Consider the following 40,424-nt stretch of genomic DNA (forward strand, 5'->3'; position numbering starts at 1 on the left):
AGCTTCTCGCGGGATTGCTGGCCCAGGAGATACTGGATTGCATGAAAGACGGGAGAGGCATGGGGCTTGACCGCAACCCGGTCCTCCGGACGCAGGATCCGGAAGTAGAGCGCGGTCATCAGCGTCACCATGGAGGCGCAGGAAGCTTGGTGCCCCCCGACCTTGATCTCGTCGACCGTTTCGCGGACGTGATTTGCGTTATGGATGGTCCAGGAGGCGAGCCAGAGCACTTTCCGCTCGAGCGCTTTCAAGACAGTCTTGGACTTGGCGTCGATCATGCGCGACCCGTGATGGTAAGGCCATTAATGATCGAGATCATGGCAGAAAGCCGGCGGCAGATGTTTGCTATCTTTCAGCAACCCTTCTATAGAATTGGCAGAATCTGCCAGGAAATCTCTTATGGACGAAATAGATTGGAAGATTATCACCGCCCTGCAGCAGAATGCGCGCCTGACGAACCAGGAGCTGGCGCAGAAGGTGGGGCTGTCGCCCTCACCCTGCTTGAGACGGCTGAGAAAGCTGGAGGAGGAAGGCGTCCTTTGCGGCTATCGGGCCTTGATCGATCAAGAGCAGTACGGCCTGCCGATCAACGCCTTCGTGTCGATCCGCTTGGAGCGCCAGACCGACGCCGCGATCCGCGCCTTTGAGCGGGCGATCCAGGATCTCGACGAGGTGCAAGAGTGCTATCTCATGACCGGCGCCCGCGACTACCTTCTGCGGGTTGTAAGCCACTCTCTTCAGGCTTACGAACGCTTCGTGCGCGAGCGCCTCACCCGCATTGAAGGCATCGCATCGATCGAATCCAGCTTCGCTTTCAATCAGGTCAAGAAGAACCCGAAACTGCCCCCTCCGGCCGCTCTGAGCTGATCTCATCCGCCAGAAGCTCGCGGGCCTGCGGGACGCCTTGGCCGATCCGGCGCTGCGCTCGGAAGCGTTTCGGAAGCGTTGGAGATTCTGCGCGGGCTGATTGAGCGCGTGATCGTGCGGCCGGCCGGGATCGGTTTCGAGATCGGATTGATCAGGGGATTGCGCGGATGGTGGCCGCGGCCTCTGGCGCAGACAACAAAAAAGCCGCGCTCCTCACGGAAGCGGCTTCATGTTCGGTCAAGGTGGTTGCGGGGGCCTGAAACCACCGACAGTTAACTCGGTCCTGTGAGGCTCAAATCGGAGGTACGCATTCGAACTTGCTGTCGATTGGTCAATGCTGCCTCGGCACGCTCAGTCTACTTCCGCGCCAGTCGAGCACGCGCGAGAGTACGGCTCCATAGCTAGGATGACCAGCCGCTCGATTATACGCCGGTCAACGAGGACGACGCCGTCGCGGACATTCGCCCAGAGATCGATGATCTTCTGGGCCTGTATCACTCCGTCCGCAGTGGGCGTATAGGCATTGTTGATGAGTGGGATCTGACGTGGATGGATCGCCATCTTGGCGGTAAAGCCAGAGCCAAGGTTCTCCGGGCCTCTGCGCCGCAGCCGTCCGAAGCATCGACGTCGATGTAGGGCATGTCGATTGCCGGAATCCCAGCATGCGCTGCGGCGTGAACGATGCGGGAGCGCGGAATCAGTAGCGCTTTCCACCCGGGGAAACCCCAAGCGCCGCCGACAGGTCCAGCCCGCCGAACATCAGGAAAGAGCCCGCTACAGCCCTGTGGTATCGCTGCGCCTTGAGGCTGAAACCTGAGCGCTTGGTCGTCATCGACGGGCGGGTGTCTCAACCAAGACTGCCAGCGATTCATTTCTCGGATCTGCGCAAGGATCTTCACTTGATTCTCGACCTAGCCCTCAGCGCGCGAGCAATGGATCAGGCGTCTTCGGGAAAATGGCAAGCGACCCTGTGACCCGGTGCCGTCTCCGACGTCTCTCCTAAAGCGGGTATCTCGGCCGTGCACTGGCCGACTGCTTTCCGGCAACGTGTCCGAAATCTGCAACCGGACGGTATGCGTATGGGGCTCGGAATCTCGCCCTGCAAGAGGGCCTGTTCACCGCGAACGCGTTCAGATAGCGCAGCCGATAGAAGGTCCCGCGTATAAGGATGCTGTGGTTGCTGAAACAGATCGTCGCTATTCGCCAGTTCGACAATTTTACCTAAATACATGACCGCCACGCGATCGCTGAGATACTCGACAACGTTGAGGTCGTGAGAAATGAATAGATAGGCGAGGCCGAGATCCCGCTGAAGATCTTGGAGAAGGTTGATGATCTGCGCCTGGATCGACAGATCGAGCGCGGAAACCGGTTCGTCCAGCACGATTAGTTTTGGACTCAGGGCAAGTGCTCGGGCGATGCCGATGCGTTGGCGCTGACCGCCAGAGAATTGGTGCGGATAGCGGTTGGCGTGGTTGGGATCCATGCCGACCTGCTCGAGCAGCTCGAGGACACGATCCCTTAGCGTCTTGCCCCGGTACTTTCCGCTGATTTCCAGTGGGTAAGCGATGATCTCGGCGATGGTTCGGCGGGGGTTGAGAGACGAATAGGGATCCTGAAATACCATCTGGACTTCTTGTCGCAGCCAGCGCAGTTCTTGGTACTTCAGTGTCTGAATGTCCTGCCCCTGGTATCGGATGATGCCGGACGTTGGATCGATGAGACGCATGACCATCTTTCCAGTGGTGCTTTTGCCGCAGCCGGACTCGCCGACGAGGCCGAGCGTCTCACCCGCGCGAATGCTAAAGCTGACGCCGTCGACCGCCGTCAGCCGGGCGGCCTCCCGGCTGAACACCCCCCCGGTCCGGATCGGAAAGCTCTTCGCCAAATCGCGGACCTCGAGCAGAGATGTGTCGCCGCTCATGCCGAGTCCTCCCGGATGCAGCGGACCTGCCGGTCAGGCCCGACGGCGCGCAGGCGTGGCACGTCGATCCAACAGCTGTCGTCCACCTCCGCGCAACGGTTTGCGAATGGGCAACCCGGCAGCGGGTTCGCGAGATTGGGGGGAGTGCCGGGGATCGCACGCAGGCGGCCGCGCTCGCCGATCCGCGGACGCGATGACAGCAGGGCCCGGGTATAGGGATGACGGGGAGTCTCTACGATACTGCGAACGCTCGCAGTCTCCATTACCCGGCCGGCATACATCACAGCCACCCGGTCGGCGATTCGCTGGACTACACCGAAATCGTGCGTAATCAGCAAGATCGCCATGTTGAACTCAGCCTGCACTTCCTTCAACAGGCTCAGGATCTGAGCCTGTACCGTGACATCGAGGGCTGTCGTCGGCTCGTCGGCGATCAACAGCGAGGGGCGAAGCGCTAGCTGCATGGCGATCATGACCCGTTGCCGGAGGCCGCCCGAGAGTTCGAACGGATAAGCGCCCAGGCGACGCGCCGGGTCGGGGATATGGACACGGGCCAGCATCTCTATTGCGATGTCGCGGGCCTCGGCGCCGCCGACGTCCCGATGCTGGAGAATCGCCTCGGCCATCTGGCTCTCGATGGTAAAGACCGGGTCGAGAGAGGTCATCGGATCCTGAAAGATCATGGCGATCCGGCTGCCCCGAATGGCCAGCATCTCCCTCTCTGACTTGCCGATCAGGTCTTCGCCGGCGAGCCGAATGGCACCGCTAGCGATTCGGCCCGGCGGGGACTGAACCAGGCCCATGATGGACATCGCGGTTACCGACTTTCCGCTTCCGGATTCGCCGACCACGGCCAGGACCTCGCCCGGATTGATCTCGTAGGAGACGCCATCAACCGCCTTGATAATGCCGCGATCGGTATCGAAATAGGTGCGCAGATCCTCGATCTGCAAAAGAGGCCGAGAAGGCGCCGTCGCCCCGGCGGGTCTCGACAGGCCATCGCCCTCGATTGGAGTGCCCTCTCTCGCATGAATGGCCGCCATCGGTGTGACCTCGCTCATTGACGCAGGCGCGGGTCGAGCGCATCGCGCAGGCCGTCGCCCAGGAGATTAAAGGCCAGTGCCACCAACAGCAACATGACCCCAGGCACGGCGCTGACATGCGGTGCGATGCCGAGAACACTGCGTCCCTCCGCGGTCATGATGCCCCAGTCAGCGATCGGCGGCTGTACACCGAGCCCGAGAAAGCTCAGCCCGGCCGCGAAGACGGTCTGCAGGCCCATGGTCGTCGTCCCGTAGACGATCACAGGCGAAAGCACGTTGGGCAGCACGTCATGCAGAATGATGCGCAAATCGCTGGCGCCGCAGGCTCGCGCCGCCTGAATGAACTCTTCCTCGGCGATTGTCATCGTCGCCGTGTAAACCACTCGCGTAATGAAAGGGATCAGGACGACGATGATGGAGAGCATCACGTTGGGCATCCCCGGACCGAGGATTCCTGCTATCGCAATGGCCAGCATGACGGTGGGAAAGGCATAGAAGACGTCCAGCACACGCATGATGAACTCGCCGATGCCTCTGCGATAGAAGCCGGCGATTAGGCCTAGCAGGAGGCTGATCGCCGTTGCGACGATTACAGGTGCAAGGGCGATCGGCAGCGAAACCCGAGCGCCATATATCAGACGGCTGAGGATGTCTCGGCCCTGGCCATCGAGACCGAGAATGTGGCCCTCGGTTCCAAAGCCTTGAAGCCGCAGAGCCGGATCAGCCTCGTACGGGTCGTAGGGCGCAACAACGGGCGCGAAGATCGTCATGATGACGACGACCGTCAGGAACAAGGCACTCGCCATCGCCAGCTTGTCACGCTGGAGGGCAATCCAGAAAAGCCGCAGCGAACTTTCCGCCTGACGCACCGCCTGAGCCTCTCGAGCTTCCCATTCGCGTCTACGGACAAGGCCATTGCTTGGTTCGCTTTGGCTCGCGGTCACGGTCGTTTCTGCCACGGATCCTCCTCAGGCTCAGTGCGCACGCAGCTTCGGATTGAGATAGGCGACAATGATGTCGGCCAGAAGATTCAGCAGGACGAAGAAGAAGGCGATAAAGAGCATGGCTCCCTGAACGACGGGCACGTCGCGGGCGAGGATTGCGTTGTAGAGCTGCAGCCCGATGCCGGGCCAAGAGAAAATGACTTCTGTGAACAGCGTGCCGCCGAGCAGAAAGCCGGCCTGAAGACCGGTAATGGAAACGATGGGCGGCAGCGCGTTGCGCAATGCATGCTTATAGATCACGTTGGCTTGAGGCATTCCCTTCGCGCGTAGGGCGGTGATGTAGTCGCGGCGGATCACCTCGAGCATGCTGGATCGAACGAGCCGGGTGATCACCGCCAGCGGTATCGCCGCCGTTGCGACGGCAGGCAGCACAAGATGATGCAGCAGATCAAGCGGGCCGCCGTCGCCGCGGATCGATGTCATGCCGCTGGTTGGGAACCAGCGCAGTTCGAGCGCAAAGATGTACATCAGCACCAGTGCCAACCAGAAGGTCGGGGCCGCGGCACCGATCACGGCAAAGACCGTGCTGATCCGGTCGACAAAGGAGTACTGCCGTACTGCTGATAGAATGCCGAGGGGCAGACCGATCGCGATCGCAATCAGCAGGCTCGCACCCGCAAGGATAAGGGTGTTGAGGAACTTCGGCAGGACCAAGTCGGCGACGGGGACTTGAAGTGCGATCGATCGGCCCATGTCGCCCTGCAGCATGCTGGTGAGCCAGGACCAGTACTGCTCGTGGATCGGCCGGTCGAGTCCGAGCTCCGCCCGAATCGCGGCGACCTTCTCAGCGGTTGCGCGCGGGCCGAGCAAGGTGGCGGCGACGTCGCCTGGCACGAGCTGCAGGAACAGGAAAATGACGATCGAGACGCCGAACAGGATCGGCAGCACGGCGATGAGTCGGTTGAGAGCGTATTTCCCCACGACGGTTCTCCGCAGCCTCGAAGATAATCAGGCGCCTGGGCGGCGGCCACGCGCTGCCGCCCAGGCGATTCGTCAGTTGTTCAACCAGACGGTGCGGAAATCCATCCAGTTCTGCGGCGCATGGACATAGCCCTCAACATTCGGCCCCAGAAGCACCGGGGTGTCCGAGTGGACCAGCGGCACCTGCGAGGCGTCCGACATGACGATCTCGTTCACCTTGGCGTAGAGCTCGTGGCGCTTGGCATCGTCCATTTCCAGAAGCGCCTGATCGAGGAGAGCGTCGGCCTGATTGCTGTCGTACCAGCCGACGTTCGAACCGCCGGGAGCCTGCCACTTGGAGTGGGCGAATACCTCCATCCAGAACGGCGTCGTCATGCCCCAGGACATCCAGTAGGCGTGTTGATCTTCCTGGATGCCCTTCCACCAGAAGCTGAGATAGGTCTGCCACTCATAGGTCTCGAGCTTGACGTTGAAGCCGGCCTCGTTGAGGTTCCGCTGCATCCATTCGGCGATCGGCAGGGGAACCATGTTGCCGGACCCGCCGGTCGGCACCAGTAAGTTCATTTCGGGAGGCTCGGGACAGGTGGAACTGGCGATGAGCTGCTTCGCCTTCGCCGGGTCATAGGGATAGGGAACGAACTCCGGATCGAAGGACGGGCTGCCCGGGGCGATCATGCCGTAGGCCGGTCGTGCCGCGCCCTGCAGCAGCGTTTTCGCCATGCCAGCGCGGTCGATGGCATAGTTGATGGCTTGGCGGATGTTCACATCTTCCAGGCACTTCTCGCGCATGTTGAGCGTCATGTAGATGATGTGCGGTGTCGGCCCGGACGCCACCTTGAAACCGGCGGCCTTCATGGGCTTGAGGGAGTCCGGCGGCGGGCTCCAGACGACATCGACTTCTCCTGCCTGGAGAGCGGCGACTCGCGTGGCCGGATCAGTCATCGGACGGAAGATGATGCGATCGACGTAGGGCGCCTTGTAGCGGGGATCTTCGAGCTTGTTGCCCCAGTAATCTTCGAAGCGCTCCAGCACGATTTTCTCACCACGGACGCGCTCGACGAATTTGAACGGACCGGTGCCGACAGGGTGCTCACCGACCTCATCATTACCCCATTTCTCCCAGTTCGCCGGGCTCATCAGACTGGTGTTGCCGCACCCGCCGTCAACGAGCTTGCCGATGAACTCGCCGAAAGGCCGTTCCTGGATCAGCTTGATCGTGTAGGTATCGACGATCTCGATCTCCTTCAGCGCCTGCCAGGAAAAGCCGGTGCAAGATGCGGCCTTGGCCGAGTATTGCGGGGCGCTTTCATCCCACATGCGCCGAATGTTCCACTCGACGGTTTCGGCCGTGAACTCCGTCCCGTCGTGAAACTTCACGCCCTTGCGCAGGAAGAACGTGTATTCCAACCCGTCCTCCGATACCTCCCAGCGCTCCGCCAGACCGGGAATGATCTGCGGGACATCGACATCGCTGACCGTCAGGTCCTCCATGAGCAGCGTGTCGAACATGTTGCGATTGACGCGCCAGGTAATCCAGCCGCCAGCCGCTTGGTTGTCCAGAAAATCGGCCTCGGCGTCCATAGCAACGACGAGTGTCCCGCCGCGTTTTGCCTCCTCCGCCTGAGGGGATGTCGCTGGCCAACCGATCGCAGTTGCCAGCAGCAGCGCATACATACCGATGTTTCGAGCCCTCATCGGTCCTATATCCTCCTCTGTTCAGGTTAGCTGTTCCCATGCCGCTTCTCGAGACTTCGGGGTGAGCCGAAGCATGGGCGCCTTGAAACCGTTGAGCGAGCCTTCTTCGGACCGTCTCTCGGTCAGCGCTGATGTGAAACCATATTTTTAAAATTGTCTAGTGTAAAACTCACTTTTCATTTCTTGAGTGACTCGCGACCAGCCGTGAGCGTCGGCCGCAGCGAGGGTTACGTGCAACGGTTTCAAGGTTGTCGCACCGCGGAGTGCGGGTGATCGTCAGGATCCGGTGTAGGCGATCTCGATCAATGCTTGGCTATTGACAGAGACCAGCCGGCCGTTTTCGACGAGACTGTTCGGCTCCACCAGCGTTCGGCCGAGCAGCCGGCCGTCCTGGCGCACCTCTGCGCCGAGATAGACGATCGCGCAGACATGTCGGCCCGTGGCTAGGGCAGCATCGCTGGTGATGATTCGGAGCGCCGCGAGATTGTCGTCAACCTCGACCATGTCTCGCGGGCCCGCGACCACGGGTGTTCCCGCGGCTACAGTCAGCCTGCCCTCCACCTGCGGCGCCGCGCCCATCGTGTCGAGCGCGATGTCCGCGGCCAAAGCGGCGACGCTCGCTGCAGGCCGGATGGCGTTGAGGAGCACGGCAACCGACGCGTTGCCGGGCCCTTTGCGCCGGGCTGCTGCGACATCTGGCCGGCGCGCCACGCGCTCGGTGTCGGCGGCAAAGATGCCGCCACTCGCCGCCACCGCGATCAGTCCAACATCGCCCGAGGGATGTGCGGCCAGTACATGGCGAACCGCCTGCTCCGGCGTTGCCCCCCTAGCCATCGCATTCAGGGATGCTTCATTGTAAGGCGGGCCGTCAGTGGTGCGTCCGTTGGGCAGTCGGTGCCCGGTGACGATACCCACGCCCGGCTTGGCAGCGATAAATTCGGAAAGCGGACAAACCCGGTCAGGTCCGCTGGAGATCAGGCCGGCGATGGGGGCTGCCGCAACCTCGGTCGGTGGCTCGACCCCCGTCATCTCTCCGGCCGTAAACAGGGTTGTGCTGCCGCCACGCTGTGTTTCAGCACGCAGCAACTTGCCGTCGCGCGTCAGAACGGCAATGGCTGCGAAGCCGCGGATCGAGCCGGCTGCGACCTGCTCCGTGGCCTGAAGCGCCCGGAAGATGGCAAGTCCCGCGTCAGGCCCGGTAGCCGCAATTCCGATGGTCATGAGCTTTGCCCGCTCATGTCATGCCCCGCCCGCACGCGCTCACTCAGGGATCTCGCTTCCGAATCGAGCAGCCGTATCCAACTCGTCCAGCTCATCATGTAATTCTTCGATCCGCCTTAAACGGGCGTACCCGTTCCGCATTCCTTGGCGGAAAAGGCTGATACACAGCATGTTGAGGACACTCAGCACCGCGACATAGGAATCAAAGAGGGATATGCCGCGCACCTCGCAGGCGATGGTCCATGTCGCCAGACGTCTGCTTCGATTGGCGGACGGATCGGCAATAAAGAGGATCTTGGCTCCCGCTCTGGCCGCGAGTTCCAGAATCTTCGAGACAATCACGACGCGCCGACGCAGCCCAATGACCACGAACATGTCATCGGCGGAGAGATCCGCCAGGTCCTCGCCCAGAGTCTGCCCGCCCGTCGGCAGCAACGTCACATTCTCTCGGATCAGCAGCAGCTGGCGAAACAGGTAGAGGGCGAAGATATGGCTGTTGCGGAATCCGACAACAAACACGCGGCGTGCCTTCGCAATCGCCTCTACGGCTTCGTGCAGGACTTCGGGATCAAGCGACTCCAGGGTTGCTGTCAGGATCGCGGTGTCCTGCTGGAGCTGCTCGCCGATGATCTCGCTTCGCGCTTCCGATTTCTGCGCGCGGCTCGCGAGATAAACCGGAGATCCCCACCGGCGCGCGTCTCGGACATGCTGGCGCACTTCGTTGAAGTCCTTGTAGCCGAGCCGCTGGAACAGCCGCGTGGCCGCCGCCTTCGACGTCCCCGCCATCTCGGCGAGCTCTGTCGCTGAATAGGTCGCGATGTCGCCCGGAAATCCCAGCAGCAGGTCCCCCAGCCGTTTCTCTGCGGGAGGAAGATCGTCGTAATGCTCTTGGAGCCTCGCTTCGAGGCCCGGTCCGTCGCCAGTGCCCATACTCTGCGAACTATCCTCCAGGGTTTCCATGGTCGACACCTGCTTTAGCACTTTGCGGGGGCGCTGGGTGGGTTCAAAACGATCATTTCATGAATTGACAAAATGAAAAAGTGGTTTCAGTGTTTACCCGCTTGATCATATCGGTCGTGCTCAAGCCCGCCGGGCGTGACTTCGACCATCTCGCGCGGGGAACTGCGAGCCATGCTTCTTTCATCACAATATGCGCTTGAGCATATCGCCAATCCAAGCGCCCGACCATCAGCGCCATTTGACGAGCGATGCCGCCGCATCGTTAACAATACGCGGTTCGAGGAGGCGTGGCGGGAGATCGTCAGTTGGCCCGGTTACGCGCCAACGCCACTGCGGCCGCTGACCGGTCTTGCCGCGGCGTCAGCGATCGAGGGAATCTGGTACAAGGATGAGGCTGGCCGGTTCGGCCTCGGCAGTTTCAAGGCACTCGGCGGCGCCTACGCCGTCCTCCGACTTCTGGCGCGTGAGACTGGAAGCAGCGCCAATGCTGAGCTGACCGCACAGAATCTTATTCACGGTGACGCGAGGAGCCGCGCCGCGGCCATCACGGTGACCTGCGCCACCGACGGAAATCACGGACGATCGGTCGCCTGGGGGGCCCAGCAATTTGGCTGCCGCTGCGTGATCTACATCCACGCGACGGTCAGTGAGGCGCGCCGGCAGGCAATCGCGCAGTACGGCGCCGAGGTGGTCCGGGTGGCGGGCACCTACGACGATGCCATTCGCCGGGCGGCAGCCGACGCCCGGGCCAACGGCTGGTTTGTCGTTTCGGATACATCCTATTCTGGTTACATGGACGTACCCCGCGACGTTATGCAGGGGTACACGGTCATGGCTGCGGAGGCCCTGTCGCAACTCCCGCCTGGCGAATCCTTTACTCACGTCTTTCTCCAGGGAGGAGTCGGTGGATTGGCGGCGGCGGTCTGCGGCCATCTCTGGGAAAGCCTGGGGCCGAATCGGCCGCGCATTGTGGTGGTGGAGCCGGAGAAGGCCGCTTGTCTGTTTGAGAGTGCGCGCAAGGGAGTTCCCACCTCCGTAGGGGGCGATCTGGATACCATCATGGCCGGACTCGCTTGCGGGGAAGTCTCACTGCTTGCCTGGGAAATCCTCCGGGACGGCGCGGATGATTTCCTGACCATACCCGACGAGGCGGCTGCGGACTGTATGCGGCTGCTGGCCAAGGGTGTAGGTGATGACTCTCCAATCGTCGCGGGCGAGTCCGCGGTGGCAGGCCTCGCTGGCCTCCTGCTCGCTCGCAGCCGACCGGACATGGCCCGGCGCCTTCATCTGGAATCCGACAGCCGTGTACTCCTGATCGGCAGCGAGGGAGCAACGGATGCCGAAGTCTATACGCGGATTGTCGGACGATCTCCCGAAGCGGCTGCAAGAGGCGCACAGTGAAGCACCATCTCACGATCAACCTTCCTCGTCTGCTCGGCCGACTCGAAGCTCTGGCAGAAGTCGGGGCCATTCCTGGCGGCGGAGTCTGTCGTTTGGCTCTCACGGACGAGGACAAGGCTGGGCGCGACATGGTCTCTGGCTGGATGCGCGCATTCGGCCTCAAGATCACGGTGGACGCGATCGGCAATGTGATCGGACTGCGGCCCGGCCGCAAGGAGGGACCGCCCGTCATGACCGGATCGCATATCGACACGGTACGGACGGGCGGCCGCTACGACGGAAACCTCGGTGTTCTGGCGGGCCTGGAGGCGATCGAAACCATTGCGGACGCCGGGCTGACCACCCGTCGACCATTAGCCGTTGCATTCTTCACCAATGAGGAAGGGGCGCGGTTTGCGCCCGATATGATGGGCAGCTTCGTCTTCCAGGGCGGACTGCCGCTGGAGGAGGCGCTGGCAACGACCGGAATCGACGGAACGACTGTCGCGGAGAATTTGCGCCGCATCGGCTACGCCGGCGAGGCGCCCTGCGGTAGAAGCGTTCACAGCTTTGTCGAGCTGCATGTCGAGCAGGGGCCGGTGCTCGAGACGGAGGGAATGACCATCGGCGCAGTGGAAAGCGTGCAGGGTATTTCCTGGGTCGAGCTCACGATCTCGGGCACATCGAATCACGCTGGCACCACGCCCTTGCGTCTCCGTCACGACGCGGGGTTTGCGGCCGGCGCTATCATCCATTTTCTGCGCGATCTCGCGCGGGAGATGGGCGGCAATCAGGTTGCCACCGTCGGGGCTGTCGAGTTCGGCCCCAACCTGATCAATGTAATTCCCGGACACGCAAAGCTGACGGTGGACCTGCGCAATACGGACGAGGCGCAGCTGCAGAGAGCCGAAGAGCGGCTGTTCGCCTTTCTTGATCAACTTGCCAGTAGCGAAGGCGTGACGATCGAGCACCGGCGCCTCGCCCGGTTTGAACCAGTGCTCTTCGCACCGGAGATGGTGGCGCGGGTCGAGCGCATCGCGGGCGACCTGGGCCATGCGGTGCGCCGCATGCCGAGCGGAGCGGGGCATGACGCTCAGATGCTCGCGCGCATTTGCCCGGCGGGCATGATCTTCGTGCCCAGTGTCGGGGGGCTCAGCCACAACGTGAAAGAATACACGGCGCCTGCAGACATCGAGGCAGGTGCAAACGTCCTGCTGCGCATGCTGCTCGAGCTGGCTGAATGATGTTGATGAAGAGAGGAGTTGGCAGAGATATGGCGCGGGTCATCACCGTCGGGGCGGCTCAGCTTGGCCCGGTTGCCCGGCACGAGGCCCGGAGCCAAGTGATCGCGCGGATGACCAATCTGATGCGGCAGGCCAAGATCAGAGGCTGCGATCTCGTCGTTTTTCCGGAGCTCGCGCTCACCACCTTCTTTCCGCGCTGGTACATGACGGATCAAGCGGAGATCGACACGTTCTTCGAGCGCCGCATACCGGGCCCGGACACGGAGCCCTTGTTCGAAGCCGCGGCTGAACTCCGAATCGCCTTCTACATCGGCTATGCCGAGCTTGAGGAGAACGAGGGGCATTCTCGCCGCTTCAACAGCGCGCTCTTGGTGGATAGAACAGGCTGCGTCATCGGCAAGTACCGAAAGATCCATCTGCCGGGGCATCGTGAACACGAGCCGTGGCGAGCCTTTCAGCATCTCGAGAAGCGCTACTTCGAACCCGGCAATCTGGGCTTCGGCGTATGGCGCGCGCTCGGTGGGAATGTTGGGATGGCGCTCTGCAATGATCGTCGCTGGCCAGAGACCTATCGTGTCATGGGCCTACAGGATGTCGAATTGCTTCTCATCGGCTACAACACCCCGGTCCACTATCCACCGGTGCCGAGCCACGATCATCTTCAAGGCTTTCACAATCATCTTGTAATGCAGGCGGGTGCCTATCAGAACGGAACATGGGTGGTTGGAGTGGCGAAGGCAGGCCGTGAGGAGGGCTGCGATCTTCTGGGGCAGAGTTGCATCATTGCGCCGACCGGCGAGATCGTCGCCATGTGCGCCACCCTTGAGGATGAGCTGATCGTGGCCGACTGTGATCTGGACCGATGCCGCGAGATCAAGGAAAACGTCTTCAATTTCTCGATGCACCGGGAACCCGAGCAGTACCGGCTGATTGTCGAAAGAAGGGGGGCTGCTTCACCAACGTCATGACCTTCACGGAACTTCATGGATTCGTGCTTCCTGTATGTTGGTTCAGTCTTTTCTGCACGGCTCGGCTATCCGACGGCAGTGCCCTGGAGGTATCCCGATCTCGCCTCGACGGTGGGCCGCCTGGTCCAGAAGCGCGCGGACTGTTGTCGTTTTTGGAAGTTGCCGCCAATCATATTACGCACCCAGGGCGTACTCGCTTCTTGCGCCGCGGCATCAGACCGCTCAAGTTTATAGCCAATATTTTAAGATTGATTGTATCCAGCAACGGAGTCTTACGCACGGCTCTGATCGTTCCTGCTATTTACGGGTCAGCTCCGCAGTGCGTCACGTTTCGCGCGTGTGGCGACGGCGAGAGGCCGGAAGCGGGAGACAGAATTGACGGCAGCCTGGGCTTTGCGGCCGGTGTCGCCTCCAGAGCGGACGTCAGAAGAGGAGCACCGTCGGCGTAGCCGGCCGGGCAATCGCAAATGGAAACGCCCGCCTCCGATGTCTCGGGGCGGGCGTTTGTGTCTGATGTCAGATGTCGTTGGTTGCGGGGGCCTGCAACCACCGACGGTTAACAGTTACTTGAAGTGACTGCTAGAGGAGCGCTTCGGCCAGAGAATGAGAGAAGATGAACGAGTTAGGCGCGACGGCTCAAAGGGCGACCCGCGCCCGATGCTGGCACGGTCCCTGCCCTCCCCGACAACATCTTTTCTGCGAGGGCTGAAGGCCCGGAGATCTCCGAGTTCAGCCTCTAAGCGGACATCGGATCTTGATCACTACCATGTCGCGGCCGAGACGGCGCAGCAGTGGCAGCAAGCCACCGCGGCAGCCTGAGCGGGATCTCACGCACGGCGACGTGCGGCCCCGCTCAGTTTCCCGTGACAACGCCCCTTGGCCCACCCCTTGACTGGGCACAGCAGGTGCGGGAGGAACCTTCCGAGGCGGCTTATAATGCATCCGCCAAGCGCGGCCGTTCGGTCGCAGCCCCGGATACGCCCTGATCCTCGTAGATCGTCTCGCAACCGGCCGCGCTCAGGGGGTGCCGTTGTTGATGCAGGTTCTGTTCATCGGCCGAAACGCGCATAGCCGATTTTCATGGCCAAAAATTTGCCTGACGTTTTTTCGCGATGCCGAGATCTTTTGGGATCAGGGGCTTAGAAAACTGTGGAGAGCCGCGCGAAAAGATTCGGTTTCGCGTGATCTACATGGAGTGCCGGCTGTCAGAGTCGCTTAATGGGCACTATGCCTGAGGCCCTGATCCCCGCGCCTTCTCGGCCGCCACGGCACAATGTGGGGCAACGTCCGAGAGAATGCCGTTGATCGTCGATATTCCGGTCCAGTAGCCGAAGGCGTGGGAGGCCACCCAGGCCGGGTTGTTGCCGGCGCGGTCCAGGATGCCGGGCGTCGCCTCCGAAAAAGAGGATACAGCCTCGGCTGCGCGACCTGGGTTGACAGGCTCGTCTCGGCGTACTGTTCAGCGACACGGGCCTGCACAGGCTCTATGGGGAAGGAAGAATGAGATCAGGGCTGCGATGATGTTTTACAAAGGATACGGCCCCCTCACCCTATTTGGTTGACCACTTGATCTGGAACTCAATCTCTTCTTCGCCTTCGCCTCTTTCATGTTCGATATTGTAGGTGGCACGAACAGGCACCGATATTCTTTCACCTGCAATCTGAATTTCGAAGCGCTGGCCATTCTCCAACGCATCCGCAAGGCGTCGGAGTTTCTCAATGAATTCCGGGAGGGGATAGTCCTTCTCGATATCTCTGTCGGGCTTCTGTGTCATTCGTCCTCTCTCAGTTAGCTTTCCGCTTCCGGCATATTGATGTCAAAAGTCGGAGATTCCACCTAGGAATGGCTTCGTTTTCTTCTGTCTGGGCTGGTAGCGCTGATCGTGACCGTACTGGTGTTGCGGCTGGTGCGTGGGAACTGCTGGCGCTGTGCGCGGCGTTGAAGTTGGCAGCTGGGCCGTAAGTGCCGTCGAGTTTTCAATGGTTTTGTCCAATTCGCCGCGATCCAGCCATACGCCGCGAAATTCAGGGCAATAATCGATCTCGATACCCCGGCGATCGGTCGTGAACAGATCAGAACGTCGATTGGGCATTTCACAAAGTCGACTCCGTTCGAAAAGACCGTGGCCGGCCGGGGATGGTATGCATGGTTGGAAGTTATTATTCAGTCCGCAGCGTTCAAGCAAACCGCCAGCTTCTAACCGAAGCTCGGCTGTCAGCACGAGATAGCCTGTATAGGCGATAGAGGCGGCGCATGTGACGATGAGCGCGGGAGTGAGTGTCTGCCCCGAAAAGAGTTAAGTGATTTCAGCTGGTTGTGATTCCGTCGTTGTGTCCAGCGACGATGGAGGCACAGCATGTGTACTGAAACCGCTCGGCCGAAATATGCCTGGGAGGAGTTGCGCCGTTCACGCGACATGACCGCGATGCCGAATGGGCGATCATCGAACCGTTGCTGCCGGGCGGGATGCGCCTTGGGCGCCCGCGCACGACCGTATTACGCGAGTCGTGACTGCGCCGCTGTACATGACGCGCGCCGGCCGCGTGCAGCCGGGCGATACGAGAAACTGAGCGCTGGCCGCGACGGCCCCGTCCATCTGCTTCGCCGTGCGAATCGTCCCGGCGCCGGTCACAATCCCTTCAACCTCCCCCGCGATCCGGCGGATCGCTTCGAAGGACGCCGCCGTCCGAAGGGTGATCTCAATGACGTTCAGCCCGCCGGCCGCGAGCGCCCGAGCCAGCGGGACAGCGATCTCAATCTCTTCGACGGTCAGGATCGGGATCACCGGAACGTCGAGAGCGCGGACGAAATCAGAAGAAGCTGCTGTCAGGTCACCATCGCAGCCTCGCTACTGACGCCTTGGCTTGTCTTCGACAGAACCGCTCGCCATCAAACCCGCCCAAGAGCTTTCATGGTTTCCTCCAGGCTCTTCCCCGAAAGGATCATGCGCGCGGCCTCCTGATCGCGCTCTTCCACGATCACGGCTTCGCGGAGGATCTCCAGCTCCTGCCCCTGCGGAATGACCACGACACCGTTCGAATCGCCGAAGACGAAGTCGCCGGGGTGCACCACGATGCCGCCGCACATCAGCGGCACCCCGATCTCGCCGAGCGTGAGGATCCCCGCCTGCCCGGCTGGCACGGAGCCGGTGCAAAAGCACGGCTGCTTGAGCTCCAGGATCTCGAGCGGATCGCGCACTGGCCCATCGGCGACCACGCCACCGAGCCCGTTCCGGCTGCCGCAGGCGGCGAGCAAGCCTCCCCACAGCGCCGCCTCATGATCCAGGTGGCCGTTGAACACCAGTACCGTTCCCGCAGGCGCTCCCTCGACGGCCTCGATCATCGCCGCGTTGGAGCGGCCACCGCTCCGCGGCGCCGTCGCGATCGGCCGTCGCTCAATGGTCAGGGCGGGCCCCGCCATCTTCGACTTCGGGTCGAGCGGCCGGACCCGCTGCTTCATGAAGAGCTTCAGGCCGCGCCTCATCAGAATGTCGCACACCGACGAGGTGGTGCTGCGCGCGACGAGATCGCGCAGCTCTGTCGAGATATCCATGAGAGCCTCCAACCATTCAGTCGACCGGCACGGCGCCGGCTGCGATCCGCTGCTTCATCACCTCGATGATGCCGCCCGCGTCGATGATGTTCTTGACGAGTTCACTGTAGGGTTCGATCGCCATCTCCGTGCCACGATCGAGGTTCCGTAGCCGCCACGCCTCGAGGTTGATCTCGAGCCTCTCGCCCTCATCGACAAAGGCGTCGATGCCGGGCACCTGAAAGGCATGGAACCCGATCGCCACAGAGTTGCGAAAGAACAGCCGCGCGATCGATTCCGCGACCACCGCGGAGAAGCCAAGGCTGACCAGGACCTTGTTCGCCGGCTCCCGGTGCGATCCCAGCCCGAAATTACGCCCCGCCACGAGGATGTCGCCGGGCTTCACGAGCTCGTGGAAGTTCGGACGGACAGCCCGGAACGCATTCTCCAGCACCTGTCGCTGCTCGGCCGCATCGCCCAGGCCGAACGAGATCGTGTCGGCCGGCGCGATAATGTCGGTATCGATGTTGTCGCCGAACTTCCAGACTCGCCCTGTCAGGATGCTTTTCTTGCTCATCACTGCACAACTCCCCGCGGATCCTCGATGACACCGGCGAGCGCCGAGACCGCGACGGTGGTCGGGCTCGCCAGATAGACCTGCGCCTCACTACTTCCCATCCGGCCACGGTGATTGCGGGTGGTCGAGGTGAGGCAGACTTCGCCGTCGGCCAGACGGCCCTGCATGCCGAGGCAGACATGGCAGCCCGGCGAGAGAACCTGCACGCCGGCGTCGAGCAGCACGTCGAACAGGCCGCGACTCGCACATTCGCGCCAGATGGCCCAGGACGCCGGCTGCACGAGGAAGCGGGTCCGCGGATGCACCTTGCGGCCCCGGACGACGCGCGCGACCGTCTCAATATCTTCCACATGGCCGTTGGCGCAGGAGCCGACCACAGCCTGGTCGATCCGCGTTCCGACGACGCTCGACACCGGCACGACGTTCTCGAAGGTGTGCGGCTTGGCCACCTGCGGCTCGAGCGTGCTGAGGTCGATCCGCACTTCCTGGCAATAGGTCGCGTCCGAGTCAGCCGCGACCGCCACCGCGCCGTCCAGCTGGTCTCGCAGCGCTTTCCGCTTGTCCAGGAACGCCGCTGCCTTGTCGTCGTAGTCGAACAGGCCGAACTTGCCGCCGAGCTCGACGGCATGGGCGGACAATGCGAAGCGCTGCTCGATCGACATGGCCGCGGCGCCGGCACCGGTGAACTCGATCGACTTGTAGAGCGCGAAGGCGGTGCCGTATCGGCCGCCCAGCCACAGCGCGACGTCCTTGCTGCCGATGGCCGGATTGGCTTGCCCGTCGAGCACGACCTTGATTGTCTCGGGCACCTTGAACCACAAGGTGCCGAACACCAGCGCGAAGGCGAGCTCATGCTCGCCCATGCCGGTACCAGCGCAGTTGAGCGCTCCCCAGGCGCAACTGTGCGAATCGCTGCCGAGCGCGAGTTCACCCGGCAAGACGTAATCCTCCATAACGATCCGGTGCAGAACGCCCGGTAGCGTGTCGCGGAAGTGACGGAGCTGATAGCGGTCGGCGAGCTCGCGCATCTTCACGGCACGAAGCGCCTGGACTTCGTCAATCGCGGGCTGGAAATGCTCGAGCACCACATGGAAGCGGTCGCGGTCGAAGATCCGCGGCAGTCCGCCCTCGATACCGTTGTTCACGGCAGCGGTGTGAATCCGGTAGAACTCCTCGTGCGCAATGATCCGATCGAGCCGGGCGTCGATGAACTGGCCGGGCGTGACGCGCGGCTGACCCGACGCGCGCGCCATGATCTTCTCGATAACCGTCATTCCCATATCTGCGTTTCCTTTGGGGAGAGTTGAACCTGTTCAGGAGCGTCGCGGCTGGACCGCCGCCGATTTTGATTCAGGTGGAACCCCAGCAGGACCGCGCCGAGGACCAGCCCCAGCACGCTAAGCAGCACCGCTGGATGCATCAGCAGAATGGCAGCGGCAAAATAACCGCCGCGCTCGATCCATCCGACCGGCCCGCGGTAGTATCCGATCATCGAAACTGCCAGCGCCGCGACGCCGATGAGTGCCGTTACAGCTGCCAAAACTGTGTCGAGAAACGGCGCTTGGCCGATGAACAGGGCGCTGTCCTCGGCGAAGAGAAAAGGAATGATGAAGGCCGACAGGCCGAGCTTCGTCGCGACCAGCGCGGTGCGCATTGGCGAGGCTCCGGCAATCCCGGCAGCGGCGTAGGCGGCGATGGCGACCGGCGGGGTGATCGAGGAGAGGCTCGCGAAGAACAGCACGAACATGTGCGCCGCCAGGCGATCGATGCCGATGGTGGTCAGCATTGGCGCGGCGAAGGCCGCGGCCACGGCATAGGCGGCCGGCGTCGGCAACCCCATGCCGAGTATGATGCAGAGCACCATCACGAAGAGCATCAGCATGGGGGCGTTCTGTCCCGCCAGCTCGACGAGTCCGTAGCTCAGCTGCAGGCTTGCTCCCGTCAGCGAGAGAATGCCGACGATGATTCCGGCTGTTGCGCAGGCGAGCACGACAGTGATCGCGGCCCTGCAAAAGTCGAGCACGATGGTCGCGAGCGTGCCCCGGCTGCACAGGGTCCGCCATCGGGGCAGACCGACGAGCACCGCCGCGACGCAGCCCCAGAAGGCAGCCTTCGTCGGCGAGTACATCGCGAACAGCAGCCAGGCGAGGACGACGATCGGCAGAAGAAGATAGGATTTTCGTAGGACCTCCTGGACGCTCGCGCGGGCCGTCTCGCCCCAGGCGGTCAGCAGGTTGAGTCGCCGCGACTCCAGATCCACCTCGATGAAGACGCAGACAAAGTAAAGCGCCGCCGGAATGATGGCCGCGAGCGCGATCGTGGCATAGGGAATACCGGTGACCTCGGCCATAAGGAAGGCGGCGACGCCCATCACCGGAGGCATGATCTGTCCGCCGGTCGAGGACACTGCTTCGACGCCCGCGGCAAAGGTCCGCGAAAATCCCGCCCGGCGCATGAGCGGGATCGTCGTCGTGCCGGTGGTGACGACATTGGCCGTCGAGCTTCCGGAGATCGTTCCCATGAACGCGCTCGACACGACCTCAATCTTGCCCGGCCCTCCGAACGCTCCGAAGCTCAGCTTGGCCGCCAGCTTCATGAACAGATCGGCGACGCCGACATGCTGCAGCAGCGCGCCGAACAGCAGGAAGGTGGCGACGAGGGTGACAGCGACGCCCAGCAGCGAGCTGAACAGCCCCTCATGCGTCAGATACTGGTTCACGACCACCCGCTGGAGGCTGAAGCCCTTATGCATGAAGGGCTCGGGCACGTAGCGGCCGAACAAGGCGTAGAGCAGCGCGATTACCGCGACGAGCGCGAGGGGCCAGCCGACGGCCCGCCGGGTCAGCTCGAGCACCGTCCCGACCGCAATGACACCGAGCACATATTCCTGCAGCGTCGGCTCGAAGTTCGACCGGTAAGCGAGTTCTTCCCAGTTGATGACCAGATAGCCGATCGACACTGTCGCGGCCGCAGCGAGCAACCCGTCGACGACCCGCAGCAGACCCGGCAACGGATTCAGCAGCAGGGCCATATAGATGATGCCGAGCAGGAAGACCCCGCGATGAACGGTCGGCTGAAGCGGAATCGTCGCGCTCGTGTAGATCGTGAAAGCGATGAGAGCGGCGCCCAGAGCAATGACGGCAGCCTGCCCATTGACGGCGATGCGCGAAACCGCGGAATGCGACGCCCCTTCGGCCATCTCGTCCTCCCCGCTACCCATCGATCCGGAAGCGCTTCAGCTGAGCTTCGTCGATCTCGACACCCAGGCCGGGCACGTCCGGAACCCGGACGCTTCCGTCGACGACGCGAATCGGCTCCCGGACGATATCGGCCCCGAGCATGCTGGCGCTGCCCGTCTGGAAATCGCCGACGAGAAGCGGCCCCGGCCAGGCTATACAGGTCTGCGCGACCGCCGCGGTGGCGACGCTGGTGCCGGGATGGTTGCCGGGGAATATCCCGATGCCGGCGGCCTGCGCGATGGCCCAGAGGCGGCGTATGCCGTGAATGCCGCCGTTCTTGCCCGTCTTGGTCTGAACGACGGCTGCGGCGCGGCGCCGCACAATCTCGACCAGCGAGTGGTCGGTATTGAGGCTCTCGTCTGCGGAGAGCGGGACTGAGACGCTTGAGGCGAGCGCGGCCATGCCGTCGAGATCCCACCCGGGAACAGGCTGCTCGATGATGTCGAGATCGAACGGCTCGAGCTTTTTGAGGAGCGGCAAGGCCTGACTGAAGGACAGGCCGCCATTCGCGTCTGCGCGCAGAACGACATCGTCGCCGAAATGCTCGCGCATGCGTCGGACATTCGTGACGTCGAGCGCTGGATCGAGACCGATCTTGATGCGCAGGTGGCGATAGCCGGCGGCAAAGGCGGCCTTGCCCTGCTCCACCATCGCATCCGGCGCGGTGATGCTGAGGGCGAGACCGACCGGCACCGTGTCGCGGCACCGGCCCCCGAGCAGCTGGTAGACCGGCACGCCGAGCGCCTTGCCCATCAGGTCGTAAAGCGCATCGCCAATCGCCGCTTGCGCGTAGAGGCTGTGATCGGCTGCGGCGGCGAGCCGTTGCATGATCGCCCCAACGTCGAAGGGTGAGCGTCCGACGAGAATCGGCTTGAAGATTTGCGTGATCGTGGCGTGCAAGCCCGTCAGGGTCTCGAAGCTCCCCTGGCGCCGCCAAGCCTGAGTCTCTCCGATCCCGACCAAGCCGGCGTCGGTATGGAGGCGCACCAGGAGCACCTCGACGGAGTCGCGCATGCTCTCGTGAGGCGCCGCGAAGGTGAACGGCTGCGCGAACGGAATCCGCAGCGGAACGACGTCCACGTCACGGATCGCGATCTTCGGGTCTGGAAACGTCATCCTGGATCTCCGGCGTGCGGCAAAGTCACCCGGCCGCCATTGGCGGCCGGGTGAGGGAACATCATTGCGTGACGTCGGGAGTCAGCCCACGTTCCGTGTAATACTTCACGGCGCCGGGATGACCAGGCACCGCCCAGGGACCGGTCAGCGCCTTCGGATTGCCGGCGAACGGCAGGAGATAGTCGGCCTGCTTCGCCATTTCCGGCAGAAGCTTCTCGACATAGGTCTTGGTGATGTCGTAGGCGGCCTTCTCGGAGAGGTTATCGCGGTGGGCGATCACGTAGTTGCGGTCACCGAGGGTCAACAGGTCCTGATCGAGCCCCTTGAAGCTGCCGGCCTTGACCGTCGTCGGCCACATCCAACGATAGAGCTTGGCAACGTCGCCGAACTTCTCCTTCTCGACGCCGATATAGCGAAGCGGCACACTGTAGGACAGCTCGGCGAAGGAGGGATCCGGCACCGGCTGGGTTGCGATCGCCGCGTCAATAGCCCCCTCCGCGAGTGCGTTCGCCGCTTCCGAATGCGACAGCTTCACCGTCGTCAGTTCGTTGAAGTCGGACTTGGTGTCCGGCGTCCGCGTGAAACCATGGGCCTCCAGGATGAAGGCGTTCTTGATCTCGTTCGACGAGCCGGCGGGTCCAATGGCAACGCGTTTGCCGCGGAGATCGTCGATGCTCTTGATCGAAGAATCGGCTCGCGTGAAGATGACGGTCGCCTGCTCGTTCATCACCCAGAGAATCGTCGCGGGAATGGGCTGACCTTCATAGCTTGCCTGCCCGTGATAGGCGGCGTGCAGCCGTTCCGGAGAGACGATCGCCATCTGAACCTCACCGCGGCGCAGGAGATCGAGATTCTGTGTCGTGCCGCTGACGGCCTCGTTGGTGATCGACATCTCCGGCAGATGCGGCCGGGCCATGCCGATAAGCATGCCGGCATAAACATATTGCGAGCTGCCACTCGCCGAGGAGCCGAACGAGATGAACTTGTCGTCCTGGGCCTCGGCATTGGGCACAACGGCCGCGGACAACACCAGGCCAGCCAAGCCACAAAGAATCGTCTTGAGTCTCATGAAGTTCCTCCCTTCAGGTTTGAGCGGCGTAACGGAACCGTTCAAGCGCTTCCATGCCTTTGGTCTTGTGGAAGCGCTTCCATGATCGAGTATGGAAGCGCTTCCATTTCACTGTCAACCGATTTAATGTTCGCGTGGAATTGGAGGGCAAGCGGTGGAGAAGACGCGCGATCAGGTTCGGATGATCGATGTGGCACGACGCGCCAAGGTCGGCCTCGTCACCGTTTCGCGCGTCCTGAACGAGCCTGGCAAGGTCGCCGAAGAGACCCGCCAGCGCGTTCTCCAAGCGATCCAGGAGATCGGCTATGTCCCGAACTTGGTCGCCGGCAGTCTCGCGTCCAACCGCACCCATGTCATTGCCGCGATCGTGCCGACGATCGGCAATCCCGTGTTCAGCGAGACGATCGACGCGATGGCGCAGGAACTGCGCGGCGAGGGCTATCACCTGCTGCTCGGCAACGGCGGCCACTCGGGCCGGGAGGAGGAAGGCCTGATCGCCAAGTTCCTTGCCCGCCGGCCGGACGGACTGTTCATCCACGGCGGCCGACACACGCCCGAGACCTGCGCGATGCTGCGCCGATCCGGAATCCCGATCGTCGAATCCGGCGATCTTCGCCGGCCCGAGCCCATCGACATGGTGGTGAGCTACTCGAACTTCGCCGCCGCGGAGGCGATGACGACCTATCTGCTCGAGCGGAATTACCGCCGGATCGGCTTCGTCGGCCGCGCCTCCAAGGAGAACGACCGCTCCCTGGAGCGGCAGCGGGGCTTCAGGGCGGCGTTCGAGCGATTGGGACTCGAGGTTGACCCCCGATGGATTCTGGAGACCTCCCTCGGCTATCGCGAGGGTGCCGAAGCGCTTGTCGCGCTGCGCGAGCGCACACCTGGACTCGAGGCCGTGTTCTTCGCTGGTGACGTCTGGGCCGCCGGCGCCCTTTACGAATGCTTGCGCCGCGGCTGGTCCGTCCCGACCGACATCGCGATTGCCGGCTTCGACGACCACGCCGTCGCCTCGCAGACCGTACCGACATTGACGACGGTGCGCGTGCTGCGCGGCGAGATCGGACGGCGGTCGGCACGGCTGATCCTGGACCGCTTGAATGGCGGGACAGTGGATGAACCGATCATCGACGTCGGCTTCGAGATCATCGCCCGGGAGAGTGCCTGAGTGATTGCGATGCGTTGCCGTCAGCGGGCGAGCCAGCCACCATCGACCGCGACGACGCTGCCGGTCACATAGGAGGACGCGGGCGATGCGAGGAACAGAACCGCCGTTGCGAGATCTTCCGGGCGGCCCCATCGCCCGGCCGGAATGCGGTCGAGGATCTGACGGTTCCGGGCGGGATCGACACGCAGAGCCTCGGTGTTGTCGGTCTCCATGTAACCCGGCGCGATCGCGTTGACCGTGATCCCGTGCGGCGCGAGTTCGTTGGCGAGAAGGCGCGTCACGCCGGCGACGCCGTGCTTGCTCGCCGTATAGGACGGCACTCGAATGCCTCCCTGGAAGGAGAGAATCGACGCGATGTTGATGATCCGGCCCTCCGCGCCCCGCGCGACCATGCGGCGCGCGACGGCTTGGGAGAGGAAGAACATGGCTTTCAGATTGACGGTCATCACCGCATCCCAGTCCTCTTCCTGGAAGTCGAGGACCGGCGCGCGACGAATTACGCCGGCATTGTTGACCAGGATATCGAGCGGTCCGACATCGGCCTGGGTTTCGCCAACGATCTCCTCGAGGTCAGAGACCCGGGCGAGATCGAACACGACTTCGGTGAACCGCCGGCCGGTGGCGAGGATCTGCTTGGCCGTCGCCGGCATCGGCGTGGATCCGAGTCCGACGATATCCGCGCCGGCCTCTGCAAGCGCGCAGGCGAGCGCACGACCAAGGCCCGACCGGGCGCCGGTGACGAGCGCGGTTCGTCCGGACAAATCGAACCAGTTCATCGGGTATCCCTCTCGTCGGTATCGACTTTACGCAGATCAGAACGGGCGGTCCGGCCCGGTTGCGCGAAGTGCCGCCGAGAATGACACCGGTTTTCCGCGAATTTCAATCCGGGCCGTACGGCACGATGGTAAGACCTTGCCACTGCCGACGCGAACGGAGCGCCGATGAGCGGTCCGGCCGAAACCCTCTGCGTGGGTGAATGCATGATCGAGTTCGCGCGCGGATGCGACCAACGATTCGACATCGCTTTCGGCGGCGATACGTTCAACACGGCCGCCTATCTCGCGCAGTCTAGCGTCACCGCGAACTGCGGGAGACCCGCAACGAGTCGTTTGCGCAGATCGTCCTCGGCAGCGAATGCTTCGCCCTCAAGCCGCATGGCCGGAACCCTTACAAATTCGTCCTGGCGAACAAGGCCTTCGAGGTCCGCCTGAGAGAGCGGATGCGGCCCAACTTTCATGTCCAAATCTTCAGCGAGGCGCTCTGGCAGGAGGGCCTCGACGCCGTGCTCCAGCGCCTGACGCAGTGGTTCGCCTCGCTCGGCTTCAGTCCCGAGCGCGACGAGGTCTGCGGCAAGTGGCACGAACACCAGCAGACGCAGACCGTCACGCTGAGCGTGGGTGTGACGTGGTGATCCGCGTCTATGACAAGGTGGCCGAGATCCGGCAGGCCAGCGCCAAGGTGTGGGTGCCGGGAGGAAGCTGATGCCGAATCGCAAACGCCCGCCCTGGTTTCCCAGGGCGGGCGTTTTGTATCGAGTCAGATGTCGGTGGTTGCGGGGCCCGATACCCCCTTTACCGAAAAGCGCTCTGGCTGCGTCGAGGTCGGCTGATACGCGAGTAGATGAACCTGTTAGGCAGGTTCAAATCCCGGGCCTGAAACCACCGACAGTTAACAGTTACTTGAAGTGACGGCCTAGAGAAACGCTTCGGCCAGAAAATAGGGCGAGACGAACGAGTTAAGCGCGATTAGGCACAAAGGGCTACCTGTGCCCCCTACTGGCAAGGTCCCTAGCCTCACTGACAGCATTCTTTCGACGAAGCCTGAAGGCCCGGTTCAGATCTCCGAGTTCAGCCTCTAGTCGGACATCAGATTCTGATCGCTGGTATATTGTGGTCTGACCCAGAGCCGTCATTCGATATGCCGAGGCGGCTCGTACGCAAAGGGTGGAAAGCGGCCGCTGCACATCCTCTGGGCGGCTCACCCGGATGCATCAGAGACCGATCTTCACGCCCTCGAACATGCTGATGTACTTCTCCCGGCGATCAGGAGCAATCGGCTCAAGGCGGCAGGCCTAGTGGATCGAATCCAACACTTGGTGCCCGCGCTTGACGGCGGCGATGATTCTGTCGGGATCGGCGGTCCAGGTGAAGGGTCTGGGGTCGGGGTTGGTCTCGGCGATGAAGCGGTTGATGGTGGCCTGAGCTCGACGATGGAGCGGAACACGCCGCGCGTCAGACGGCGCCTGGCATGCCGGGCACACTCGCATGGCCAAGCCGGCCTGTGAATCCTATGATTGCGTCAGTGCACTAGCATTCGGCTAGAACGCTTGCCGACGATCTGGTGAGAGAAAACAATGTGAAGTTGACGAGCGATGCGCAGGACGACCCTCCGTTCCTGCTTACGACGTCCCCACCTGGCCGGAGCCAAGAGCGGCTGGCGGTTTGCGTGCTGGTGGTGCTAGTTGGCCCACTATTGATCACGGCGCCGTTTGCGCGCGTTCCGCTGACGAACACCGAAGTACTGCTGCCGGCTTATGCCGGCGCCGTGTTTGTCATCGAACTGATTACCTCAGCCTTGCTGTTCGCGCTGTTTTCGATTCAGCGTTCTCGAGCCGTTCTCGCCCTCTCGATCGGCTACCTCTTCTCCGGGCTGATGGTGGTGCCGTGGGCGCTCACCTTCCCCGGCGTTTTCGCATCGCTCGGTCTCCCGGATGCGGGTCTGCAGAGCACCGCTTCGATCGCCACGCTGCGGCGCCTCGGCTTCCCGCTGTTCGTGCTCGCCTACGCGCTGCTGAAGAATGCGGATCCTTCCGTGCGAAGTTCGCAGGGCTCGGCGCGGAGGATAATTCTCGGAAGTGTTGCCGGGGTCGTCACCATCGCATGCGGCCTGAACTGGCTCATCGTCACGAGCGATGGCGCGCTGCCGCGGTTCATGAGCGACGCGAGGAATGTCTCCGAGTTGTGGCAGTACGTTCCAGCTACGGCAGTGTTTCTCTACCTGTCCGGACTCGTCGTCCTCTGGACGCGTCGGCGCTCGGTGCTCGATCTTTGGCTGATGTTCGTCCTGTGCACGCTGCTCATCGAGCTTGTTCTTCTCTCTTATGTTAGTGCGGGTCATCGCCTCAGCCTCGGCTGGTGGGCGGGACGTTTCTACGGATTCATCTCGGTAAGCGTCGTCCTGCTCGTCCTGCTTTCGGAGACGACGACGCTATACGCTCGACTCGCCCGTTCGGTTTCGGCGGAGCGCCGCGCGCGCGAGGCTCGACTCACGGCCATGGAGGCTTTGTCGGCCTCGATCGCGCACGAGGTCAACCAGCCACTGGCAAGCATGGTTACGAATGCCGATGCGGGCTTGCGCTGGCTTGGAAAGAAGAACCCCGAACTCGAAGAGACGCGTGCGGCACTGAAGCGTATCGTCAGTGACGGTCACCGCGCCGGCAAGGTGATCGAAGGCATCAGGACGATGTTCAAGAAAGGCGCTCAGGAACGCGTACCGCTGAATATGAATCAACTCATTCGCAATGTCCTCAAGCGCAATCAGGGCGAGGCGCAGCTTGGCCGCGTATCCGTCGAAGCTGAGCTCGATGAGCAATTGCCGCTCACAACCGGCAACCCGATCCAGCTCCAGCAGGTCGTGTCGAACCTGGTCGCCAATGCAATCGACGCCATGAGTTCCGTGACCGACCGGCCACGAGTCCTGCGTGTCAAATCCGAACGTCACGCTTCTGGCACTGTTCTCGTGTCCGTGGCAGATTCGGGAAGCGGACTGGATCCGGAGAGCAGGGACCGGATCTTCGAGCCGTTCTTTACGACCAAATCCGACGGGATGGGCATGGGCCTTATGTTTTGCCGGTCGATTATCGAGGCTCACGGTGGGCGGCTATGGGCGACAGACAACATTCCGCAGGGCAGCATCTTTCAGTTCACGCTGCCGGACAACGAGGACGATGCCTTGCCGACTGCGGGGCGGGTGCGATGAGCTCGGAGCAGTCCGTCGTCTTCGTCATCGATGACGAACCCTCCATGCGCGCATCCATTGAGAGCCTGCTGCTCTCCGTCGGGCATATGACACAGGCGTTCGCAACGACTCAAGAGTTCGTGCTCAGCGAGCGACCGGACGTGCCGGGCTGCCTGGTGCTCGACGTCCGATTGCCGGGCAGGAGCGGGCTCGAGTTCCAACAGGAGTTGGCCAGGTCGGACATCCGGCTTCCCATAGTTTTCATCACTGGCCATGGCGATGTCGCGATGTCCGTGACCGCGATGAAAGCAGGAGCTATTGAGTTTCTCACCAAGCCGTTCCGCGATCAGGATCTGCTCGACGCAGTTCATAGGGGTATCGAGATCGACCGTGGCCGCCGAGCAGAGTCGATGATGCTCGCGGAACTGTGGCAACGCTTCGACTCGCTGACGCCGCGCGAGCGCGAAGTCATGGCGCTCGTTGCTGCCGGGCAGTTGAACAAGCAGATTGCCGCAGAGCTCGATCTCAGCGAGATCACGGTAAAGGTTCATCGCGGCCAGGTCATGCGCAAGATGCAAGCGAAGTCGCTGCCGGATTTGGTGCGTTTCGCCGACAGGCTGGCTGCCGATACCATAAAGCCTTAGACGGCCGAAACCACAGTATAATTGTTCCCACCCACCTGATTTCTCCATCTTTCCCGTCGCGCACGTAGTTGTTGCGTGAGTGACACAGCGTCAGGCCCTGCTGAGACGGCCGGCCGGGCCAACGGAAAGTATGGTGATGTCTGACCACACTCTGATCTCCATCGTCGACGATGACGAATCGGCCCGGGAGGCGGTCGCCGGCCTCGTCAGGTCGCTTGGATTCGTTGCTGCTGAGTTCGAGAGCGCGGCCGATTTCCTGAAATCCGATTACCTGTCGCGAACGGCCTGCTTGATTGCAGACGTGCGGATGCCGGGGATGACCGGGCCCGAGCTTCAGAATTATCTGACGGCATCGGGCACCCCGATCCCGACGGTTCTCATCACCGCCTACCTCGATGAGGCAGCTCACGCGCGCGCGCTGAAGGCTGGGGTCCAATGCTATCTCGCGAAGCCGCTCAAGCCCGACGAGCTTCTCGCCTGCATTCGTTCAGCCATCGGCGATGGGAACGGGAGGCTCGAATGATCGCGATCGGCGCCACAAGCCCTAAGGAGCCAAAGGGAAGAGAGTTTCTGATGCGCTTTCCAACCCCGTCGCGACACGGTGTGACGTGTTGATCGGCGGCGCGGGCTTTATCGCCGCCGCAAACCTTCCAAGGACTGCGTTGGCCACTGAAACGAAATCGACCGAGCCTTCCAGCTCTCACGACCGAACACGAGGAACCCAACCGATGAGCACAATCACCACCAATGACGCAGTTGAGATCTTTTACAAGGATTGGGGCCCAAAGGACGCCCAGCCCATCGTATTTCACCATGGCTGGCCGCTCAGCTCCGACGACTGGGACGCGCAGATGCTTTTCTTCCTATCGAAGGGCTATCGCGTCGTCGCCCATGACCGGCGCGGCCACGGACGCTCGAGCCAAGTCGCCGACGGCCACGACATCGACCACTACGCGGCCGACGCCTTTGCCCTCGCCAATGCGCTGGATCTACGGAACGCGGTTCACATCGGCCATTCCACCGGTGGTGGCGAAGTGGCGCGGTATGTGGCGAGACACGGCGAACCTGCGGGCCGGGTGGCTAAGGCCGTCCTCGTCGCCGCCATTCCGCCGCTGATGCTGAAGACCGACGGCAACCCCGAAGGCACACCGATGGAGGTCTTCGACGGTTTTCGGTCGGCACTGGCCAACAATCGCGCGCAGTTCTTCCGCGACGTCCCGTCGGGCCCGTTCTACGGATTCAACCGCAAGGGCGCGACGGTCCATGAAGGTGTGATCCAGAACTGGTGGCGGCAGGGAATGATGGGCAGCGCCAAGGCGCACTACGAGGGCATCAAGGCCTTCTCGGAAACCGACCAGACCGAGGACCTCAAGGCGATCACCGTGCCGACTTTGGTGCTGCACGGTGAGGACGACCAGGTCGTTCCGATCGCCGCCTCGGCTTTGAAGGCGGTCAAGCTGCTGCCGAACGGCACGCTGAAGACCTATCCCGGTTTCTCGCACGGGATGCTGACAGTGAACGCCGATGTGTTGAACGCAGACCTTCTGGCGTTCGTCGTCAGCTGAGACGGCGGGCCTCCAACCAGATGGACCGGACACACCCCACGTAGAGGAGAGAAGACATGAACAAGCCTGAATTACTTACCAACAACAACTGCCAGCTCATTTTCATCGACCACCAGCCGCAGATGGCGTTCGGCGTCCAGTCGATCGACCGCCAAGTTCTGAAGAACAACACCGTAGCGCTCGCCAAGGCCGCGAAGGTGTTCGGCATCCCCACCACGATCACGACGGTCGAGACCGAGAGCTTCTCCGGCCACACCTATCCGGAACTGCTGGCCGTCTTTCCCGAGCATCCGCTGCTCGAGCGCACCTCGATGAACTCCTGGGACGACCAGAAGGTCCGCGACGCGCTCAAGAAGAACGGCCAGAAGAAGGTGATCGTTTCCGGCCTCTGGACCGAGGTCTGCAACAACACCTTCGCCTTTTCCGCGATGAGCGAGGGCGGCTATGAGATCTACATGGTCGCCGACGCCTCCGGCGGCACTTCGAAGGAGGCGCACGACTACTCCATGCAGCGCATGATTCAGGCGGGCGTGGTACCGGTCACCTGGCAGCAGGTCCTGCTCGAATGGCAGCGCGACTGGGCGCGCCGCGACACCTATGACGGCGTCATGGACATCGTCCGCGAGCATTCCGGGGCCTACGGGATGGGCGCGGACTACGCCTACACCATGGTGCACAAGGCGCCGGAGCGGGTGAAGCACGGTCCGCGGCTCGAGCCGGTGGCGGCTGGATCGGCTGTCGCCGCTGCGGAGTAGCCTTCCGAATACGTCGGATCTGACGGCTCGATCCTCCCCGCGGCCGTCTCACCCCCCTCCCGGCGCATCTAGCGGGCCTGCACCGCCCAGCGGGCCCGCCCTTTTTCCAACCGGGGAGACGAAACAGCGAGGACGCGAGACATGCGCGAGAACCGATGGAACCCCTTGGCAGGCGCCGCGAGCGTCACTCGCCGGCAGGTGACGAAGTCGGCCGGCGCGCTCGGTCTTCTCGCCTTCATCGCCCCCGTTTGCGCAACCGCCCGAAGCTCCGAGGAGAATGGCATGACCGGTACGATCATTATCAATGCGCGAGTGACGACGCTCGATCGCGCTAATCCCGAGGGCCAGGCGGTCGCCGTCAGAGATGGTCTGATCCAGGCCGTGGGACCCCGCGACGAGATCATGCGGTTCGCCAATCGCCGGACCCGCGTGATCGACGCCGGCGGACGGCGGGTGATCCCAGGGCTCAACGACAGCCACACGCACCTCATCCGTGGCGGGCTCAACTACAACATGGAGCTGAGGTGGGAAGGCGTACCCTCGCTCGCCGATGCGCTCCGCATGCTGAGGAACCAGGCGGAGCGCACCCCGGCGCCGCAATGGGTCCGCGTGGTCGGCGGCTGGTCCGAGTTCCAGTTCGCCGAACGGCGCATGCCGACGCTCGACGAGATCAACGCCGCCGCGCCCGACACGCCGGTCTTCATCCTGCACCTCTACGCCCGCGCGCTCCTCAATCGCGCTGCGCTCAATGCGCTCGGGATCACCAGGGACACGCCAAACCCGCCCGGCGGCGTGATCGAGAAGGACGCACGCGGCAACCCGACCGGCATGCTGATCGCCAAGCCCTCGGCGCTGATCCTCTACTCGACGCTGGCGCAGGGCCCGAAGCTGCCACTCGAGGATCAGATCAACTCGACGCGCCACTTCACGCGCGAACTCAATCGCCTCGGCATCACCAGCGTGATCGACGCGGGCGGCGGCGGGCAGAACTATCCGGAGGACTATCAGGTCATCCAGCGCCTGCACGACGCAGACGAGCTCACCGTACGGATCGCCTACAACCTTTTCGCGCAGAAGGCGGGCGAGGAGTTGTCGGACTATGAGCGCTGGGTGGAGATGACCGAGCCCGGTGCGGGCTCGGCCTTCTTCCGGATGAACGGCGCGGGCGAGAATCTCACCTGGTCGGCGGCGGATTTCGAGAACTTCCTTGAGCCGCGGCCCGACCTCGCGCCGACCATGGAACGCGACCTGGAAAAGATCGTCGAACTGCTCGCGACCAACGAATGGCCGTTTCGTATCCATGCGACCTATGACGAGTCGATCGACCGCTTCCTGACCGTCTTCGAGCGGGTCAACCAGAAACAGCCCTTCAAGACCCGCTTCATCATCGACCATGCCGAGACAATCTCGGACCGCAACATCGAGCGGGTGAAGGCGCTCGGCGGCGGCATCGCGACCCAGCACCGCATGGCCTTCCAGGGCGAATATTTCGTCGACCGCTACGGCGCCGAAGCCGCAAGGCTGACACCGCCGATCGCCAGAATGCTTGAAATGGACGTGCCCGTCGGCGCCGGGACCGACGCGACGCGCGTCGCATCCTACGACCCATGGGTCAGCCTCTACTGGCTGACGACCGGCAAGACACTCGGCGGCATGCCGCTCTACGGCGAGGAGAACGTCCTCGACCGCGAGACGGCGCTCAGGCTCTGGACGCAAGGGTCCGCCTGGTTCTCAGGCGAGCAGGACGTCAAGGGCACGCTCGCGCCCGGACAGTATGGAGATCTCGCGATCCTCTCGGCGGACCTGATGTCCGTCCCCCCGGAAGAGATCCGGCGCATCAACGCAGTGATGACTATGGTCGGCGGCAAGGTGGTCTATGGCGAGGAGGATTTCGCCGATCTCGCGCCGCCGCTGCCGCCGGCGAGCCCCTCATGGACGCCGGTCGGGGCGTTCGCCAGCCCGGGCATGCGGACCGCTTCTGTGCAGCCGTCCGTCCAGCACGCGCGCAGCTGCCATGACGGCTGCGCCAGCGCCTGCGGAATCCACGGCCACGACCACCGGATCGCCTGGGCCAACCCGATCCCCGTGCGCGACCTCAAGTCCTTCTGGGGCGCGCTCGGCTGCTCGTGCTTCGGGGTTTGAGCGGTGAGGAAAGCGGGTGAAACCATGACGCAAGCCGTTCCCAAGGCTACGGGGATGGAGGCCGGACCGCCGATCTCCTCCTGGTTGCCCTTCTCCCATCGAGCCTTCGCGCTGCTCTGGACCGCGACGCTGATCTCCAACGTCGGCACCTGGATGCACGATGTCGGCGCGGGCTGGCTCATGACGACCCTCAGTCCGTCCCCGGCGATCGTCGCCCTGGTGCAGGCGGCGACGACCTTGCCGTTCTTCCTCTTCGCCCTGTTCGCCGGCGCGCTCGCCGACCGCGTCGACAAGCGTCGCTTCTTGATCGTCGTGAACGTCGGTCTGGCGGTTGTGGTCACGGCGCTGGCCGCACTGACCGCCCTCGGCTGGATGACGTCCAGAGGGCTTCTGGCGTTCACCTTCGTGATCGGTACCGGCGCTGCCTTCATGGCGCCGGCCTGGCAGGCGATCGTGCCGTCCCTCGTGCCACGGGAGATCCTGCAGCCGGCGATCGCCCTCAACTCCATGGGCATCAACATCAGCCGGGCGATCGGGCCGGCCCTGGCCGGCTTCCTCATCACCGCGCTCGGCCTTGCCGCACCCTTCGTCGTCAACGCAGCGAGCTACCTCGTTATCATCGCCGCCTTGATCGCCTGGAGGCCACCGCCGTCACCGCCGCGCAGCCTGCCGCCTGAACCCCTGCTCGGTGCCATGGCGACCGGCATCCGGCATGCCAGCCGGAACGGCCCCCTCAAGGCGACGCTGGTGCGCTCCTTCGGCTTCTTTACCTTCGCAAGCGCCTATTGGGCGCTCCTGCCGCTGGCCGTGCGCGGGCTGCCGGGTGGTGGGGCCGAGCTTTACGGCCTGCTGCTCGCCGCCATCGGCGGCGGCGCCGTCGTGGGTGCGCTGGCGTTGCCGAAGATCCGGCCGAAGGCCGACTCGAACCTCCTCGCGGCGGCCGGTACGGTGGCGGTCGCCGCCGCGATGGCAGCGCTCGGACTGGCGACCAGTACCGCTTCCGCCCTTCCAGGCGCCGTTCTTTGCGGCCTCGGCTGGATCACGGTGCTGACCAGCATCAACGTCTCCGCCCAGACGGCGCTGCCCAACTGGGTACGGGCGCGTGGCCTGGCGATCTCGCTGATGGTCTTCTTCGGCTGCATGGCGGCGGGCTCCGCCATCTGGGGTCAGGTCGCCACATGGACGTCCATACCGACGGCACTCTTGATCGCCGCGGCCGGAGCGCTTGTCGCCATACCGCTCACCTGGCGTGCCAGACTCGGGCAAGGCGAAAACCTCGATCTCACGCCCTCCATGAGCTGGGCCGCGCCGGTCGTTGCCGAGGACTTTGACGACCACCTGGATCGAGGGCCAGTGCTAGTCACGATCCGCTATCGCATCGACGAGGCGGACTCAGGTCAATTCCTCAAAGCAATCCACGAGCTTTCAGACGAACGCTACCGGGATGGCGCGTACAACTGGGGCGTCTCTCAGGACTCCGCCGAGCCCCGCGTCTGGATCGAATGGTTCTTCGTTTCGAGCTGGGCGGAGCACTTGCGCCAGCACGAGCGCGCGACCGGGCACGATCAGGATGTCCATGACACCGTGCGCGCCTACCACCGCGGCGGGATCCCGCCGGAAGTCCGGCATTACCTCGCGCCGCCGCACAATGCGGCGCGCCATCTCACCAAGCCTGACGCAGAAAGGCCGCAACCATGAAGATCGCGCTCGGACTACTGCTTGCGCTTGCCATAGGAGTCGCCTGCCGTCTTGTCGCTATTCCGCTACCGGCGCCGCCGGTCCTGATCGGCGCGCTGCTCGTGCTTGCGATGACTCTAGGTTACGTCGTCACCGACCGTTTCGCTGCGCACCGGAAAGCGACGACGAAGCCGCTCTGCGGCGGCCCGTTGGGAAAGACAAAGGAAGCTCAAACATGATCAGCGCCTCTATCGGCCTCATCCTCGGCTGCCTGATCGGCGTCGGCTGCCGCTGGTTCGACCTCCCGCTGCCCGCCCCGCCACGCATCGTCGGCGCGCTCCTGGTCGTGGCGATGACGCTCGGGTTCCTTGGAGCCGACTTCGCCTTGGCCCAATGGGGGACTGTTCCGTGAGAGGCCCCATTCTTGATGCCCAGATACTGGTCGGTGCCGAAGCCGCTCGCGCAGCGGCGGATCATCAGTTGCTCCTCGCTGCCAGACTCTGCCTCGCCGCCGTTTTTCTCTATAGCGGCGCGACGAAACTCTTGAGCTGGCAGGCGGCGATTGCCGAGTTCGAGCAGCTCGGCTTGCCGTTTTCCCCTCTGGTCGTCGCCGCGACCGTGATCGTAGCTGTCGGGAGGGCTCGCCGTGGCTTTGGGATGGCGGGTCCGTCTTGCAGCCCTCGGACTTGCCGCATTCACGGTGATCGCCACATTAATCGGTCATCCGTTCTGGACTTTCGAAGGCGTAGACTTCCAGAGACAGCTGACAACCGCTCTTGAGCATCTCGCCGTTGTCGGCGGCTTTCTCGCGCTCACGGCTCGCGGAGCGGGACGCCTTTCCGTCAGTCACCGGGAGGCTTCGCCATGATCATCGTCCGTGATCGGAATACTCGAGGCCGCACCCAGTTGGGATGGCTCGACAGCCGCCACACCTTCTCGTTCGGTCACTACCACGACCCCAATCACATGGGCTTCGGCGCGCTCAGGGTCATTAACGACGACCGGGTGGCACCCGGCGCCGGATTCGACGAGCACAGCCACGCCGACATGGAAATCATTACCTACGTCCTCCAAGGCGCGCTCGAACACAAAGACAGCCTCGGCAACGGCTCGGTCATCTCTCCGGGCGACGTCCAGCGCATGTCGGCAGGGACCGGCGTCACTCACAGCGAATACAATCCATCCAGCAGTGAGCCCGTGCATTTCCTGCAGCTCTGGATCATCCCCGATGCAAGGGGCATTACGCCCAGCTATGAGCAGAAACGCTTTCGGCTCGACGAGCGGCAGGGACGCCTCCGCCTCATCGGCAACCGGTGGGGCTCGGAAGGCGCCATTACCATTCATCAAGACGTGGCGATCTATGCGGCCGAGATCGCCGAAGGAGAACGCATCGCCTATCAACTCGCCGACGGGCGAAAGGCCTGGGTACACGTCGCCCGCGGTATCGTTCGCCTTAACGGCGATGAGCTGCGCGAGGGTGACGGAGCCGCCATTGCGGATGAGCGCAAGATTGTGCTCGACACGGAGCACCGCGCCGAGGTTCTCCTCTTTGATCTCGAGTGACAAATGCGATGGGCGCTCCTCATGGCGGGAATCTGTGCGGCCGCCCTGAATGGACTACCGGCCCGCGCCGACGAGGTGTGCCAGGCGGGCATTAACAAGCTCCGCTACGAGGACGACATCGCCTGCTTTCGCGATCCGACCAATCGCGAGAGCCCGCTCGATGCGCTGAAATTCGTTCCCTTTGACGAAATAGGCGAGGTCTATCTCAGCCTCGGCGGCGAGCTCCGGCAACGCTACGAGTACACGCACGATCCCTCGTTCGGCGAGGACCCGCAGGACGAGGCGGGGGTCTGGCTCCAGCGCTATGTGCTCCATGGCGATCTCCAATTGGGGCCGCATTTGCGTGTCTTCGGTGAGCTCTTCAGCGCGCTTGAGGCAGGCCGCAAGCATGGGCCGAGCCCGGTCGACGAGAACGAGCTCGAGGTCCAAAACGCCTTCATCGACCTCAGCTTCTCCCCGACTCATCAGTCAGGGTTGACGCTCCGCACTGGGCGGCAGGAGCTACAGTACGGCTCCGGGCGCCTAGTCGACGTGCGCGAGGGGCCGAACGTCCGGCGTGCCTTCGACGCGGCCCGCGTCATCTTCGAATTGACGGATTGGCGCGTGGATGGTCTCGCCGCGCGCCCCCGTGCCACGAACCCGGGGGTGTTCGATGACGACGCGAATGACGATCAGGCCCTGTGGGGCCTCTATGCGACCGGCGGCGAGCGGATGCTGCCGTTTGGCAGCTTGGACCTCTACTATCTGGGATTCCAAGACGATAGGGGGACGTTCGAGCAGGGCACTGAAAAGGAAAAGCGTCATTCAGTTGGGTTCCGTCTCTGGGGCGAAGAAGGGAATTGGGACTGGAACTGGGAGGCCATCTACCAGTTCGGCTCATTCGGCGACGACGACATCCGCGCCTGGACCATCGCTTCGGAGACCGGCTACACATGGGTCGAGGTTGGCTGGCGGCCGCGCATTGCGCTTAGCGCCAATATCGCCAGCGGCGACGGCGATCCCGGCGACGCTAACCTCGGCACCTTCAACCCTCTATTCCCGCGCGGTAATTATTTCTCGGAGGCTGCGGCCCTGGGGCCACGCAACTTCTTCAATGTTCATCCCTTCCTAACGGTGAAGCCGGCCCAGGATTGGTCGGTCACTACTGACGTGAACTTTTTCTGGCGCCTTGAGACCGAGGATGGCCTCTACAGTCCGAGCGGCCGGCTGATCCGGGGGGCGAATGGCAGCGACGAGCGTTTCGTCGGTTCGGCCGTCTCGCTCACCTCGGATTATGCCATTACCGAGCATCTGACTTTCACGGCGATCTACACCCACTTCTTCGCCGGAGACTTCATCAAGGCGACGGGACCATCCGACGACATTGATTTCCTCGAATTCACCTTGCAGTTCAAGTTCTGACACGATTTTATTGGTCGTTTTCATAAAGAATTACTTCGAATTAATGGCATAAGACACTAGCTCTTAGAACCTGTTTGAGCGAAGGAGAGCATCATGAGCTGGAACCCCACGCAGACCCCCGATTGTCCCGAAGCCAGCGGCCTCGACGCGATCGAGACCCTCATCATCCCCCGCACCCGTGACCTTGGCGGGTTCGAGGTCCGCCGCGCCCTGCCCGCGCCCAAGCGGCAGATGGTCGGCCCCTTCATCTTTTTCGACCAGATGGGTCCGGCCGAATTCCTGACCGGAGGTGGCATTGACGTGCGCCCGCATCCGCATATCGGCCTTGCCACCGTGACCTATCTTTACGAGGGCGCGTTCCATCACCGCGACAGCACCGGCGCCGACCAGATGGTCTATCCCGGCGAGGTGAACTGGATGATCGCCGGCAATGGCGTCACCCATTCCGAACGCACCAGCGAAGAGATGCGCCGCCGGCCCGGCTCTGCATTCGGAATCCAGACCTGGGTTGCTCTGCCGGACCACGCGGAAGACACGGCCGCGACGTTCGAGCATCACGGTCGCGAGGCCTTGCCCTTCATCGAGGATGAAGGCAAGCAGGTTCGCCTGATCCTCGGCTCGGCCTGGGGCGCACGCGCGCCGGTCAAGACGTTCACCGAAACCTTCTATGCCGACGTCGTGCTGGCTGCAGGTGCCAAATTGCCGCTGCCCGACGATCACGAGGATCGGGGAGTCTATGTCGTCGAGGGCAGTATCCTTGTCGCCGGAACCAGCTTCGCCGCGGGGCAGATGATGGTCTTCCGCCCCGGTGACCACATCAGCCTGACGGCCGGCGAGACCGGCGCGCGGCTGATGGTGCTGGGCGGCGAGACGATGAATGGGCCGCGCTATATTTCGTGGAACTTCGTCGCATCGTCGCAAGAGAAGATCGACGCCGCAAAAGAGGCCTGGCGCAAGGGCGACTGGGAGCATGGCCGCTTCCGACTACCTCCCGGCGATGAGGCAGAGTTCATTCCACTGCCCGAACAGCTGAACTGATCAGGGCACAGGTTCAGCTGGCTCTCGGTGATGCCCATGTCACCTATCGCGCGACGCTAGGGCGGACCGGGCTGTCGAACAATGTTCGTCGGCATACCCATCCACAACTATGAAAGGAGAACGAGAAATGACTAAACGCCAAGCAATCTTTCCCGCAAACAGGCACGCTCTTTACGAAGAACATGGCTATTCCGCAGCGATCCGATCAGGCGATCTTCTTTTTATTTCGGGGCAAGTCGGCAGCCGTGGCGATGGAAAACCCGAACCCGATTTCGAACGTCAGGTCCAGCTGGCCTTCGACAACCTCAAGGCTACACTCGACGCTGCAGGCTGCACGTTCGACGATGTCGTGGACGTCACGACGTTCCACACGGACCCGGAAAACCAGTTCGCAGCTGTCATGGCAGTCAGGCAAAGGAACTTCACCCAAACGCCTTACGCGAACTGGACAGCCATTGGGGTGAACTGGCTTGCCGGTTTCGATTTCGAGATCAAGGTCATCGCGCGCATACCAGAGAGCAAGTAAATCCTGAGGCTCTCACTCATCCGGTGGCACAGCCAATCTCCCGCCGAACCGCATGATCTTTCGGTCCCGGATAGGCGGATCAGCCACCGGTTGCGTCAAGGACTGACGCGCAGGTTCCGAGATTCGATCGGGCGTTCCGCGTTCACCGCCACAGCTTCACGACGCTCCAGATTCCCACAGCCAATAATAAAGGAGACAGTCCATGACCATTCACAAGTTTGCCATTGCCGACGCCCCGCTGGAACGCTCGCCAGGGCAGGATGGCGACATCTTCGTCGGCAACGTCCTCGACCAGCGTCACGGCGGGCCAGTGACGATCGGTTTTGGGCGCTACGGGCCGACCCAGAGCCTGGAGGAGACCATGGCCGTGCACGACACGATGGTGATCCTCGAAGGAAAGAGCACTGTCTCCGATGACCACGGATCGGTGACGGCAGGTACCGGGGAGGTCATCGCAATGCAAAAAGGCGATAAGGTGACGATCCGTTCCCACGAGGATGGTGCTGTGACGGCTTATGTCACCTACCCTCATTGGCAAGAGCCGGACGCTTGATCGCCCCAGGTCGCGGTGGGGCACCTCAAAGGAGAACGTCTTGACGACGTTCCCAGGCCCGAATGCGGGCCTTCCACAGACATGCCGCAAAAAGGATGAAACATGATTGATCTCAAGGGCAAGCGCGCGCTCGTAACCGGAGGGTCCCGGGGCATCGGCGCCGCAATTGCGTAGGCGTTGGCCGAAAACGGTGCTGACATCGCGATTACGTATCAGAACTCGCCTGAGCGCGCGGACAGCGTCGTGTCCTCGATCGAGAAGCTGGGCCGCCTTGGATTGGCCGTCCAGGCCGACAGTGCCGATCCGGACGCTATCAAGCGGGCCGTCAACGAGACCGTCGAGGTGAAAGCGTCCTGCTCACAAGATCGGAATGCGGAGTGAGGTGACGTCCCGGGCCGAAGGGAAGGGATGCAGTATCATCGCCGGTTCGCTTCGCAAACCGGATCCACGGCCGATCGATGCGCCGACCCGGTGTCACGACAAACCGCCGGGAGCAGACTCAGGATCATCCCCGCGCGCCCGCTCCGCCAGCAACACGCCCCAGCGGATGTTCAGGCGCCGCCGGATCGCCGCGACGACGGCCATGTCGCCGCCCAAGGAGGCGATGGCCGTGCCATTCACAGATTTGGCGAGCGCCGCCATAACGCACGGCGGCGCCGCCGGGTCAGGCACCAC

General features: G+C 62.9%; 42 protein-coding genes and 3 pseudogenes (1 of these 45 only partly in view). 24 read left to right on the forward strand and 21 right to left on the reverse strand.

Going from position 1 to position 40,424, the window contains the following annotated elements; all coding sequences use genetic code 11:
• Positions 1 to 278, reverse strand: the 5' end (the start) of a protein-coding gene (locus tag DT069_RS22590) for a transketolase-like TK C-terminal-containing protein (protein WP_119462610.1). 2,074 nt of this gene lie to the left of the window's left edge; the window shows 278 of its 2,352 coding nt (coding positions 1-278); it begins with the start codon at positions 276 to 278; its stop codon lies beyond the left edge, outside the window.
• A 121-nt stretch (positions 279 to 399) separates the two neighbouring features.
• On the opposite strand from DT069_RS22590, the gene DT069_RS22595 reads away from it, so the two are divergent.
• A complete protein-coding gene (locus DT069_RS22595; protein ID WP_119462611.1) occupies positions 400 to 867 on the forward strand; it encodes an Lrp/AsnC family transcriptional regulator in 468 nt (155 codons plus the stop codon).
• Positions 868 to 1,804: 937 nt separating this feature from the next.
• Here the strand turns inward: DT069_RS22595 and DT069_RS22605 are convergent.
• From DT069_RS22605 to DT069_RS22635, 7 genes are all read right to left on the reverse strand, one after another.
• Positions 1,805 to 2,791: an ABC transporter ATP-binding protein gene (locus DT069_RS22605; protein ID WP_119462613.1), complete on the reverse strand. Its 987-nt coding sequence runs from the start codon at positions 2,789 to 2,791 to the stop codon at positions 1,805 to 1,807.
• The gene (locus tag DT069_RS22610; RefSeq protein ID WP_119462652.1) at positions 2,788 to 3,834 is read right to left on the reverse strand and encodes an ABC transporter ATP-binding protein; all 1,047 of its coding nucleotides are present in this window, start codon (positions 3,832 to 3,834) and stop codon (positions 2,788 to 2,790) included. The genes DT069_RS22605 and DT069_RS22610 overlap by 4 nt, the downstream gene beginning before the upstream one ends.
• 14 nt (positions 3,835 to 3,848) lie before the next feature.
• Positions 3,849 to 4,793, reverse strand: coding sequence for an ABC transporter permease (locus tag DT069_RS22615; protein ID WP_119462614.1), 945 nt, complete (start codon positions 4,791 to 4,793; stop codon positions 3,849 to 3,851).
• A 15-nt stretch (positions 4,794 to 4,808) separates the two neighbouring features.
• Positions 4,809 to 5,759 carry an ABC transporter permease gene (locus DT069_RS22620; protein WP_119462615.1) on the reverse strand — a complete coding sequence of 317 codons (951 nt, stop codon included), beginning with the start codon at positions 5,757 to 5,759 and terminating at the stop codon, positions 4,809 to 4,811.
• Between the two features lie 72 nt (positions 5,760 to 5,831).
• Complete coding sequence (locus DT069_RS22625; protein ID WP_119462616.1) at positions 5,832 to 7,454, reverse strand: ABC transporter substrate-binding protein; 1,623 nt, start codon at positions 7,452 to 7,454, stop codon at positions 5,832 to 5,834.
• Between the two features lie 276 nt (positions 7,455 to 7,730).
• Complete coding sequence (locus DT069_RS22630) at positions 7,731 to 8,675, reverse strand: DUF6963 family protein (RefSeq protein ID WP_119462617.1); 945 nt, start codon at positions 8,673 to 8,675, stop codon at positions 7,731 to 7,733.
• Between the two features lie 39 nt (positions 8,676 to 8,714).
• The gene (locus DT069_RS22635) at positions 8,715 to 9,635 is read right to left on the reverse strand and encodes a MurR/RpiR family transcriptional regulator (RefSeq protein ID WP_119462618.1); all 921 of its coding nucleotides are present in this window, start codon (positions 9,633 to 9,635) and stop codon (positions 8,715 to 8,717) included.
• 135 nt (positions 9,636 to 9,770) lie between these two features.
• Here DT069_RS22635 and DT069_RS22640 point away from each other — a divergent pair, with 135 nt between their 5' ends.
• The 3 genes from DT069_RS22640 to DT069_RS22650 are packed head-to-tail and all read left to right on the forward strand — an operon-like array spanning position 9,771 to position 13,227.
• Complete coding sequence (locus tag DT069_RS22640; RefSeq protein ID WP_425450479.1) at positions 9,771 to 11,036, forward strand: diaminopropionate ammonia-lyase; 1,266 nt, start codon at positions 9,771 to 9,773, stop codon at positions 11,034 to 11,036.
• Positions 11,033 to 12,259 (forward strand): Zn-dependent hydrolase, encoded by a 1,227-nt coding sequence (locus DT069_RS22645; RefSeq protein WP_119462620.1) that lies wholly within the window; start codon positions 11,033 to 11,035, stop codon positions 12,257 to 12,259. The genes DT069_RS22640 and DT069_RS22645 overlap by 4 nt, the downstream gene beginning before the upstream one ends.
• A gap of 29 nt (positions 12,260 to 12,288) precedes the next feature.
• On the forward strand, positions 12,289 to 13,227 hold the full coding sequence (locus DT069_RS22650) for an N-carbamoyl-D-amino-acid hydrolase (RefSeq protein ID WP_119462621.1): 939 nt from the start codon (positions 12,289 to 12,291) through the stop codon (positions 13,225 to 13,227).
• A gap of 931 nt (positions 13,228 to 14,158) precedes the next feature.
• Here the strand turns inward: DT069_RS22650 and DT069_RS22655 are convergent.
• From DT069_RS22655 to DT069_RS22665, 3 genes are all read right to left on the reverse strand, one after another.
• Positions 14,159 to 14,296, reverse strand: a complete 138-nt coding sequence (locus DT069_RS22655) for a recombinase family protein (protein WP_425450480.1) — start codon at positions 14,294 to 14,296, stop codon at positions 14,159 to 14,161.
• 481 nt (positions 14,297 to 14,777) lie between these two features.
• Entirely contained in the window at positions 14,778 to 15,002 is a 225-nt protein-coding gene (locus DT069_RS22660) for an amphi-Trp domain-containing protein (RefSeq protein ID WP_119462622.1), read from the reverse strand.
• A 42-nt stretch (positions 15,003 to 15,044) separates the two neighbouring features.
• Complete coding sequence (locus DT069_RS22665) at positions 15,045 to 15,320, reverse strand: TFIIB-type zinc ribbon-containing protein (RefSeq protein ID WP_119462623.1); 276 nt, start codon at positions 15,318 to 15,320, stop codon at positions 15,045 to 15,047.
• A 264-nt stretch (positions 15,321 to 15,584) separates the two neighbouring features.
• Here DT069_RS22665 and DT069_RS25100 point away from each other — a divergent pair.
• Positions 15,585 to 15,733: pseudogene (locus DT069_RS25100) on the forward strand (IS5/IS1182 family transposase); the annotation flags it as partial.
• Here DT069_RS25100 and DT069_RS22670 read toward each other — a convergent pair.
• The 7 genes from DT069_RS22670 to DT069_RS22700 form a co-directional block, all read right to left on the reverse strand.
• Complete coding sequence (locus DT069_RS22670) at positions 15,669 to 16,013, reverse strand: beta/alpha barrel domain-containing protein (protein WP_425450481.1); 345 nt, start codon at positions 16,011 to 16,013, stop codon at positions 15,669 to 15,671. The pseudogene DT069_RS25100 and the gene DT069_RS22670 overlap by 65 nt on opposite strands.
• Positions 16,014 to 16,117: 104 nt before the next feature.
• Complete coding sequence (locus DT069_RS22675; protein WP_119462625.1) at positions 16,118 to 16,780, reverse strand: RraA family protein; 663 nt, start codon at positions 16,778 to 16,780, stop codon at positions 16,118 to 16,120.
• A 16-nt stretch (positions 16,781 to 16,796) separates the two neighbouring features.
• Entirely contained in the window at positions 16,797 to 17,336 is a 540-nt protein-coding gene (locus DT069_RS22680; RefSeq protein WP_119462626.1) for a LeuD/DmdB family oxidoreductase small subunit, read from the reverse strand.
• On the reverse strand, positions 17,336 to 18,616 hold the full coding sequence (locus DT069_RS22685) for an aconitase/3-isopropylmalate dehydratase large subunit family protein (protein ID WP_119462627.1): 1,281 nt from the start codon (positions 18,614 to 18,616) through the stop codon (positions 17,336 to 17,338). Before DT069_RS22685 ends, DT069_RS22680 begins: the two co-directional genes overlap by 1 nt.
• A complete protein-coding gene (locus DT069_RS22690; RefSeq protein ID WP_162913384.1) occupies positions 18,607 to 20,535 on the reverse strand; it encodes a TRAP transporter permease in 1,929 nt (642 codons plus the stop codon). The genes DT069_RS22685 and DT069_RS22690 overlap by 10 nt, the downstream gene beginning before the upstream one ends.
• 13 nt (positions 20,536 to 20,548) lie before the next feature.
• Positions 20,549 to 21,691: a mandelate racemase/muconate lactonizing enzyme family protein gene (locus DT069_RS22695; RefSeq protein ID WP_119462629.1), complete on the reverse strand. Its 1,143-nt coding sequence runs from the start codon at positions 21,689 to 21,691 to the stop codon at positions 20,549 to 20,551.
• A 61-nt stretch (positions 21,692 to 21,752) separates the two neighbouring features.
• Positions 21,753 to 22,760: a TAXI family TRAP transporter solute-binding subunit gene (locus DT069_RS22700; protein ID WP_119462630.1), complete on the reverse strand. Its 1,008-nt coding sequence runs from the start codon at positions 22,758 to 22,760 to the stop codon at positions 21,753 to 21,755.
• Between the two features lie 154 nt (positions 22,761 to 22,914).
• Here DT069_RS22700 and DT069_RS22705 point away from each other — a divergent pair, with 154 nt between their 5' ends.
• The gene (locus tag DT069_RS22705) at positions 22,915 to 23,928 is read left to right on the forward strand and encodes a LacI family DNA-binding transcriptional regulator (RefSeq protein WP_119462631.1); all 1,014 of its coding nucleotides are present in this window, start codon (positions 22,915 to 22,917) and stop codon (positions 23,926 to 23,928) included.
• Positions 23,929 to 23,948: 20 nt separating this feature from the next.
• On the opposite strand, the gene kduD is transcribed toward DT069_RS22705, so the two are convergent.
• Positions 23,949 to 24,704, reverse strand: coding sequence for a 2-dehydro-3-deoxy-D-gluconate 5-dehydrogenase KduD (kduD, locus tag DT069_RS22710; protein ID WP_119462632.1), 756 nt, complete (start codon positions 24,702 to 24,704; stop codon positions 23,949 to 23,951).
• Positions 24,705 to 25,147: 443 nt separating this feature from the next.
• On the opposite strand from kduD, the gene DT069_RS22720 reads away from it, so the two are divergent.
• Positions 25,148 to 25,339 carry a hypothetical protein gene (locus tag DT069_RS22720; protein WP_119462634.1) on the forward strand — a complete coding sequence of 64 codons (192 nt, stop codon included), beginning with the start codon at positions 25,148 to 25,150 and terminating at the stop codon, positions 25,337 to 25,339.
• Between the two features lie 660 nt (positions 25,340 to 25,999).
• On the opposite strand, the pseudogene DT069_RS22725 reads toward DT069_RS22720, so the two are convergent.
• Positions 26,000 to 26,184 (reverse strand): annotated as a pseudogene (locus DT069_RS22725) (IS630 family transposase); the annotation flags it as partial.
• Positions 26,185 to 26,283: 99 nt separating this feature from the next.
• Here DT069_RS22725 and DT069_RS22730 point away from each other — a divergent pair.
• From DT069_RS22730 to DT069_RS22810, 17 genes and pseudogenes are all read left to right on the forward strand, one after another.
• The gene (locus tag DT069_RS22730; protein WP_425450482.1) at positions 26,284 to 27,906 is read left to right on the forward strand and encodes an ATP-binding protein; all 1,623 of its coding nucleotides are present in this window, start codon (positions 26,284 to 26,286) and stop codon (positions 27,904 to 27,906) included.
• Positions 27,903 to 28,529: a response regulator transcription factor gene (locus DT069_RS22735; protein ID WP_119462635.1), complete on the forward strand. Its 627-nt coding sequence runs from the start codon at positions 27,903 to 27,905 to the stop codon at positions 28,527 to 28,529. Before DT069_RS22730 ends, DT069_RS22735 begins: the two co-directional genes overlap by 4 nt.
• A 136-nt stretch (positions 28,530 to 28,665) precedes the next feature.
• Complete coding sequence (locus DT069_RS22740) at positions 28,666 to 29,052, forward strand: response regulator transcription factor (protein WP_119462654.1); 387 nt, start codon at positions 28,666 to 28,668, stop codon at positions 29,050 to 29,052.
• 85 nt (positions 29,053 to 29,137) lie between these two features.
• Entirely contained in the window at positions 29,138 to 30,094 is a 957-nt protein-coding gene (locus tag DT069_RS22745; RefSeq protein ID WP_425450483.1) for an alpha/beta fold hydrolase, read from the forward strand.
• 56 nt (positions 30,095 to 30,150) lie between these two features.
• Complete coding sequence (locus DT069_RS22750) at positions 30,151 to 30,849, forward strand: hydrolase (RefSeq protein WP_119462637.1); 699 nt, start codon at positions 30,151 to 30,153, stop codon at positions 30,847 to 30,849.
• A gap of 141 nt (positions 30,850 to 30,990) precedes the next feature.
• Positions 30,991 to 32,991 (forward strand): amidohydrolase, encoded by a 2,001-nt coding sequence (locus DT069_RS22755; protein ID WP_119462638.1) that lies wholly within the window; start codon positions 30,991 to 30,993, stop codon positions 32,989 to 32,991.
• Between the two features lie 24 nt (positions 32,992 to 33,015).
• Positions 33,016 to 34,689 carry an MFS transporter gene (locus tag DT069_RS22760; RefSeq protein ID WP_425450484.1) on the forward strand — a complete coding sequence of 558 codons (1,674 nt, stop codon included), beginning with the start codon at positions 33,016 to 33,018 and terminating at the stop codon, positions 34,687 to 34,689.
• Positions 34,686 to 34,907 (forward strand): DUF1427 family protein, encoded by a 222-nt coding sequence (locus DT069_RS22765; protein WP_119462640.1) that lies wholly within the window; start codon positions 34,686 to 34,688, stop codon positions 34,905 to 34,907. The genes DT069_RS22760 and DT069_RS22765 overlap by 4 nt, the downstream gene beginning before the upstream one ends.
• Positions 34,904 to 35,080: a DUF1427 family protein gene (locus DT069_RS22770; protein ID WP_119462641.1), complete on the forward strand. Its 177-nt coding sequence runs from the start codon at positions 34,904 to 34,906 to the stop codon at positions 35,078 to 35,080. Before DT069_RS22765 ends, DT069_RS22770 begins: the two co-directional genes overlap by 4 nt.
• A pseudogene (locus DT069_RS25105) lies at positions 35,062 to 35,283 on the forward strand (DoxX family membrane protein); the annotation flags it as partial. The gene DT069_RS22770 and the pseudogene DT069_RS25105, both read left to right, overlap by 19 nt.
• 31 nt (positions 35,284 to 35,314) lie before the next feature.
• The gene (locus tag DT069_RS22780; protein ID WP_162913386.1) at positions 35,315 to 35,536 is read left to right on the forward strand and encodes a DoxX family protein; all 222 of its coding nucleotides are present in this window, start codon (positions 35,315 to 35,317) and stop codon (positions 35,534 to 35,536) included.
• Complete coding sequence (locus DT069_RS22785; protein WP_119462644.1) at positions 35,533 to 36,231, forward strand: pirin family protein; 699 nt, start codon at positions 35,533 to 35,535, stop codon at positions 36,229 to 36,231. The genes DT069_RS22780 and DT069_RS22785 overlap by 4 nt, the downstream gene beginning before the upstream one ends.
• A gap of 21 nt (positions 36,232 to 36,252) precedes the next feature.
• Positions 36,253 to 37,632, forward strand: a complete 1,380-nt coding sequence (locus DT069_RS22790) for an alginate export family protein (RefSeq protein ID WP_162913387.1) — start codon at positions 36,253 to 36,255, stop codon at positions 37,630 to 37,632.
• Between the two features lie 93 nt (positions 37,633 to 37,725).
• Positions 37,726 to 38,670 (forward strand): pirin family protein, encoded by a 945-nt coding sequence (locus DT069_RS22795; RefSeq protein WP_119462646.1) that lies wholly within the window; start codon positions 37,726 to 37,728, stop codon positions 38,668 to 38,670.
• Positions 38,671 to 38,797: 127 nt separating this feature from the next.
• A complete protein-coding gene (locus DT069_RS22800; protein ID WP_119462647.1) occupies positions 38,798 to 39,196 on the forward strand; it encodes a RidA family protein in 399 nt (132 codons plus the stop codon).
• A 202-nt stretch (positions 39,197 to 39,398) separates the two neighbouring features.
• Complete coding sequence (locus tag DT069_RS22805; protein WP_119462648.1) at positions 39,399 to 39,749, forward strand: ethanolamine utilization protein; 351 nt, start codon at positions 39,399 to 39,401, stop codon at positions 39,747 to 39,749.
• 177 nt (positions 39,750 to 39,926) lie between these two features.
• Entirely contained in the window at positions 39,927 to 40,130 is a 204-nt protein-coding gene (locus DT069_RS22810; protein WP_425450485.1) for an SDR family oxidoreductase, read from the forward strand.
• A 93-nt stretch (positions 40,131 to 40,223) separates the two neighbouring features.
• Here DT069_RS22810 and DT069_RS24795 read toward each other — a convergent pair.
• The coding region (locus DT069_RS24795) for a hypothetical protein (protein ID WP_425450486.1) at positions 40,224 to 40,424 on the reverse strand (201 nt) is incomplete at its 5' end.

The sequence above is a fragment of the Virgifigura deserti genome (genome assembly GCA_003576685.1).
Lineage (GTDB): Bacteria > Pseudomonadota > Alphaproteobacteria > Dongiales > Dongiaceae > Virgifigura > Virgifigura deserti.

Coding starts and splice junctions, on each gene's coding strand:
- DT069_RS22595 (WP_119462611.1), top strand. CDS start 400: ATGGACGAAATAGATTGGAAGATTATCACCGCCCTGCAGCAGAATGCG.
- DT069_RS22605 (WP_119462613.1), bottom strand. CDS start 2,791: ATGAGCGGCGACACATCTCTGCTCGAGGTCCGCGATTTGGCGAAGAGC.
- DT069_RS22610 (WP_119462652.1), bottom strand. CDS start 3,834: ATGGCGGCCATTCATGCGAGAGAGGGCACTCCAATCGAGGGCGATGGC.
- DT069_RS22625 (WP_119462616.1), bottom strand. CDS start 7,454: ATGAGGGCTCGAAACATCGGTATGTATGCGCTGCTGCTGGCAACTGCG.
- DT069_RS22630 (WP_119462617.1), bottom strand. CDS start 8,675: ATGACCATCGGAATTGCGGCTACCGGGCCTGACGCGGGACTTGCCATC.
- DT069_RS22635 (WP_119462618.1), bottom strand. CDS start 9,635: ATGGAAACCCTGGAGGATAGTTCGCAGAGTATGGGCACTGGCGACGGA.
- DT069_RS22650 (WP_119462621.1), top strand. CDS start 12,289: ATGGCGCGGGTCATCACCGTCGGGGCGGCTCAGCTTGGCCCGGTTGCC.
- DT069_RS22655 (WP_425450480.1), bottom strand. CDS start 14,296: ATGCGCGTTTCGGCCGATGAACAGAACCTGCATCAACAACGGCACCCC.
- DT069_RS22660 (WP_119462622.1), bottom strand. CDS start 15,002: ATGACACAGAAGCCCGACAGAGATATCGAGAAGGACTATCCCCTCCCG.
- DT069_RS22665 (WP_119462623.1), bottom strand. CDS start 15,320: ATGCCCAATCGACGTTCTGATCTGTTCACGACCGATCGCCGGGGTATC.
- DT069_RS22675 (WP_119462625.1), bottom strand. CDS start 16,780: ATGGATATCTCGACAGAGCTGCGCGATCTCGTCGCGCGCAGCACCACC.
- DT069_RS22680 (WP_119462626.1), bottom strand. CDS start 17,336: ATGAGCAAGAAAAGCATCCTGACAGGGCGAGTCTGGAAGTTCGGCGAC.
- DT069_RS22685 (WP_119462627.1), bottom strand. CDS start 18,616: ATGGGAATGACGGTTATCGAGAAGATCATGGCGCGCGCGTCGGGTCAG.
- DT069_RS22690 (WP_162913384.1), bottom strand. CDS start 20,535: ATGGCCGAAGGGGCGTCGCATTCCGCGGTTTCGCGCATCGCCGTCAAT.
- DT069_RS22695 (WP_119462629.1), bottom strand. CDS start 21,691: ATGACGTTTCCAGACCCGAAGATCGCGATCCGTGACGTGGACGTCGTT.
- DT069_RS22700 (WP_119462630.1), bottom strand. CDS start 22,760: ATGAGACTCAAGACGATTCTTTGTGGCTTGGCTGGCCTGGTGTTGTCC.
- kduD (WP_119462632.1), bottom strand. CDS start 24,704: ATGAACTGGTTCGATTTGTCCGGACGAACCGCGCTCGTCACCGGCGCC.
- DT069_RS22720 (WP_119462634.1), top strand. CDS start 25,148: ATGCGGCCCAACTTTCATGTCCAAATCTTCAGCGAGGCGCTCTGGCAG.
- DT069_RS22735 (WP_119462635.1), top strand. CDS start 27,903: ATGAGCTCGGAGCAGTCCGTCGTCTTCGTCATCGATGACGAACCCTCC.
- DT069_RS22740 (WP_119462654.1), top strand. CDS start 28,666: ATGTCTGACCACACTCTGATCTCCATCGTCGACGATGACGAATCGGCC.
- DT069_RS22750 (WP_119462637.1), top strand. CDS start 30,151: ATGAACAAGCCTGAATTACTTACCAACAACAACTGCCAGCTCATTTTC.
- DT069_RS22755 (WP_119462638.1), top strand. CDS start 30,991: ATGCGCGAGAACCGATGGAACCCCTTGGCAGGCGCCGCGAGCGTCACT.
- DT069_RS22760 (WP_425450484.1), top strand. CDS start 33,016: ATGACGCAAGCCGTTCCCAAGGCTACGGGGATGGAGGCCGGACCGCCG.
- DT069_RS22765 (WP_119462640.1), top strand. CDS start 34,686: ATGAAGATCGCGCTCGGACTACTGCTTGCGCTTGCCATAGGAGTCGCC.
- DT069_RS22770 (WP_119462641.1), top strand. CDS start 34,904: ATGATCAGCGCCTCTATCGGCCTCATCCTCGGCTGCCTGATCGGCGTC.
- DT069_RS22785 (WP_119462644.1), top strand. CDS start 35,533: ATGATCATCGTCCGTGATCGGAATACTCGAGGCCGCACCCAGTTGGGA.
- DT069_RS22790 (WP_162913387.1), top strand. CDS start 36,253: ATGGCGGGAATCTGTGCGGCCGCCCTGAATGGACTACCGGCCCGCGCC.
- DT069_RS22795 (WP_119462646.1), top strand. CDS start 37,726: ATGAGCTGGAACCCCACGCAGACCCCCGATTGTCCCGAAGCCAGCGGC.
- DT069_RS22800 (WP_119462647.1), top strand. CDS start 38,798: ATGACTAAACGCCAAGCAATCTTTCCCGCAAACAGGCACGCTCTTTAC.
- DT069_RS22805 (WP_119462648.1), top strand. CDS start 39,399: ATGACCATTCACAAGTTTGCCATTGCCGACGCCCCGCTGGAACGCTCG.